Raw genomic sequence first — 56714 nt, 5'->3', positions numbered from 1 at the left:
CTCGCGCCCTATCTCTTGCATTCGATCCTGCCCGCTGGAGCCTCCGCCATGTCTCATCCCGCCTTTGCCCCCGATCACCTTGCCGTCGTCACCGGTGCCGCTTCCGGCATCGGCCTTGCCGCCGCCCGCCGCTTCGCGCGGCTCGGCATGCGTGTCGTGCTCGCCGATCTTAGGGGTGAGCGCCTGACGCGGGCCGCAGCGGAGGTCGCGGAGCTTTCGCCGCATGGGACGGGCTACGTTGCAGCCATCCCGACGGACGTCTCTCGCCTGGAGAACATCGAGGCGCTGAAGCGCGCCGTCCGGGAGCGTTTCGGGCCTGTCCATGTGCTGATGAACAACGCCGGCATTCAGCCAGGCAGCGCAATGTTTGGCCCACAGGCAAACTGGGAGACTGTGCTCGACGTCAATCTCTGGGGCGTCATCAACGGCTCGCGTGTTTTCGCGCCGCACATGACCGCCCATGGGCAGCCGGGTATCATCATCAACACCGGCTCGAAGCAGGGCATAACCACACCGCCCGGCGACCCCGCCTACAATGTCTCCAAGGCCGGCGTGAAAGCGTTCACCGAGGCGCTGGAACACGAGTTGCGCAACATCGCCGGCGGACAAGTCCACGCCCATCTGCTGATCCCCGGCTTCGTCTACACGTCGCTCACGGCAAATGGCCGCACGGAAAAGCCCGAGGGCGCCTGGACACCGGATCAGACCATCGACTTCATGATGGAAAGCCTTGAGCGCGGCGACTTCTATATCCTCTGCCCCGACAACGACGTGGCCCGGTTGACCGACGAGAAACGCATTCTGTGGGCCGCCGGCGACATCGTCGAGAACCGGCCGCCGCTGTCGCGCTGGCATCCGGATTACAGCGATGCCTTCAAGGCCTTCCTCGCCAAGGACCGGAGCTGACTTTCCGCCCACGTTGACACAGCGTTCGCCGGCGTGGTTCTGGCGCGGGTGACCCGCTTGTGGTTTGTGAGGGCATGATATCGGGAGACGAAAAATGACGAGCGGCATCCACCACATCACGCTGATCGCCCGCAAGGTGCAGGCAAATGTCGACTTTTACGTCGGTTTCCTCGGCCTGCGCCTGGTGAAGAGAACCGGCGGCTACGAGGATGCCACCCAGCTTCATCTCTTCTATGGCGACGCCGAAGGCACGCCCGGTTCGCTCGTGACATTCCTGATGTGGGAAGACGGCGCGCCCGGTCGTGTCGGCCACGGCCAGCCGAGCGAGATCGCCTTTGCCATCGCGCCGGAAAGCATCGGCTTCTGGCTGACGCGGGCGCTCCAGTACAACATCAAGATCTCCGGTCCGGCACAGGAGTTCGGCGAGCCGGTGCTGCGGCTCAAGGACCCCGACGGCGTCATCGTCAAGCTAGTGGGCACCGACGCGGTGCCGGCGGCAGCGCCATGGAGCACACGCGACATTCCCGAGGCGGATGCGATCCGGCGCCTGCGCGGCGCCACGATCCTGACCGAGCAGCCGGCCGAATCCGCCCGTTTTCTCGCGGAACATTTCGGCTATAGCGAAACCGGCGCTACCGATACGATCCGCCGCTTCACCTCCCAATCGGGCGACATCATCGACGTGCGCGATGCCACCGGTTTCTGGACCTCGGCACCCGGCACCGGCACGATCGACCACATCGCCTTTCGCGCACCGGACAAGGACACCGTTCTGAAAGTCCGCGACGACCTCCAGCGCGATGCCGTCGTCATCAACGCCCATGATCGCAAATACTTCTTTTCGCTTTATGTCCGCGAACCCGGTGGCTCGCTCTATGAGTTTGCAACCGACAAGCCCGGCTTCACCATCGACGAGCCCAAGGAGACGCTCGGCACGCAGTTGTTCATCCCCGCCCATTTTGCCGACCGGACCGCGGAAACGCTCGTCAGCCTGCCGCAGTTCGCCCTGCCGGGCGAGCCGCGCCTGACGGAACGGGACCTACCCTTCGTTCACCGCTTCTATCATCCTGATACGCTCGACGAGCGCACCTTCGTGCTCCTGCACGGCAGCGGCGGCAACGAGACGCAACTCCTGCATCTTGGCCATCAAGTGGACCGCCAGGCAACGCTGCTCGGTGTTCGCGGCCGCTCCACCGAAGAAGGCTCGCCGCGCTGGTTCCGGCGCTACTCCTCCACCACCTTCGACCAGAAAGACGCTCGCGCCGAGGCCGATGCCTTTGCCGCCTTTCTCGAGGGCGCGCGCGACGGCTACGGCATCGATCTCGCGAAGGCCGTGTTCATCGGTTATTCCAATGGCGCGAACCTGCTGGTCGCATTGATGACGCTGCATCCGGGGCTGATCCGGCACGTGGTGCTGATGCGCTCGATGGTCGTGCTCGACGATATGCCGACGCCGGATCTCACTGGCACGGATATTCTGCTGCTGACCGGCCGCAGCGACAGCTACGGTGAATTTGCTCCGCGCCTGAAAGCCGAGCTCACGAAGACTGGCGCCAAGCTCACGGCAATTGATCTCGACATGGGCCACGAAATCGGTGCGCCCGATATCGCTGCCATCCAGCAATGGCTGGAAGAAAAAGGCGCATGAGGGATTACAGGCTGCTGGCGGTTCCGGTGCTACGGTCGCGGCCGACCCACGCTCTCCGTCATGCTCGGGCTTGACCCGAGCATCCACCGCCTCAAGGCTTTGAGCCAAGTTGCACCGACGGTCGCGCGCGGATGGATCCTCGGGTCAAGCCCGAGGATGACAAAATTCGGTCTTTGGTCCTTTCGCCAGTTCGGGGAGCCCAAACAAGTGTCCCCTCAGGACTGAAGCCCTTAATTGCTGCTTTGCGCCGCGGCAAAATCGGCGAAAGCCTTGACGAAGGCGCGCAGACGGTCGCCCGCGTCAGTGTCCGTCAGCACCCCATCCTGATCGAACAGGGTTTCCGCACGCGGCAGCATCAGCCGCTTGCCCGACCAGAGTTCCGCCCCCAGCGTGCGCATCACCGGAAGCCAGGCGTTCTGGCTGAGGATCGTGCCGAAATTGCCCGGCGACGCGCCCGCCAGCGCAAAGTGCCGGCCACGAAACACCTTGGCGATATCGGCCGATGGCCTGCTCAGCCAATCGATCGCGTTCTTGAAAACCCCCGGCATCGAATTGTTGTATTCGGGCGTGAACAGGATCACGCCGTCGGCCGCGATGATCTTCTGCTTCAACGCCGTGACGGCCTGAGGGATACCGTCCCTAGCTTCGACATCGCCGTCATAGAGCGGAATGCCGTGCAGCGTCGCGGTTTCGAATTCGACACCATCGGGCGCGCCGGCAGCGGCAGCCTTCATCAGGCCGGTGTTGAACGACGCCTGCCTGAGGCTGCCTGAAATGCCGAGGAGTTTCACCATGATCGGACCCTTTGTTGCTCATTGCCGCCATCATGGGTCGACGCGGCGGTAAAGCCAATGGGATCAGAGGGATATAAAGCGGAAAAAGCCGGGGACGAGCCCCGGCTTTCTGTTTTCGATCGTTATTCCAGCGGCTTCAGCCGTGCCTCGATCTGCGCGCGCTTCGGCTCCAGGAACGGCGGCAGCGACAGGCTTTCGCCCAGCGTCTCCATCGGTTCGTCGACGGCAAAGCCCGGTCCGTCGGTGGCGATCTCGAACAACACGCCGTTCGGCTCGCGGAAATAGAGCGAACGGAAATAGTACCGCTCGACCTCACCGCTCGACGGCAGGCGGAAGCCCTGCAGGCGCTCCGTCCACGCCGTCAGCGCATCCGTATCCGGCGCCCGGAAGGCGACATGATGCACGGCGCCGGCCCCCTGGCGGGCGATCGGCAGGCCCGGCTGAACGGCGACATGCAGCTCGGCGGCCGGACCACCCTCGCCCATCGAGAACACATGCACCTGGCCCTCGCCATCCGGCGACGGATAGCGTCTTGCTTCGGTCATGTTCATCACCTGCGTCAGCACCAGCTCGGTGTTGGTGATGTCAGGCACGCTGATGGTGATCGGACCGAGGCCCCTGATCTGGTGCTCAGCCGGCACCGAACTCTTTTCCCAGGGATGCGAGGGCGAAAGTCCGCCATCGTCGATCAGCCGGAAACGCTGGCCTTCGCCGTCCTCGAAGTCGAGCGAGGTACGGCCGTCGATTTCGCTGACGTCGCCGGCGGTCACTTTCATCTCGTCGAGGCGGCCCTTCCACCAGCGAACGCTATCGGCACTGCCGACGCGCAGGCCGGTGCGCGAGATGCTGTGCGTGCCGCGACCTTCGCGCCCGACCGGCCAGTCGAAGAAGGTCAGGTCCGTACCCGGCGTCGCTTTGCCGTCGGCATAAAAGAGGTGATAGGCGGTGGTGTCGTCCTGGTTGACGGTTTTCTTGACCAGGCGCAACCCGAGAACCTTGGTGTAGAAGCGCAGGTTCTCCGGCGCGTTCGCGGTGATCGCCGTCAGATGATGAATACCCGTCAGTTGCAAACTCATGATTGCCTCCAATGTGTGGCTTTTCCGTTGAGCACAATATGGGTCGGCGCCGCGATTACGAAAGTAGACAATGAAGAACGGAATGTTCTTCTGGAGTGAACGATCTTCGCCCGTTCTCAGGCTTTCAAGTCACCCAGATAGGTGTTCTCCAATCGCGAGATCGCGAAGCTCGCCGGATTGATGTCGGCGAAAATCAGCGTTTCGTGGCCGGAGTCACCCTTTGCAAGCACCTGCCCATCCGGCGATGCGATGCGCGACAGGCCGGCAAAGGAGAACAGCGGGTCGGAGCCGCAATGGTTGATATAAGCGACGAAGACCTGGTTCTCGAAGGCACGCGTCGGGATCATGTGATCGGTGATGAAGGTGCCCGACCATCCGGCCGGCAGCGCCGTCGGCACCAGCACGGCTTCGGCACCTGCCAATGCCAGCCTGCGCACATTCTCCGGAAACTCGACGTCGTAGCAGATCAGCATGCCGCAGGTGACGCCGCGATGGACGAACAGCCGCGTCGACGGTTTCTCGGCCGTAAACAGCGCGCGCTCGTAGTCGCCGTAGAGATGTGATTTCCGGTAAACAGTCGGCGTTGCGCCGCCATCGACATAGACGGCACTGTTATAGATGTCGTTGCCGTCCCGCTCAGCGAAACCGGCGATCAGCGCGATGCCGCTCTCTCGCGATATCTGCGCCAAGCGCTGCACGATCGGCCCGTCCGCCGGCTCGGCCAGATCGCGGATCGCGTCTCCCGCGCCGTAACCGGTCAGGCCGAGTTCTGGCGTCATCAACAGCGTTGCCTCTTTCGAAGCCGCCTCCTTCGCCGCTCGCGCAAGGCGGTGGAGATTGGCGGCGACGTCGCCGCAGGTCGATTGCATCTGGAGAGCGGCGAGTTTCATCATTTTCCGTCCGACGACATGGCGCCCAGCAGCTTCGGCAGGTCGCCGAAGCGGGCGACGAGCCCGAAGATCACGGCCGCCGTGGTGACAAACAGGACCGTCACCGACGCCATGGTCGGCGTGTAGCCGTAGCGAAGCGCGTTGAAGATCTTGATCGGCAGCGTTTCCATGGTGAAGCCGACGGTCATGTAGGCAACGATATATTCGTTGAGCGACAGCACGAAGGCGAACGCATAGCCGGAGACGATATAGGGCAGGATCAGCGGCAAGACGATGGTGCGGAAGATCGTGCGTTCATCGGCCCCCATGGTCGCGGCCGCCTCGACCAGCGATCGGTCGATCGAGGTGAAGCCGAGCGACAGGGTCACCAGCGGCAGCGTCACGAAGAAGATCGCGTGACTGACGACCGCCGTCCAGGGCTGGCCATAGAAGCCGACCGTCGCCCAGAAGGTGAGCAGACCGAGGGCGGTGATGACGGGCGGCAGCGTGAAGGGCGCGACGCCGAGCAGCTGGAAGATATTGGCCCAGGGCGCGATCCGCCGCCAGAGGAACCAGGCAAGCGGCAGCGCGATCGCAACCGCGAGCGCTGCCGACAGCAACGCCAGTGTGACGGAAGCGAAAAGCGCGCTGCGCCATTCGGGATTAAAAAAGATCTCGCCATACCAGGATAGCGAAAAGCCTTGCGGCGGGAAGGCGAGCGTCTGCTTGGCGTTAACTGAGACGCCGGCAACAACGATCAAGGGCAGCGACAGGAACAGGCCGATGAGGAAGAAATAGGCCTTGCGGAAGATCGAGGTCATGCCGCTTCTCCCTTGCGTCCGGCGATCACGGTCAGCGCCACGAGCCCGAGCGTGACCAGCACCAGGAACACCGCCATCGCCGCGGCGAACGGCATGTTCGACTGGTAGATTGCCTGGTCGGTGATCAGCACCGACAGCGTCCAATGCTGCGGCCGGCCGAGCAGCTGCGGCAGCAGGTAGGAGCCGAGCGCGAAGATGAAGACCATGATCAGCGTGGCGGTGATGGTGTTTCTGAGCGCCGGCACGACGACGGTGAAGAAGGCTTTCAGCGGCGACGCGCCAAGGGTTCGGGCTGCCTCCGTCAGGGTCGGGTCGAGCCGCACAAGCGCCGGGAAGAGCACGAGCACGGTATAGGGGAAAGCTTGATAGACCATGCCGGTCAGCACCGCACCGAAGCTCGGGGTCAGCGCCTTCGCCTCGCTCATGATGCCGAGCGCCACCAGAATATTGGTGATGCCGGCCGTGCGCGAAAACAGCGTCGACCAGGCAAAGCCGATGATGACTTCCGACAGCGACAGGATCGATAAGAGCGCCACCAGCCAGACCACCTGCACCTTTCGCGCCATGCGGGTCAGCATGTAGGTAAAGGGCAGCGCCAGCACGACGCAGCAGATCGCCACGGTGATCGCGAGCAACAGCGAAAAGCCGAGCACGCCGCCGAAGAAGGCGGAAAGGAAGCGCGCATAATTGTCGAAGACGAAGGCCGGCGTATAGAAGCCGCCCTGCTGGCGCTGGAAGAAGCTGACGGCGATCATGGTGCCGAAGGGCACGACGAAGAAGATGGTCAGCATCGCCGCGGGAAAGAGGAGCGGCGCGTAATCGCCAAGGGTCTGGGGTGGTTCGCGTCTCATTTCTTCAAGACCACGCAAACGTCAGGGGTGAGCGCGATGCCGACCTCCTGGCCGACGGTGACGTCTGGCCGGGCGCGCGGCGTCGAGACCGCGACGATCTGCCGGCCGGCAATGTCGACGAAGGTTTCGATCGTGCCGCCGAGATCGCGCACGAAGGTAACCTTGCCGGTGAGCGCGCCGGCACCAGGCGCGGTCAGGTGAACGTCCTCGGGACGAACCGACAGCGTTCCCTTGGACGCGCCAGCCGGCAGGGCAAGACCGGCGATCGGCTGTCCCAGCACCTCGACGCGCCCAGTGCTGTCGGCCTGCACTTCGAGAAGATTGGTCTGGCCGATGAAGTCGGCGACGAAGCTGTCGGCCGGCCGGCGGTAGATCTCGATCGGCGACGCCGCCTGGCGGATCTCGCCGCCATTCATGACGACGACCGTATCGGCCATGGTCATCGCTTCGCGCTGGTCGTGGGTGACGACGATGGTGGTGATGCCGAGCTTCTGCTGCAGCTGGCGCAGCTCCACCTGCATTGCCTCGCGCAGCTTGGCGTCGAGCGCAGAGAGCGGCTCATCGAGAAGGAAAAGCTTGGGCGAGATCGCAAGGGCCCGGGCAATCGCGACACGCTGGCGCTGGCCGCCGGAAAGTTTGGCAACGGGCCTGTCGGCATAGCCGGTGAGATGGATCATCGACAGCAGTTCATCGACCCGCTTCTTCTGGTCCTCCTTCGCCGCGCCGCGGATGCGCAAGGGATAGGCGATGTTCTCGCCGACGGTCAGATGTGGGAAAAGCGCCAGCGACTGAAACACCATGCCGAGATTGCGCTTGTGCGTCGGCACATGGGTGATGTCATCGCCGTCGAGCCGGATCGCCCCGCCGGTCGGCAGGTCAAGGCCGGCGATCATGCGCAGGAGCGTGGTCTTGCCGCAACCGGACGGGCCGAGCATGCAGACGAACGTCCCGTGCGGCACGTTGAGGTCGACATTGTTGACGGCTCTGAAGGATCCGAATTCCTTGACGACGTTTTGAAGGGCAAGTCCGGACATTATCTCTCCGCGGAATGGGCCCCTCCCGTTTGCGGGAGGGGTTGCAAGGGGAGACGAAGACCATGGCCTCCCCTTCGTTTAAGCTCCGGCCCGCCCCATGGATGGTGGCGGGCCAACCTCTCGTCATCAGCCGACGATCAACTCGGTCCACTTCTGGTTCAGCCAATCCGACTTGCTCTGGTAGAGGTCGTAGCGCGGCACGATCGGCTCGATATCCGACGAGACGGCTGCGAACTCCTTGTCCGTCAGGTCCGTGACTTCGCGCTTGACGGTCGGTGACGTGCCGACCTTGCGCGACAGTGTCGCCTGGATCGAAGGCTGGCACATGTAGTCGATGAAGATATGCGCTTCTTCGGACTTCTGCGAGGCGCGCGACAGCGCCCAGCAACCGGAATCCTGGATGCCGCCTTCCTTCGGGAAGGTCGAGCGCACCGGATTGCCGTCGGCGGCGGCAAGGCCCGTCACGTCATGATAGTACTGGCCCATCGGGATTTCGCCCGACTTCAGCGACTGCTCGAACTGCGCCTCGTCGCGGTACCAGAGCCGGACGTTCGGCTTCACCTCGGCGAGCTTTTCGAAGGCCTTGAGAAGGCCCTCTTCGGTATCGAGCGCATTGGTGCCGCCGAGGAACGTCTTGGCCGTCACTTCGAGCAGGAAGGAGTTGGAGACCAGTGCCAGCAGGCCCAGCTTGTCGGCATTTGCCGGATCCCAGAAGGCAGACCAGGAGGTCGGTGCTTCCTTGTAGACGTCCGTGTTGGTCACCAGCGTGATGTACCAGGAAACGGCCCCGATGCCGGCAATGCGGCCATCCGGATATTTGTTGACGAAGCGGTCGAGCAGGTTCGAGCTGTTCTTGATCTTCGCCATGTCGATCGGCGTCCAGAGATCGGTCGACTGACCTTTCAGCATCGCCACCTGCGACATCATCGAAACGTCGGCAGGCGCCTGGCCGGCGCGAGCGGCCTGCTCGAGCTGAACGAGCCAGGCTTCGCCGGTCGGCTCGGCGATCGATTCGACGGCGATACCCGTCGCCTTGGTGAATTCGGGGAAGATGTTTTTGTCGAACGAGGTTTTGAAATAGCCGCCGTAAACGCCGACCTTCAGCGACTTGTCCTGGGCGCGCAGCACCGAAGGCATGGCCAGCATCGAAGCGCCGGCTAGGCCAGCGCCGAGCAGCGTGCGGCGCTTGATGGAAGTGGTGATCATCATCTGTCTCCTTTGTTTCGGCGGTGATCCGCCTTGTTCCCTGTTCTCTTTGATTTCTTGCACATTTTCGGTCTCAGTGCGCGGGCATTTTGCGCTCCAGCATCCGTGCATATTGCGTCAGTGGATAACACAACACGAAGAAGATCACCGCGACCAGCCCATAGACCGTGAAAGGTTCGAAGGTTGCATTATTGATCGCATTCGCGGTTCTGAGAAGCTCCTCGAAGCCGATGATCGACGTCAGCGCCGTGCTCTTGATGAGCTGGACGAGAAAGCCGACGGCCGGCGGCCGGGTGATCGCGAACGCCTGCGGCAGGATCACCAGGCGCAGCTCCTGCAGGCGGTGCAGCCCGAGGCTGGCGCCGGCATCCCATTGACCGAGTGGCAGCGCTTCGACGCCACCACGCCAGATCTCGGCGAGATAGGCGCTGGCATAGAACGTCAGCCCCAGTGCCGCGGCAGTCCACGGCTCGATGCGAAAGCCGAGCATCGGCAGGCCGAAGAACATCAGGAACAATTGCATCAGCAGCGGCGTGCCCTGAAACAGCGCGATGTAGCCCGAGCCGAAACGGCGCAGCCACTTCTGTTTCGATATGCGGGCGAACAGGATCAGGAGGCCGACGGTGGCCCCGCCGGCAAAGGCGACGATGGACAGAAGCAGCGTCCAGCGGGTGGCAAACACCAGGTTGCGCAGGATGTCCCATAAGGTGAATTCGATCATGACACGCCCGCTCCGAGCATTCGCCGGCCGCCGGCGACGAACAGGCGGCGGATCGCCATCGACAGGCCGAGATAGATCAGTGTGACGACGAAATAGGTTTCGAAGGAACGGAAGGTCCGCGCCTGCAGCAGGTCCGCCTCATGGGCAAGCTCCCGCACCGCGATCTGCGACACGACGGCCGATTCCAGCATCATGATGATCACCTGGCTGATCAGCGCCGGAAAGATAACCTTCAGCGCCTGCGGCAGGATGATCTTGACGAACACCTGCCTCGGCCTCAGCCCAAGCGCAAACGCCGCCTCGCCCTGGCCCTTCGGCACGGCATCGAGGCCGGCACCGACGATCTCCGTCGTATAGGCCGCCATGTTGAGCGTCATCGCCAGGATCGCGGCAACGATCGGATCGAGCCGGATGCCGATACTCGGCAGACCGAAGAAGATGAAAAACAACTGCACCAGAAACGGCGTGTTGCGGATCACTTCGACATAGACGGCAACCGCCTTGCGCAAGACGCCGTAGCGACTGCGGCGGGCGGCGGCAAACAGAATACTGATCAGGATGCCAAGCACCGTGGTGCAGGCGATCAGGAAGAGCGTCATCGCGGCGCCATGGACGATCGCGCCCGCGGCGTCCCGAAGCCACCCGAAATCGAGGCTGTAACCCATCGTCGCAACCTTTCCCCGAAAGGCCCACGGAGACGCAAGTCCCCGTGGGCGTCAAGTGCTGATTAGTCCTTGAGGTTTTCGGGGTTGAGCGGCGTCTTCAGCCAGGCCTCGGAGCTGGCGTTCAGCTTGCCGTCGGCCAGCATCTTGGCAACCGCTTCGTTGACGGCCGTCTTCAGGGCTTCCTCGTTCTTGTTGAGACCGATATGCGACGGCGAGGTCAAGAGCTGGAACTTCTGTTCCGGCTTCAGCGCTTCCTGGCGGGCAAGCACCTGCGCGCCAACGTCGTTGCCGACGACCATCAACTGGGTCTGGCCGGAGATGAACGCCTGGATCACGGCATTGTAGTTGTCGAAGCGCTGGATTTCGGCCGTCGACGGCGCCGCCTCGGTCAGTGAGGTATCTTCCAGCGTGCCGCGGTTGACGGCAATCGTCTTGTCCGCAAGGTCGTCCTTGCCGGCGACCTTAAGTTCGGCCGGACCGATGACGGCGATGTAGTAAGGCGCGTAGGCCGCAGCGAAGTCGATCACTTCGGCGCGTTCCTTGGAGAAGCCGACGCTCATCAGGATGTCGACACGCTTGTCGTTGAGATAGGGAATTCGGTTCTGGCCGGTGACGCTGACCAGGTTGAGCTTGACGCCGAGACCGTCGGCGATCTGCTGAGCAACGTCGATGTCATAACCCTTGATGCTCATGTCGGCACTGGCCGAAGAGAAGGGCGGAAAGTCCGAGAAGATGCCGACATTGATCTGCCCGGCCGACTTGATGTCGGCGAGCGCGTCGGCGCGCGCGATACCGGTTGCCGCGCCCAGCATCAGAGCGGCGGCGAATGCTGCTTTCATCGTCTTGTGAAGTGTCATTGTCGTTCCCCTGTCCGGAAGCATTGTTGGTTGTGGCATTTGCTGGTCGGCCGCCGCTTCCAGTCCGGCAGCCGACAATCTTTTTCTCAGGCGTCAGGCGGACTTGCCTGTAACGGCCGGGCTGAACACCATGAGGCTGAGGATCTCGAACAGAACCTGGGCGCCGGCATGTGCCGTGTTGGTCGTCGCGTCATATTGCGGCGCGACCTCGACGACGTCGCCGCCAACAAGGTTGACGCCCTTGAAGCCGCGGATCAGTTCCAGCACTTCGCGGGTGGTGAGGCCGCCGACCTCGGGCGTGCCGGTGCCCGGCGCAAAGCTCGGGTCGAGGCTGTCGATGTCGAAGGTGAGATAGGTCGGGCCGTCGCCGACGATCTTCTTGGCCTTCTCGATGATCGCGGGAATGCCGAGACCGGTGACTTCCTCCGCATGGATGACGGTCATGCCGGACTCGTAGGAGAACTCCCAGAGATATTCGGCCGAGCCGCGGATGCCGATCTGCACGACGCGGGTCGGATCGAGCACGCCGTCGAGCACCGCGTTGCGGAACGGGCCGCCATGGTGGAACTTGGTCAGGTCGTAGGCGCCGCCGGTGTCACAATGCGCATCGATATGGATCAGGCCGACCGGCTGCTTCTTGCCGACGGCCTTGAGGATCGGATGGGTAATCGAATGGTCGCCGCCGACCGACAGCGGAATAACGCCGGCATCGACGATCTGGTTGATGCGCTTTTCGATGTCCTCATGGCTGAGTTCCAGCCGGTAGCGGCTCTGGAACGGCACGTCGCCGATGTCGGCAACACGCAGTTCGTGAACCGGCGCGCAACCGAGCACGTGGTTGTAGGGGCCGATGCGCTCGATCGAACGCAGCGCCCGCGGCCCGAAACGCGAACCCGGACGGTTGGTGACGCCGAGATCCATCGGAATGCCGACGATCGCGACCTGCAGATTGCCGAAGTCCGGCTCGTCGGCATCGACAGCCATGTGCGGCGCGGTCAGGAAGGTCGGGATGCCGGAATAGGGCGCAAGGCGCGTGCCGCTCTTGGTGAAGATCTTGTCGGCGACGCGGCGGAAGGTCGGGTCGAACAGCTCGCCGCCATGGCTCTCGCCGTATTTCGCCTTGAGTTCGCCAAGCTTCTTTTCGTCCCAGGCCATCCCTACAAACCTCCGTCATGTCAGCCGGGGAATGCGCACAAAGGCGCCACAGATCAGCATCTGCGGATGGGGCCGGTTCTCTCCGGCGCTATCATGTTCCCCAGGCTTTTTGCCCTTGTTGAGGACCATTAGGTGACAAATCCTCTGGAAAATCAATTGACATTGTTATAGCGTTTCGTGTGAGAAAAATTCACATGACAACAACCCGCCGGAACCCACCTTCTTGTCCAGCCGCCTGCCGCCCCTGAACCCCTTGCGCGCCTTCGAGGCGACGGCGCGCCGTGGCTCCGTGTCGGCCGCCGCGCGCGAGCTCAACGTCACGCATGGCGCCATTAGCCACCAGATCCGGGCGCTCGAACTGTCGATCAACGCCACGCTGTTCGAGCGCGGCGGCAAGCGACTGAAACTGACGCCGCAGGGCGCGTTGCTGCTGCCGGCCGTCACCCACGCCTTCGCCGAGATCGCCGCGGCAACTGCCGCAATGACGCGCCCGACGACCAGCGGCGAACTGCGCATCACCTGTGTCCCCGCCCTGCTCTCCTTCTGGCTGATCCCGCGTCTGCATCTGTTCACCGAGCAGTTTCCCGACGTGCGCCTGACACTGATCGCCTCCAACGACGACGCCTATCTCGATGCGTCCGATGTCGACGTCTGCGTGATCTATGGCGACGGCAACTGGCCGGGCTGCTGGTCAAAGCTCTGGAGCCGGCTGGAACTGTTCCCGGTGGTCAGCCCGACATTGCTGAACATGCGGCCGTTGCGCTCCGTGCGCGACCTGCGCGACCATGTGATGCTGCATGGCGACGACGGCCGCGAATGGAACACGTGGCTGGCGGCAGCCGATGCCAGCGATCTGCAGCGCGGCCGCCAGCATTTCATGAGCGACGCGCGGCTTTCGACCGAAGCGGCGCTGCACAATCAGGGTGTCGCGCTCGGCGACACCATCACCGCCGGCAGCCTGATCGCCCGCGGCGAACTGATCGCGCCTTTCGACCTGACGGTTCCGGCCAACGATGCTTTTTACGTCGCCTGCCGCAACGAGGTGCTGGCCGCCCCGATCGTGCGCATCTTCATCGACTGGATGTTCTCGGCACTGGAAAACGACCCTATGCCGGAACTGCAGACTTCGGCGCGCACGATTATTCGCAGCCGAGCCTCGAAATCCGAGCCGACAGACCGTAAATCGGTGAAGGACGGCTTTCAGCCGGTTTCAGCCCCGGCCCGTGGCCGGCGGCTGGAACGCCCACAGAAACGCAAGAACAAAGCCTGAGACATAGGAACACCCGCCATGCCGCATTTCAATCCGCTCGTCGAAAAGCTCTCGCCGCCGCCCGTGCCGTCGGTGCTTGCCTGGGCGAAAAGCTATGATGGCTCCCGCGGGCCGCTGATCGACCTGTCGCAGGCAGTGCCCGGATATCCGGCACACCCGGACATGCTGGCATGGCTCGGCGAAGCGGCGGCGTCGACTGCCTATACCGGCTATGGCGCAATCGAAGGCGAAGCGGTGCTGCGCGAGGCCTATGCCGCGCATGTGGCAGATCTCTACGGTGCCGCGATCACGGCCGACAACATCCACATCACTTCGGGCTGTAACCAGGCGTTCATTTGTACCGCGATGGCGATCGCGGCGGCCGGCGATACGATCCTGATGACCAACCCCTACTACTTCAACCAGCAAACGACGCTGGCCATGCTCGGCATCAATGTCGAACTGGTGCCCTGCGATGCCGGTGCCGGTTTCCTGCCGGAGGTGGACGCGATCGCCGCAACGCTGCGGCCGGGCATTCGCGCCCTCGCCCTCGTTTCGCCGAACAATCCGACCGGTGCGATCTATCCGCCCGAGCTTCTGTCGCGCATTCACGACGTCTGCCGTGCCAACGGCACCTGGCTCATCCTCGACGAAACCTACCGCGACTTCCTGCCTGACGCCGCCACGGCGCCGCACGGATTGCTGCAGGCGGAAGCATGGCAGGACAGCTTCGTCGGCCTCTACAGCTTCTCCAAATCCTTCTGCATTCCGGGCCATCGCCTCGGCGCGATCACGGCCGGGCCCGCGCTCGTCGAGCAGGTCACCAAGATCATGGACAACCTGCAGATCTGCGCACCTCGCTCGGCGCAGGCCGCGGTCGCCAAGGCCATCCCGGCGCTTACCGATTGGCGCCTTGGCAATCGCGCCGAAATCGCCGCCCGTGCCGATGCGCTGCGCGATGTCATGAGCCGGCTGCCGCAATGGAAACTGCAGGCGATCGGTGCCTACTTCGCCTATATCCGGCATCCGTTCCCGGATATCGATTCGCAGTTCGTCGCCGAGAAACTGGCAAAACTCGCCGGCGTCGTCTGCCTGCCGGGCGACTATTTCGGCGAGGGTCAGGAAAATTACCTACGCTTTGCCTTTGCCAATGCCGATGCGGACACGATCCGCCAATTGGAAGAGCGGCTCGCCGGCTTCAACCTGCCCGGTCTTTAATAGGGTCTAACCCCGACGGGCGATCAGGATGCCGACGAGCACGATCGCCCCGCCGATCGCCTGCATCAGCCCGACCGGCTCCGAAAGCAGCATCCAGGCGAGGATCGCGGCGACCACCGGCTGCAGCAACAGCGTCAGCGACGAAAACGCTGGCGGCAGGTAGGCAAGCGCATAGGTGATCGCCACCTGCCCGCCCGCATGGCTGACGAAAGCCAGACCGAACAGCATCGACCAGCCGAAGAGCGTCGGCGGCAACAATGTCGGCTCGGACAAGAGCACGATCGGCAGCATGCAGATGGCCGCCGATGCCGTGCTCCAGACCATGATCCGGATGGTGCTGAACAGGCTGCGCAGCCGGCCGATCGCCAGGATGTAACCGGCATAGAACATCGCAGCGACAACGGCGACGCCATCGCCCAGCAGATTGCCGTCGCCAAGCGCCATCGGTCCGCCCTTGAGGACGATCACGCCCGCGACTGCCGTCGCCAATCCGAGGGCGAACACCGCGCTGATGCGCGTGCGGAAAAGCAGCCAGCTCGCGAGCGTCACGAAAACAGGGGCAAGGTTGGCAAGCAGCGTGGCATTGGCAACTGACGTCTTGGTCAGGGCATAGTGCCAGGCGGCAAGATCGATCGCGAGGAAGACACCGGGCAGCACCAACAGCGCATATTCCGAGAGCCGCTCGGGCCGCCGATCCGACGCAGGCGCTTCGCGAAACCAGGACCAGGCGAGAAGCGGGATCAGCGCCAGCGCCACGCGCCAGAAGGCCGTCGCCATCGGCCCGACCTCGGACAGCCGCACGAAGATCGGCGAGCCGCCGATCGCAGCACCGCCGATCAGGAGAGCGGCCATGGCAAGACGGTTATGGGAAGAGGCGGTGGCGGGGGCTGAGGGCACGGCAATGTCCGGCTGTCTGCTGGCGGGCGCGGACGATCATGGCGCCCGCGACAAGGCAGCTAGCAGAAGACCGAAGCCGGCGACAGTCGCAATAAATCGCCCGATGCAACAAAGACGGCCGCCATGCGCAAACACGGCGGCCGCCAGATCTATTGCGCCTTACCAGCGCTATGCTTCGTCTCGTCAGGCGGCGTCCGGAATGTGCACCGTCTTGACCTCGAGGAAATCCTCGAGCCCGAACATGCCGCCTTCACGACCGTTGCCGGACTGCTTGTAGCCGCCGAACGGGCTGCCATAACGATGCGGACCACCGTTGATGTGCATCATGCCGGCGCGCAGGCGCGACGCCACCCGCTCGGCCCGCTTGGGGTCGCCGGTCTGCACATAGGCGGCAAGGCCGTAATTGGTGTCGTTGGCAATCGCGATCGCTTCCTCCTCGGTATCGAAGGGGATGATCGTCAGCACCGGTCCGAACACTTCCTCGCGGGCGATGCGCATGGTGTTGTTGACGTCGGCAAAGATGGTCGGCTTGACGAAATAGCCGGTTTCGAAGCCCTCCGGCTTGCCGGCGCCGCCAACGACAAGACGCGCGCCTTCGGCAATCCCTGCCTCGATCAGCGCCTGCACACGGCCGAACTGGACGTCGCTGACCAGTGGGCCGATGTGGCTGCCCTCTTTCGTGGGATCGCCAACCTCGGCCTCACTGCCGACGCGGCCGGCGATCTCGACGACCTTGTCGTAGACGCTGCGCTCGACCAGCATGCGGGTCGGCGCATCGCAGGACTGGCCGGAATTGTTGAAGCATTCGAGCACGCTTCCGGTTACGCGGTCTTCGAGGTCGGCATCGGCAAAGACGATGTTCGGCGACTTGCCGCCAAGTTCCAGCGTCACGCGCTTGACCGTTTCGGCCGCATCCTTGCTGACGGCGATACCGGCGCGCGTCGAACCGGTAAACGACATCATGTCGATATCCCGGTGCTGGGACAGCGCTGCGCCCGCATTGATGCCATCGCCATTGACGAGGTTGAAGGCACCGGCAGGGAAACCGGCCTCATCGATCATCTCGGCATAAAGCATGGCATTCAGCGGCGTGAACTCGCTCGGCTTCAGCACGCAGGTCGAGCCGGTGGCAAGTGCGGGAACGACCTTGAGCGCGATCTGGTTGACCGGCCAGTTCCAGGGCGTGATCAGGCCGCAGACGCCGATCGGCTCGCGCAGGATCACGTCGCCGTTCGGCAGCGTGTCGCGCGTCTTCAGCCGCTTCAGCGCATCGATGAAACCCTGCAGATGGCCGACGCCGACATCCGCCTGCTGCTCGCGCGTCATCGTCGTCGGCGCGCCGAGCTCCATGGTGATGGTCGCGACCATCTCATCGTAGCGGCGCTTGTAGATTGCCAGCAGCTTTTCCAAGAGCGCCAGACGCTCGTCCACGCTGGTGCGGCTATAGGTCACGAAGGCCTTCTTCGCAGCGGCAACGGCGCGATCGATGTCCGCGGCGGTGCCCATCGAGATCACCGCAATCGGCTTCTCGGTCGCCGGGTTCAGCACGTCCAGATCGTTCGGCGCGATCGGGTCGACCCATTGGCCATCGATATAAAACTTCCTCTTGTCGAGCATATGCTCCTCCTTCCCGTCAGATTGTCTTTTCTTTCTCCGCGAGCCAGTCCTTGATGAGTGCGCGATAGCGCTCGCCTGAAAAGCTCGGAAAATGTCCGCCGTGAACGATACGCGCCGGAATGCGCAGCAACCGTTCCATCGACGCCAGATAGTCGTCGGCATTGGCGTGGTAGGTATCTTCGATCAACGGCCCGTCGTAGAGGATGTCGCCGGAAAAGAGCACGCCGGTCTTCTCCTCCCAAAGAGCGATGCCGCCGGGCGAATGGCCGGGCGTATGGATCACCTCGAAGCGGCGATCGCCGAGATCGATATGGTCGCCATCGGCAAGGATGATGGTCGCCGGCGCGGCCTTCACCGCGTAGGTGGTCGAGGCATAGGGCTCGGGCGGCAGCGCGTCGAAGATCTCGTCGGCGACATAGGGATCGGCGAGCGTGTTAGCACGAGTCGGATGCGCCAGCAGTTCGGCCTCCGCCGCATGCACTGCCCGGCAATCGAATTCGTGATGGCAGCCGATATGGTCGAAATGCGTATGGCTGGCGACGGCGGTCAGTTTGCGCTCGGTGACCAGCGGCACCCACGCGCGCAAGGACACGACCCCCATGCCGCTATCGACCAGCATGTCGCGGTCGCGCCCGCGCACGTGCCACATGTTGCAGCGGTAGAACTCCTGGATGAAGGGTTCGCAGATATAGGTGACATCGTCGTCGAGACGTCTCACCGCATACCAGTCTTTCGGAGCTATTCGCCGCATTTTGCTACAGGGTTCCGCTTGCCGCCGGCAAGGCTACGACGTCGGCGGCCCGCACCGCAAGGGGGACGATCTCGCCGTCGCGCACGTCGGCAGATTGCGGCAGGTGCGCCACCAGCGCATCGCCGTCAGTCGCGCAAGGCTGGAGATGGCAACGGTAATGGGTGCCGAAGAACGCACTGCCGGCGACCCGCGCCTCGCCGAGTGTGAACATCGGACCATCCGATTTGTCGGCGCCGCGAAAATGCTCCGGCCGGATGGTGAGCGTGATTGCATCGCCGGCCTTCGGCGCTCTCGCGGTGAAGTTGGCGGCAGGAAGCGCCAGGTTGCCGAGCGAGGTTTCGACCTCAGCCGACGATGCGTCGGCGGTCCGCACGCGACCGGAGACGAAATTGACCTCGCCCATGAAGCTCGCCGAAAACAGCGACCGCGGCCGCATGTAGATCTGCGACGGCGGACCGAAATCCTCGATCCGGCCCTGGTTCATGACGACGATCCGGTCGGCGATCGCCATCGCCTCCTCCTGGTCGTGGGTCACATGCACGAAGGTGGTGCCGACCCGCTTCTGGATCGCCTTCAGTTCGTCCTGCATCTGGCGGCGAAGCTTCAGGTCCAGGGCGCCGAGCGGTTCGTCGAGCAACAGCACTTCGAGGTCGACGGCCAGCGCGCGGGCAAGAGCCACGCGCTGGCGCTGGCCGCCGGAGAGTTCGTGCGGCCGCTTGCCGGCGGACGCCTTGAGGCCGACAAGATCGAGAAACCCGAGCGCCTTTTCGTCCCGCTCGGCCTTGCCAAGACCGCGCATCCGGAGCCCGAAGCCGACATTGTCGACAAGCCGCATATGCGGGAACAGCGCGTAGTCCTGAAACATCGTCGTGGTCGGGCGTTTCGCGGGTGTCACGAAGGTCATGTCGCGATCGCCGATCACGACCCGTCCGGAGCTTGGCGACAGGAAACCGCCGAGGATGGAGAGAAGCGTGGTCTTGCCGCAGCCCGAGGGCCCAAGCAGCACGATGAACTCCCCTGCCCGGATGTCGAGCGAAACCCTGTCCAGCGCCGTGAAGTGGCCGAAGGTCTTGCTGACGTTTTCGATCGAGACGGGAGCGGTCATTGTTTCTTCGTCCTTCCGAACAGGGAAAACTCCAGGATCAGCAGCAGCGCCACCGAGGCGAGAAAGACCAGCGAACCGATGGCGTTGGTCTTGGGATTAAGGCCGGAGCGCAGCATGCTCCAGATCTCGACGGGCAAGGTCACGTCGAAGCGCGACAGCAGGAAAGCGATGATGAACTCGTCCCAGCTGAAGGTCACCGACAGAAAGAAGGCGGCGAGAATCGAGGGCATCAGCATCGGCGCGGTCACCAGCGCCATCACCTTGAAATCATTGGCACCCAGGTCGCGCGCCGCTCGCTCGATATTGATCTGGTGATCGCCCATCGAGGCATAAATGATCGCGAAGCAGAGCGGCAGGTTGATCACAACGTGACCGATGCCGACTGTCAAAAGCGACAGCGGCATATGCAGCGCGTTGAGCAGCGCCAGCAGCCCGAGCGCGATGATGAGATAGCTGACCGTCATCGGCGCGATCAGCAGGCCCCTTTGCAAGGCCGAGCCCGGCAGCTTGTAGCGCGCCAACGAATAGGCGGCGAGAAAGCCGAGCACACAGGAGACCACGGACGAGCAGATGGCGACCAGCATTGAATTGCCGAGCGCTGCCATAAGCTTGCGGTCGACGAAAACAGCCTCGTACCACTGAGTGGAAAAGCCGTTGAACGGTGGCACCGGCAGGCGCCCGTCCTGGAAGGAGAACAGCACGAGTACCGCGACCGGAAGGAAGATGAAGGCATAGACGATGGCGAGGTAGGCCCAGGACACGCCACTGACGAAAACTCTGCGCAGCATCAGGCCCTCTCGATCTTCAGCCAACGGGCGCACAGCACATAGGCGACGGTGACCGCCAGCATGAGAATGATCGACAGCGCCGCTGCCATCGGAAAATCGGCGCGCCGGCCGAGCTGCAGCATGATGATCTGCGGCAGAACCAGCTCGTTGTTGCCGCCGAGGATCTGCGGCGTGACGTAATCGCCGATGCAGAGCACGAAGGTGAGAAATGCGCCGGTCATGATGCCGGGCAAGGTCAGCGGCAGGACCACATGCCAGAACGTCTGGAAGGCGTTGGCGCCAAGATCGGCGGCCGCGCGCCGATAGTTCGGCGAGAGCTGGATCAGGTTGGAGTAAATGGTCAGCGTCAAAAGCATCACGAAAAAATGCACGAAGCCGATCACCGTCGCCGTTCGTGTACTGGCGATCTCCAGCGGCTCGGCGATCAGCCCCAGACCCGTCAGCATCTGGTTGATAACGCCGTTCTTCGACAGCACGAGCAGCCAGGAATAGGAGCGGACGACATAGGAGGTCCAGAACGGCAGGATTGCCAGGATCAGCGCCATGCGCTGAAACCGCTTCGGCACGCGCTCGGCAATGATCCAGGCGAGCGGATAGGCGAGTAGCACCGAAAGCACCGTGACGATGACCGTGATTTCCAGCGAATTGACCAGACCCTGCAACAGAGCGCTCTCGGAGAAGAAGCGCAGATAGTTGTCGAGATTCCAGACGCGGACGATCTCCCGCCCTTCGCGCTTCCAGAGGCTCATCGCCGCCATGAACAGGAAAGGAACGACGAAGAAGGCGAGCGTCCACAAAAGTGCAGGCGCGGCAAAGCCCCAGGCTTTCCGGCGGTCGGCATCTTCGAGAGTTGTCGCAGTCATGAAAGCTCCAGATTTGCGCGCCCACCACGACAAGGATGGTGGGCGCAGTTCAACGTCCCGCCTGGCGGCGGGGCGGCGATCGGGCTGCCCGCGCGGGGCGTTACTGCTGCAGCATTTCCGTCCAGGCATCCTGGAACTGCTGATCCAGTTCGGTGGACGGGATCGGATAGAGCTGCGTCTTCTTCAGGTATTCGGCCTGTTCGTTGAAGCGCAGTGCCGCCTTCTGCTGGTCGGTCAGATGCTCACCAGCCTTGCTGTTTGCCGGCATCGCCCAGTAGCAGGAGGATGTTGCAAGCCGCGCCTGGCCTTCGGGGCTGACGATGTACTGCACGAATTTCAGCGCCAGATCCTGCTTGGACGAATCCTTCATCACGCCGATCGACTGCGCCCAGCGCACCGCCCCCTGCTCCGGAATCGTCCAGTCGAGATTGGGTTTGTCGGCCGAAAGCACCGCGGTGATCCACTCGCCGCCGCCGACCAGAATATCGACCTCGCCCGTTGCCAGCGCCGTCTGCGAGGACACGACGTCGCTGACCTGCTTCGACATGGCGCGCATCGCCGCCAGCTTTTCCTTGATCGCCGGCATGTCCGCCTCGGTCAGTTCGGCGGTCTTTTTGCCAAGCCCAAGTCCGACAAGCCCGATCATCGGCAGGTAGTAGTCGTAGAGCGCGATGCGCCCCTTGTACTTGTCCGACCAGATCACCGAGAGATCCTGCATGTCCTTCGGATCGACCTTGGATTTGTCGTAGGAGATGGTGTTGTAGCCGAACTTTTCCGTGACGGCATAGGTCTTGCCGTCCTTGGTGTTGTTGGCCTCCATCCGCACCTCGGGGAAGATGTCTGATGTCGGCAGGGCATCGGCCGGCATTTCGGCGAGCAGATCGAGATCGATGGCGCGGTGCACGTCGACGCCGTCGATAACCAGCACGTCCCAATCGCCCGGACGGGACTGGTCGAGGATCGAGAGCGCGGCACCGGTGCCTTCATAGACCTTCAGGTTGACCTTGACGTCGTTGGCCTTCTCGAACGGCTCGACCAGGGCCGGATCCGTGTGGTCGCACCAGACGAGCGCGTTGAGTTCTTCGGTGGCAAAAGCCGGTGCCGGTGCCGAGACCAGCGAAGTGGCGACGATCGCGCTTGCGGCGACCGAGGAGAAGAATCGGCGCTGGTGCGCGCCGTCACGAACTGACTGCATCATGCTGTTGCCCTCTTGTTCTGACGCTCGTTTCGGCGTCTTCAAAAAAAGATTGAATGAATTCATTTTTTAAGTCAATCTCAATTTTGAAGGCATTCAGAATTCAAGGAAACGCATATGACAGGTCTGCGCGCACGGCAGAAAGCCGACCGGAACAGACGTATCCTGGACGCCGCGGCGGTTCTGTTTCGCGAGGTCGGCTACGACAGCGCCCGCATCGAGGACATCGCCGAACGGGCCGAAGTTTCGGTCGGGGCCTTCTACAATTACTATGAAAACAAGGGCGACATCCTGGTCGCCACCGTCTCCATGGAAGTGGAGGAAGTTCTCGCCGCCGGGCGCACGATCGTCGACAATCCCCCCTCCTCCGTCGAAGGCGCGCTGGAGGCCTTGATCGGCCAGTACTATGATCACTCGCTCGTCTATCTCAGCAAAGAGATGTGGCGGACCGCCATGGCAATTTCGATCCAGCAGCCGGAAAGCCCTTTCAGCAAGCGCTATACCGAGCTTGATCGCCGCCTGTGCGGCCAGGTCTCGACGCTCATTCAGAAGCTGCAGTTGAAAGGTGTTGTGGCGCCGGGCATCGATTCCGAGGCCGCAGGCGAAATGTTCTTCAACAACCTCAATATGATGTTCATCGAATTCGCCAAGCACGAGGCGATGCCGCTCGACGAGCTCAAGGCACGCGTCAGCCGGCAGAACCGACCGCTCGCAACGCTGATTGCGGCGCCATAATTCAACCCGGACAATGAAGAGAATCTTGATGCAAGACTCCGAACACACGGTGCTCGCCGCCGCCGATCGGCTTGTCGCGGCCTTTGCCCGCCATGACCGTACAGCCTATTTCTCAGCCTTCGCGCCCAATGCCACGTTCATCTTCCACAATCTCGATCGGCCCTTGCGCAGCCGGGCCGAATATGAGGCGGAATGGGCGCTATGGGAGACGCGCGACAGCTTCCGGGTCCGCGCCTGCCAGTCCAGCGACCGGCACGTGCAAGTGATGGGTAACGTTGCCGTATTCACGCACGGCGTTCGAACCGAGGTTGAAATCGGTGGCGAGCCGCTGACGTCGGAAGAGCGGGAAACGATCGTATTTGAGCGGGATGGGACGGGCGGCTGGCTGGCGGTCCACGAGCACCTGTCGCGCGCCGGTTAGCGGCCCTAAAGTTCGTCTTAGAGCGCGCCGATGACGACCGCGGCAATGAAACAGAACGCGGCGACGAAGGCGATCGCGTGCGGAAACAGGATGATGGGCGAGCGGCGCGGCGGGGCTGCCACGTAAAACGCATATCGGGACTGGATTGTCGGCTTCGCAGCGTTCATCGCGTCTCTCCGTCGTTCGGGCCGGAAACAGGCCGGCAATAGCCATGTTCTCCGATATTCTCGATTGAGTTTATAGATATTATTTTCTGCATTCCACCCCGAAAGTAAAAAATCGGTCCGCCAAGTGGCGCCGTCAGTGCCGATTGCGGTCGCGCTCCTGCACGTGCCTCGACCAGTTTTCGCTGAACCATGGCGTCAGCAATGACACATTGGCATCGCGGTGCGAGCGGGTCAGCCCGCCATCCGCCTCGACGCAGGTCCAAACCGTAAACGCCGTCAGCTCGTGTTTTCCAAAGGTCTGGATGAGCGGAATGTCAGCGGCATCGCGACCACGGGCAACGGCGATGCGCCCCGCCCGGCGCGCATTGTTCTTGGCGTCGAACGTGTACCAGCGATCGCCGAGAAAAACCTCGAACCAGGCATTGAAATCCATCGGCGCCATCCTTTGCTCGGTTTCGAGGTCGGCCATGTAGCCGTTGACGTAGCGCGCCGGCATGTTCATGCACCGGCAAAGCGCGATGGCGAGATGCGCATAGTCCCGGCTGACGCCAAGGCGATCCTCATGGGCCTCGAGCGCGGTCCGCATCGCCTGGGCATAGCCGTAGCTGAACACCAGGCGTTCATGCACATAGTCGCAGATCGCCTGCACGCGCGGCCAGCCGGGCGCCGCCTCCCCGAAAAGCCTCCAGGCAAGTGCGCCCAGCCGATCGGTTTCGCAGTAGCGGCTGGCGGCCAGATAGGGCAGCGTGTTCGGTGGCAGCCTCTCGACGGGGACTGCCTGCGCCAGCGGATCGGAAACATCAGGCCTGCCGTCGTCTTCGATGACGGCATCATAGGTCAGCTTGAAATCCCCTTCCGGCGCGATCATGCGCAGGCATGCGTTGCCGTGGGGGTCAACAACCTCCTCCATCTTGACGATCGGCGAGGTCACGGGGCCGCGCTCGCGCCGGATGTCGCGGCGTTTCTCGGCAATGACGGAAAGGTAAGTCATCATCGGCGTCGGCTGGGGGCAGCGAATGCCGATCTCATAGCCAAAGCGTACAAACATCTCCGACCTCCCTCGTTCGGCAGGAATGTTTCGCAAACTCTTTTGTTCCCGAGAACGACGGTGAAAAGACCTTACCGTCGCCGATTGCAGACTAACGCAAAAGCTGAAACGCTCGGCGGCTTCGATCGGGTTCGAAATGGAGGGGACCACGGAGCGCAACGAGGCGCCCTACCGCACCATTCAGTCGCACCGGAACGACAACGCTGGCCGGCATTCCAGCCCTTCTTCCTACCGGATGGATTTTATGCCCGAATGCGGGAGGCGACAACCGCATTCGGCGAACCATCCTCGGCCGCCAAGGACGCGGCGCCGCAATATCGCAACGCACCACCGGGTTCCCCGGCTTTCAAGTGCGTCACGTGATTGTGCAGAAAGGAAGTCCGGGTGCTGCGTGTGCGCCTTCGAGCGACGGAAAACGACCTCCGCCGCCTCTTTGTTCCAGTCACATGAAAAATCTGAAGGTGAGTTTACCAGCCAACAGCATCCTTGAAGGAATACCACCAGGAGCCAATCGTCGAGTACTGGGCGCGGAACATCCGTCCGCCCGGGAACGGATACCAGGGCAGTTTCTCGAACATGTCGAAGCGTGTCGCATCGCCGTCGATCGCCTCGGCAAGCGTGCGTCCGAAGAGGTGGGATCCCGTCACGCCATGGCCGCTATAGCCGTGCGCGAAATAGGTGTTCGCACCGATGCGGCCCATCTGCGGCACACGGGTGAAGGAGAGCGCGAAGTTGCCGCTCCAGGCATAGTCGATCTTCACGCCCTTGAGCCTCGGGAAGACTTTTTCCAGATTGGGCTTGAGCTTGGCCACGACGTCGGCCGGATCGGTGCCGCCATAGACGGTGCCGCCGCCGAAGATCATGCGCTTGTCGGCCGATAGCCTGAAATAATCGAGGATGTAGCGCACGTCCTCGACGCACATGTCGCTTGGAATGAGCGAATGGGCCAGTTCCTCGCCGAGCGGCTCCGTAGTGATCATCTGGGTGGAAACCGGCATGACGCGCGAGACGAGCTTCGGCACGGCTTCGCCGAGATAGGCGTTGCCACAGAGAACGACGATCCGCGCAGACACTTCGCCGTCGGCGGTATAGACCGTGGGCCTTGCCGCCTCATGGTCAACCCGCGTGACCGGCGACTGTTCGTAGATCGTGCCGCCCAGGCTTTCCAAGGCGCGCGCTTCACCGAGCACCAGATTGAGCGGATGCATGTGGCCGCCCGTCGTATCCAGCATACCGCCGCAATAGGCATCTGAATTCACCAGCTTTCTGAGCGCATCGCGGTCGAGAAGCTGATGGTCGTCCATGCCGTATTTTCGCCAGAGCGTCTGCTTGGCTTCGAGTTCCTTCATATGCGCCGGCGTATAGGCGGCATAGATATTGCCCGGCTTCAGGTCGCAGTCGATCTGATACTGGCTGACGAGACGGCGGATGATCCTGCCGCCCTCCTGCACCAGCCCGCCGACGAAGCTTGCGGCATCCTCGCCGTAGCGGCGCTGGATGGTCGCAAGGCTGGCGTTCAGACCGTTGACGACCTGGCCGCCATTGCGGCCCGATGCGCCCCAACCGACCTGCGCGCCCTCGATGACGACGACCTTGTAGCCTTTCTCGGCGAGGTGGATTGCCGTCGACAGGCCGGAATAGCCCGCGCCGACGACGCAGATATCGGTCTCGACGCGGCCCTTCAGCGAAACCGGCGTGCGGATGATGTTGCGGGAGGCGGCGTAGTAGCTCGTGGGATAGCTGCCGTCGCCGGCATAGGATTTGTGGTTTGTCGTCATCATACGATTTCCAGATAGGCGCTGAACTCATAGTCCGTGACCTGCTCGGCAAAACCGGCGATCTCCTGCCGCTTGCAGGCGATCAGCATCGAGCGCAGCACGGGGTCGAAGATTTCGGCGGCAATCGGTCCTGCCTCGAAGGCATCGACCGCCTGCCCCCAATCGGCGGGAATTTTGGGCAGTTTCTCCGCCGCATAGGCCCGGCCGGTCACCGGCGCCGAGGGTTTCCATTTGTTACGGATGCCGACGAGTGCTGCGCCAAGGATCGCGGCGATGACCAGATAAGGATTGGCGTCCGCGCCGGCGACCCGGTGTTCGATGCGCCGCGCCACCGGATTGCCGCCGGGGATGCGGATCGCCGATGTCCGGTTCTCATAGCCCCAGCACACCGCCGTCGGTGCATGCGTATCCGGCCGCAACCGACGATAGGAATTGAAATGCGGTGCAAACAGCAGCGTCGTTTCCGGCATGCCGCGCAACAGCCCCGCAACGGCGTTCTTGAGGACCGCCGAGCCTTCGTCGCTGCCGTCGTTGAAGACGTTGTTGCCGTCGGCATCGAGCAGGCTGAAGTGAATGTGCATGCCGTTGCCCGAGCGTGTTCCGTAGGGCTTGGCCATGAAGGTCGCCGCCAGCCCATGCTTGCGGGCGACCCCCTTGACGATGCGCTTGAAGAAGATCGCGTCGTCGGCCGCCTTTAAGGGGTCGTCGGTGTGCAGGAGGTTGATCTCGAATTGACCGATGCCGTTCTCGGCGATCGCCGCATCCGCCGGCACGTTCTGGCGGGCACATTCCTTGTAGACGTCGGAGAAGAACTCGCCGAAATCGTCGAGTTCGTCGATCGACAGGATCGCGTCGGAATCGAGCCGCTTGCCGGTATAGGGCGAGATCGGCGGCACAGCGCTGTCGGGCTCCGGATCGATCAGGTAGAATTCCATTTCGGTCGCGACCACGGGGCGCAAGCCCAGTTCTTCGTATTCGCGCACGATCGCCGCCAGTGCCTGGCGCGGATCGGCAAGGAACGGCTTGCCGTCCTCGAGCAGCAGCCACAGCGGCACCAGAGCGCTCGGCCGCGAGGTCCAGTTGACCGGCAGGGCGCCGCGCCCGGTGACGGCGCAGATGCCGTCCCTGTCGCCGCTCGCAAACACCTGCTCGCTGTTGATGATGTCCTCGCCCCAGACGTCGACACCGACGATCGACAGCGGCATGCGGATGCCGCCGCCAAGCACCTTGGACGCCTGCTCCACCGGTACGCGCTTGCCGCGCATGATGCCGTTCAGGTCGCAGACCACGGCCTGGATGCTTTCGATAGGGCCATTCTGCTCCAGCCAGGCCTTGAAGGCGCTCGGGTCTTCCGCGTCGAGGGACATATCGCAAATCTCATTTTGTGATCACATTATCAGAAAGTTGACATAATTCAGAAGTTGGAGTCAACCTCGACTGATGCTATCAGCCCGCAAACGCCCGCGCGGCAGAAGGAAACCGCTGATTTGAAGACCCCGCCCCTGCCTCTTCTCGACCGGCCCGAAGGCATGACGACACACGACTACGCCTTTGCCAGGCTTCGCCAGGCGATCATGGTCGGCAGTTTTCGCCCGGGCACCTCGGTGACGATCCGAGGGCTTGCCGAGGCGCTGGAAAGCAGCCCGACGCCGGTGCGCGAAGCCTTGCGGCAACTGACCTCCATCGGTGCCCTGCAGTTCCTCGAAAACCGCCGCATCGTCGTGCCGCGCATCACGCCGGCCCGCTTCGAAGAGCTGATAGCACTTCGCATCGCGCTCGAGAGCCATGCCGCCCGCCGCGCCGTCGCCCATCTCTCCGAGCGGCAGATCGAACGCATCGTCGCGATCGACGACAGCATCGAAGACGAAATCCGCCGCGGCGACCAGGCGGCGGCGCTGATCGCCAATCAGGCCTTCCACCGCACGATCTACACCGCCAACCCTGACCAGATCGTCATGCCGCTGATCGAAAGCGTCTGGCTGCAGCTGGGTCCGATCCTCGGTATCGCCATGGAGCACGTCACCGAACTCTATGTTGTCGACCGGCATCGCGAGGCGATCGAAGCCCTGCGCCGCCGCGACGAGGATGCCGTTGCCGATGCCATTGCAGCCGACATTCGCGAGGGCATCGGCGGCTTCGACCAGCAGGCCGTCGCGCGCCTCCTGAAGCTCGCAGCCTGACGCGTAAGCTTCGCCGCGCTCGTGAAATTTTAGTGTGACTAAAATTTCCATTGACAAGCCGCGATCACCGCACCAAAGTTCAGAAAATACAAGCGCATAGCCCTGAAATCCTTGGCGATTTCCAGGCGCGTCTGCTTGCACCCACACAGGAGATCTTCCCCTGGGGGAAGATGTGGGATCAGAGGGGATTTCGCAGTGGATTCGCAGTCTCAGCCAGACGGTGCGGCATCGGAGCTTCCCCCGCTCGGGGATCGGCTGCGCGCGCGGCGCAAGGCCTTGAAGCTGACGCTCAAGGAAGTTGCGGATCGGGCCGATTTTTCCGTGGGCTTCATCTCCCAGATCGAGCGTGGCATCACCGTGCCGTCGCTGACCTCGCTGGTCGCGGTCTGCCGGGTGCTGAAGGTTGAGGTCGGGACGTTCCTCAACTCGCCCAGGGTGGCCACGCCGTTTACCCGCCATGACCAACGCCGCGCCTATGCGCTTGCCGGTTCGCTCGACAACAACATCTCCTACGAACGCCTGTCCGCTTCCTTTCCCGGCAGCGTTCTGCGCAGCACCGTGGTGCACACACCGCCCGGTCACCGCAGCGAGGCCATGACCCATGAGGGCGAAGAGATGTTCTTCATTCTTCAGGGCGCGCTGACGATCGAGATTGACGGTGAAGAGACCGTGCTGGAAACGGGCGATTCCGCACACTTCCTGTCGGGCCTGACCCACCTCACCTGGAACCACACCAGCGAACCGACGGTCATCCTGCACACCTGCACGATGGATGTCTTCGGCGACGCGCAGGCAACCGAAACACCGGAAGGCACCTTTGCGGTAACCCGCGCCGAGGACCGTCGCAGTGCCGCGGCCAGCCCGGGCAAGGGCACCGGATAGACCCGCCCTATCTGCGCAGCGCGTCGGCAATCGCGCCCCCAGATTTCAAGCCTTTCGCCCGGGCGCCTGCGCCCGGCGACCGCCGCGCGTCGATCGACGCCCGAACACGAGACCGGCGCGCGGCCCCTCACCTCACCAAACCCTGCCAGAACCAGAACTGGAAACGCCATGAAAGAACAGACGAAAACACGTTTCGCCGCCCTGCGCGCCAAGATGCATGAAACCGGCAGCGGGCTGGTTGCGCTCGCACCCGGATCGCACATGGATTGGCTGATCGGCTATCACCCGCACCCCGACGAGCGCCCCTGCCTGCTGCTGATCGGCCCGGAGAAGGAAGCCTTCCTGATGCCGGCGCTCAATGCCGAGGGAACGCGCGAGCATACGGATATCGATTTCTACAACTGGTCCGACGCCGAAGGTCCGCTCGAGGCTCTGACATTGGCGCTTGCCGGGATCGGTGCCGAAAAGCCGGGCCGCGTGGTGATCGACGAAACCATGCGCGCCGATTTCGCGCTGCTGCTCATCGACAATCTGCCCGACGACACCGCCCGCGACTTCACGCCGGAAACGCTCGGCGCGCTGCGCATGCGCAAGGACAGGAGCGAATACGAACTGTTGAAGATGAATGCCGGCATTGCCGACCGCGCCATGCAGGCGGCCTTCTCCAAGATCCGCCCCGGCATCACCGAGAAGGAACTGGCCTCAGAAATCCGCGCGCACTTCTCCTCCGAAGGTGCGGCACCGGCCTTCTGGATTGTCGGTGCCGGCGGCAACGGCGCCTTCCCGCACCATTCCGCCAGCGAACGGGTGATTGCCGAAGGCGATGCCGTGGTCGTTGACATCGGCGGCCGCAAGCAGGGTTTTCCGAGCGACATCACCCGCATGGCGATCGTCGGCCGTGCACCGGAAGGTTACGGCCAGATCCACACCATCGTCGAACGGGCCGTTCAGGCGGCGCTCAAGGCCGCGCGCCCCGGCGCTCTCGCCAAGGACGTGGACGATGCTGCCCGCAAGGTGATCACGGACGCCGGCTATGGCGAATATTTCGTCCACCGCACCGGTCATGGCATGGGCATCGACGGCCACGAGCCGCCCCACATCACGGCCACTTCGGAAACGGTGCTGGAAGAAGGCATGGTCTTTTCGATCGAACCCGGCATCTACCTGCCCGGCCGCTTCGGCATCCGGCTCGAGGATATTGTCATCCTGCGCGAGGACGGCCCGGAAGTGCTGTCTTCGCTGCCGCGCGACGTTCACGTCGCGCAAATATGATACGACATTCAGGTGGCGCCCTCGGGCGCCACTTTCCTTTGTCCCGGCCACGCACTCGGCCGCTAAACTATTGCGCGTAAGACTTCCTGCGGCTGTCAGACTTGCCGCTGGTCGGCCTGTTCTGCGGCCTTTGCTGATAGGCCGGTTCCCGCCTCCACTCCGGCGGCCACAGCCAGAGATAGCTGCCATAGGGCGCGCGTTTGATGCCCTGGTAATACTCGCCCTTGCCCGTGCGCATCTGCGCCTCGGCACCGCTCGTAGCAGTGCCCGCCGCGATTGCGATCGCCGCCAGTGCCACGAGCAGACGTCCTGTTTTCTTCATCTTCGAACTCCTTACTGCGCCATATCACTCCGCGCACGGCGGCCGGTCAACCGGCGCCTGTGTTTATAAGTTCGCGCTTGACCACCGTCCAAGCCTTGGTCATATTGATCAGATGTCAGACCAATTTGGCGCCAAGGGGGAGGCTGAATGACTGAACAAGCAAGAGCAGCACTTCTGCCACTGCCGCCCGCCGACCGGGCGCAGCAGGTCATTGCAGCGCTCGCCGACTACGTCCAGCAGTCGGGCCTGAAACCCGGCGATCGGCTGCCGGCGGAACGCGAATTGATGACGGCGCTTGCTGTCGGGCGCTCGACCGTGCGTGAGGTCATCCGTCATTTCCAGGCGCTCGGCGTGGTCGAGGCGCGCAAGGGCAGCGGCACCTATCTGCTGCGCGCCATCTCGGCCGCCACCGTCCATATGCCGCTGACGCTCGATACCGGGCATCTCCGCGACATCCTGCTGATGACGCTTGAAGTGCGCCGCGGCATCGAAGTCGAAGCCGGCATGGTGGCCGCGCGTCGGCACACGGAACAGGACCTCGTAACGATCGAGGAGAAGCTGAACGAGATGGAGCGCGTGCACCTGTCGAAGGGCACGTCAGGCCCCGAAGATCTCGCCTTTCACCTGGCGATCTATGATGCGACCCACAATCCGCTCTTCCGCCAACTGCTCGAGCAGATGCGCGAGGCCTTCGAGCGCTTCTGGGAAGAACCGTTCGACCGGTCGGATTTCGCCCGTCGCTCCTTTCCGTTCCACCGCACCCTCTTCAATGCGATCGCTGCGCGGGATCAGGAAGCCGCGCGCGACGAAACTCTGAAAATCCTCGCGATCGTCGAGGAAGACATCAAGGAAATGTCCAAATGAACAACGGCTTCGATCCGTTCGACAATGCCTCTTTCATCGTCGCCCACGACGAAGGCCACGCCTTCGATGCGGTCGTGCCGCCGATCGTTCAGACGTCGCTTTTCACCTTCAAGAACTATGACGACATGGTCGCGTCCTACAAGGGCGAGCGTGTACGGCCGATCTATACCCGCGGCCTCAACCCGACAGTGCGCATGTTCGAGGAGATGCTGGCGAAACTCGAAGGCGGCGAAGACGCCATCGGCTTTGCCAGCGGCATGTCGGCGATCTCGTCGACCGTGCTTTCCTTCGTCGAGCCGGGCGACCGCATCGTCGCCGTCAACCATGTCTATCCCGACGCTTTCCGCCTCTTCGGCACACATCTGAAGCGCATGAAGATCGAAGTGACCTATGTCGACGGCCGCGATGAAGAGGCCGTCGCCAGGGCCCTGCCGGGCGCCAAGCTCTTCTACATGGAAAGCCCGACGAGCTGGGTCATGGACACCCACGATGTCGCCTCGCTTGCCCGCCTCGCCAAGGAACAGGGCATCATCACCGCCATCGACAACAGCTGGGCGAGCCCGATCTTCCAGCAGCCGCTGTCGCTCGGCGTCGATCTCGTCATCCATTCGGCGTCGAAGTATCTCGGCGGACACAGCGACGTGGTCGCAGGCGTGGTTGCCGGCTCGAAGGAACTCATCGGTCGCATCCGCTCGGAGGCCTATCCCTATCTCGGCGGCAAGCTTTCGCCCTTCGACGCATGGCTCTTGATCCGCGGCCTTCGCACCCTGCCTATCCGCATGAAGGCGCACGAGCGTTCGGCGCTCACGGTGGCGCAGCGGTTGCAGGCCCATCCACTGGTCGAAACCGTCTGCCATCCCGGCCTTGGCAACACCCTGCCGCCTGGCCTTTCCGGTACATCCGGCCTGTTCTCCTTCATCTTCCGCGACGGCGTCGACGTGCGCCGCTTCGCCGATCACCTCGAACTGTTCAAGCTCGGCGTTTCCTGGGGCGGACACGAAAGCCTCATCGTGCCGGGCGAAGTCGTTCTGGCGCAGAAAGCCCAGCCCAATTCCGCGGCCGCCTTCGGCATCTCACCGCGGTCGGTACGGCTCCATGTCGGCCTGGAGGGAACGGAGGCCCTCTGGAGCGATCTTGAAGCGGCGATGTCAGCCGCTTCAGCAGGCTGACAGGAGCGGGATTAGGAAAGCGCGAACGGTTTTCCGCCCCCGCTCTTCGAATGTGGATCAACCATCAAAAAACAAAGGGAACAAAAATGAGGAAATTGATTACCGCCACTCTGCTTGCCACCCTGATGGCAGGAAGCGCACTGGCCGACACCAAGCTGAAGCTCGTCGAGGTCATCACCAGCCCCGAGCGCACCGAAACGCTGAAGTCGATCGTCGCCAAGTTCGAGGCGGCAAACCCCGGCACCACTGTCGAGATCATCTCGTTGCCCTGGGGCGAAGCCTTCCAGAAGTTCGCGACCATGGTTTCGGCCGGCGAACTGCCCGACGTCATGGAAATGCCGGACACCTGGCTTTCGCTCTACGCCAACAACGGCATGCTCGAAAGCCTCGAGCCCTATCTCGAAAAATGGGAGCACACGCCGGGTCTGACGGAACGCACGCTCGAGCTCGGCCGCGACATCAACGACACCGCCTACATGCTGCCCTACGGCTTCTATCTGCGCGCGATGTTCTACAACAAGAAGCTGCTGTCGGAAGCCGGCGTCAGCGAACCGCCGAAGACCATGGACGATTTCGTCAAGGCGTCGGAAGCCGTCTCCAAGCTGCCGGGCAAATCCGGCTACTGCCTGCGCGGCGGCCCGGGCGGCCTCAATGGCTGGGTGATGTTCGGCGCGACGATGGCCGGCAGCAACACTTTCTTCAACGAGGACGGCACCTCGACGATGAACAGCGAAGGCTGGGTCAAGGGCCTCACCTGGGTGATCGACCTCTACAAGAACGGCCTCGCACCGAAGGACAGCGTCAACTGGGGCTTCAACGAAATCGTCGCCGGTTTCTACAGCGGCACCTGCGCCTTCCTCGACCAGTATCCGGACGCGCTGATCGCCATTGCCGAGCGGATGAAGTCGGAAGACTTCGGCGTCACCACCATGCCGAAGGGCCCGAGCGGCAAGGCCTTCACCACCATCGGCTTTGCCGGCTGGTCGATGTTGTCCGGCAGCCAGAACAAGGACCTGTCCTGGAAGCTGATCGAAACGCTCGAAGGCCCTGAAGGCAACATCGAGTGGAACAAGCGCACCGGCGCACTGCCGGTGCACCAATCGGCGGAAAAGGATCCCTTCTATGCGAGCCCGCAGTTCAAGGGCTGGTTCGACGAGCTTGCCGACAAGGACGTCGTCCTGACGGTGATGCCGACCTACCTCGAAGAATTCGCCTTCTTCAAGGATTCGCTGGCGATCAAGACGACGCAGGAAGCCCTGCTCGGCGACATCACACCGACGGATCTGGCCAACCAGTGGGCGGACTACCTTACCAAGGCGCAGCAGAAGCATCTCGCCAAGAAGTGAGCCCTCGGCCGGCGGCGGGCAGAACCGCCGCCGGTCACCCGATATTAGAGCGGGATGAGGAAAAGTGTATGCGGTTTTCCGCCCGCATTCCGCTCTAACCTATTAGAATCGTTCACGTTCATGATTTTTGGTCGATCCGACCCAAAATCACGAACGTGATCTAAAGAGAACAGGGCACGCCCGAAAAAACCGGCGGCCGCACAGGGGAAATTTCGACCGATGGCCTATGCCGCCCGCTATGACGGCCTGCCCGCACGCCGGCCGCTGATGAAGCGTATCACCGATGGCGCCGCGCCCTATCTCTACAGCGCGCCGGCGCTGATCCTGATCGTCACCGTCATGCTGGTGCCGCTGGCGCTGGGCGTCTCCTACGCCTTCCGCGATATCCAGTTGCTCAATCCGTTCTCCGGCGCCTTCATCGGCCTCGATCATTTCCGGGCTCTATCCGAGGATCAGGCCTTCTACCGGGCGCTGCGCAACACGCTGTGGTGGACCGGCGCCTCCGTCTTCCTGCAGTTCCTCCTCGGGCTCACCCTTGCGCTGCTGCTCGACAAGCCGTTCTACGGCCGCGGTCTCGCGCAGGCGCTCGTCTTCCTGCCCTGGGCGGTGCCGAGCTTCCTTGCCGGCCTCAACTGGTCCTGGCTGTTCAATCCGGTGGTGGGACCGCTGCCGCATTGGTTCTTCGCGCTCGGCATCATGAGCGAGCCGTCCAACATCCTGTCCGACCCGCAGCTGGCGATGTGGGGGCCGATCATCGCCAACGTCTGGTGGGGCATCCCGTTCTTCGCCATCACCCTGCTCGCCGCGCTGCAGGCGATCCCGCGCGATCTCTACGAGGCCGCGAGCATCGACGGCGCCGGCCCGGCGCAGCGGTTCCTGTCGATTACCCTGCCCTTCCTGGCCCCAACGATCGCCATCACCATTCTGCTTCGTACCGTCTGGATCTCGAACTTCGCCGACCTGATCATCGTCATGACCAATGGCGGGCCGGCCGATCGCACCCAGATTGTCGCCAGTTACATCTTCACCCAGGCCTTCAAGCGGCTGGACTTCGGCTATGCCTCGGCGATTGCACTGGTGCTTCTGGCACTGCTGCTCGCCTATTCCATGCTGATCGTCATCCTGCGCCAATGGCTGCTGAGCAAGGATTGAGACCGATGCGCGCCAAACCTATCCTTCTCGTGACCGCGCATCGGCTGGCGATCCTCGCCTATATCGCCTTCGCGCTTTTCCCGCTCTACTGGCTGTTGAAGGTGGCCGTGACGCCGAACGATCTGCTTTATTCCGAAGGCATTCGCCTCTGGCCGTCGCGCGCCAGTCTCGAGCATTTCGATTTCGTGCTGCGCCACAGCGCCTTCCCGGTGTTCTTCCGCAACAGCCTGATCGTCTCGGGCTCGACGGCCGTCATCGTCACCATCCTTGCGTCGCTTTCCGGCTACGCGCTTTCACGCTTCAATTTCCGCGGAAAATACTGGCTGGTGGCGCTGATGCTGCTGACGCAGATGTTCCCACTCGTCATGCTGGTTGCGCCGATCTTCAAGATCCTGTCGCCGCTTGGCCTGACCAACAGCCTGACCGGCCTCGTCATCGTCTACACCGCCTTCAACGTGCCGTTTGCCACCTTCCTGATGCAGTCCTTCTTCGACGGCATTCCGAAGGATCTCGAAGAGGCGGCGATGATCGACGGCGCCACCCAGTTCGTGGCGTTCCGGCAGATCATCCTGCCGCTGACGCTGCCTGGCATTGCCGCGACACTCGGCTTCGTCTTCACCGCCGCCTGGAGCGAGCTTCTGTTCTCACTGATGCTGATCTCGGGCAACTACCAGGCGACTTTCCCCGTTGGATTGCTGTCCTTCGTGTCGAAATTCTCGGTCGACTTCGGCCAGATGATGGCCGCCGGCGTGCTGGCGCTGATCCCGGCCTGCCTCTTCTTCCTGCTCATTCAACGCTATCTCGTCCAGGGCCTGACGGCCGGCGCGGTCAAAGGCTGAGGATTGTTTCATGGCTTCCATCGATATCGCCAACATCCGTAAATCCTACGGCATCCACCCGGTCCTGCACGACGTCGACCTCAAGATCGGCGACGGCGAATTCGTCGTGCTTGTCGGCCCGTCGGGCTGCGGCAAATCCACCCTCCTGCGCATGATCGCCGGCCTTGAAAGCGTCACTTCAGGCGAAATTCGCATCGCCGGCAAGCGCGTCAACGAACTGGCGCCGAAGGACCGCGACATCGCCATGGTGTTCCAGTCCTATGCGCTCTACCCGCACATGTCGGTCGCCAAGAACATGAGCTATAGCCTCAGGCTGCGGAAGACCGCCAAGGAGAAGATCGCCAGTGTCGTTTCGGGCGCTGCCGCCAAGCTCGGGCTCGATCCGCTCCTGGAGCGCCGCCCGCGCGCCCTTTCCGGCGGCCAGCGTCAGCGCGTCGCCATGGGCCGCGCCATCGTGCGCGAACCCAAGGCCTTCCTCTTCGACGAGCCGCTGTCGAACCTCGACGCGCGGCTGCGCGAGCAGATGCGCGCGGAGATCAAGAAACTGCATAAGGATCTGGGCGCCACCTCGATCTATGTGACCCACGACCAGATCGAGGCCATGACGCTTGCCGACCGGATCGTCGCAATGAACGGCGGTTTCGTGCAGCAGGTCGGCAGCCCGCTCGACCTCTACGATCGCCCGGCAAACCTCTTCGTCGCCGGTTTCATCGGCTCGCCCGGCATGAACTTCTTCGAAGGCACCTATCGCAACGGCACGGCACCGCGCTTCGAGACTGAGGGCGGCGTGACCATCCCGGCGCAAGTGCATGCGGAGCTGACTGATGGCGCCAGCGCGACCCTCGGCATCCGGCCGGAACATGTCGAGATCGGCACCACGGCACCGGATGCGCTGAAGGCGACGGTCGATCTGGTCGAGCCGACCGGTTTCGGCATCATCCTGCATCTGTCCTTCGGTAAGGCGAGCTTCAAGGCCTTTACCAACGACCGCACCTTTCTTAAGGCAGCGGGCGAAATCCCCGTGCGGCTGCCGCCCGAGCGGCTGCATTTCTTCGACGCCGCCGGCAATCGGGTCTGATTGCCGGGTCGCAGGCGCAGTTGCAAGACATCGACAGGTGCGCGACGGTACCGCCCAAGACCGGAGATTGACATCTTCGGGACGAGGCGTACCGTCATGCCGTCGCAAGTATCAACCGCCCGTGGCGCCCAATTAAGAGAAGCAAGTACCGCCAAGACGACGAATTGACGATAGCCTTCCTTGCCACGCGCCCGGCGATTTTGAGGAAGTGTCATGCGAAACTTAGTTGTTGCCCTTGCCTTTTCGACAACGCTGCTCTGTCCCATCGCCGCCCTCGCGCAAGAGGGCGATGCGGAGGCGGGCGCCACCGTCTTCAAGAAATGCGCGATCTGTCATGTCGTCGATAGCGATACCAACAAGGTCGGCCCTTCGCTCAACCATATCCTCGGCCGAACCGCCGGAACGCATCCCGACTTCAAGTTTTCGCCGGCAATGGTCGATGCCGGCAAGGGTGGTCTTGTCTGGGATGAGGCGGCGTTGCGCGACTATCTCCACAATCCGAAGGCGAAGGTGAAGGGCACCAAGATGGTCTTTCCCGGACTGAAGGACGAAGGCGATATCTCCAACCTGATCGCCTATCTCAAGCAATATTCGCAGTAGACGTAGCGGGTGGAAGCACTGGCGAGTGTTCAACCCGAACGGTCAATTGCGAGTATTTTCCGTTCGTGCAATAATTGCATTTAGAACTCTACGGATTGCGTATTCATGCCCACAGCCGCGAGCGGCGAGGAGGGACAAGAAATGGCCGTGGTGGTTATTCTGGTTTTGCTGGCCGCCGGATCGGTGTTGTTCCATTTGTTGAGCCCGTGGTGGTGGACGCCGATCGCGTCCAACTGGAACTACATAGACAATACGCTGATCATCACCTTCTGGATCACCGGCGTCGTCTTCGTCGCCGTCGTGCTGTTCATGGCGTACTGTGTCCTGCGTTTTCGGCACCGCCCGGGAAACCGGGCGGCCTATGAACCGGAAAACAAGAAGCTGGAAAGCTGGCTTGCCGCCGGCACGACGCTCGGCGTCGCCGCGATGCTGACGCCTGGCCTGTTCGTCTGGCATCAGTTCGTCACCGTGCCCGCGGGCGCCAGCGAGGTCGAAGTCGTCGGCCAGCAATGGCTGTGGAGCTACCGCCTGCCCGGCGTCGACGGCAAACTCGGCACCTCCGAGACGCGCGACATCTCGCCGGAAAACTCGCTCGGCCTCAACCGCAACGACGCGGCCGCCCTCGACGACATCGTCATCGAAGGCGGCGAGTTGCACCTCGAGATCGGCAAGCCGGTCAAGGTGCTGCTGCGCTCGGTCGACGTGCTGCATGATTTCTACGTGCCCGAGTTCCGCGCTAAAATGGATATGGTACCCGGCATGGTCACCTATTTCTGGATGACCCCCACGCGCACCGGCACCTTCGAGGTGCTCTGTGCGGAGCTCTGCGGCGTCGGCCACCCGCAGATGCGCGGCACCGTCGTCGTCGACAGCGAAGCCGATTACCAGACCTGGCTCGCCAGCCAGCAGACCTTTTCGCAGTTGATGGCAGCAGCGCAAACGAAGGAAACGGCACAGGCAGAAAATGCCGCCCCGGCGCGGTAGGAGGCGCCCCGACGGCCATTGTTGGGAGAGTTTAGATGGTCGATATCCGGTCAGGCACAGATGGGGCGCTTGAACACGCCGAGGTGGAGGATGTCGAACTCTACCATCCCCATAGCTGGTGGACGCGATACGTCTTCAGCCAGGACGCCAAGATCATCGCCGTACAATACGCCTCGACCGCCATCGCCATCGGCATGGTCGCGCTGGTTCTCTCCTGGCTGATGCGCCTGCAACTCGGCTATCCCGGAGCCTTCGCCTTCATCGATGCGGAGCGCTACTACCAGTTCATCACCATGCACGGCATGATCATGGTGATCTATCTGCTGACCGCACTGTTTCTCGGCGGCTTCGGCAACTACCTCATCCCGCTGATGCTCGGCGCACGCGACATGGTGTTTCCCTACGCCAATATGCTGAGCTACTGGATCTATCTGCTTGCCGTGCTCGTGCTTGCCGCCAGTTTCTTCGCACCCGGCGGGCCGACCGGCGCGGGCTGGACGCTCTATCCGCCGCAAGCGGTGCTCTCAGGCACGCCCGGCGGCAAGGACTGGGGCATTCTCCTGATGCTCTCCTCGCTCATCCTCTTCATCATCGGCTTCACCATGGGCGGGCTGAACTATGTCGTCACCGTGCTCCAGGGCCGCGCGCGCGGCATGACTCTGATGCGCATGCCGCTGACCATCTGGGGCATTTTCACCGCAACGGTCATGGCATTGCTCGCCTTTCCTGCGCTTTTCGTCGCCTGCGTCATGATGATGTTCGATCGGGTGCTCGGCACCAGCTTCTTCATGCCGGCGATCGTCGAGATGGGCGAACAGCTGCAGCACGGCGGCGGCAGCCCCATCCTTTTCCAGCACCTCTTCTGGTTCTTCGGTCACCCCGAGGTCTACATCGTCGCCCTTCCCGCCTTCGGCATCGTCTCCGATCTCATCAGCACCCATGCCCGCAAGAACATCTTCGGCTACCGCATGATGGTCTGGGCAATCGTCATCATCGGTGCGCTCTCCTTCGTCGTCTGGGCGCACCACATGTATGTCAGCGGCATGAACCCCTATTTCGGCTTCTTCTTCGCCACCACGACGCTGATCATCGCCGTGCCGACGGCGCTCAAGGTCTACAACTGGGTCCTGACGCTGTGGCGCGGCGATATCCACCTCACTTTGCCGATGCTGTTTGCGCTTGCCTTCATCGTCACCTTCGTCAATGGCGGCCTGACCGGCCTCTTCCTCGGCAATGTCGTCGTCGACGTGCCGCTTTCCGATACGATGTTCGTGGTTGCCCATTTCCATATGGTCATGGGTGTAGCACCCATCCTCGTCATCTTCGGTGCCATCTATCACTGGTACCCGAAGGTCACCGGGCGGATGCTCAACGAGGCGATGGGCCAGCTTCACTTCTGGATCACCTTCGTCGGCGCCTACCTCATCTTCTTCCCGATGCACTATCTCGGCCTGATCGGCGTTCCCCGGCGCTACTACGAAATGGGCGAAACCGCCTTCATGCCGGCTTCCGCCCACACGCTCAACGAGTTCATCACCATCGCCGCCTTGATCGTCGGCGCAGCGCAGATCGTCTTCCTCTTCAATCTCGTCTGGTGCATCCGCCACGGCCGTGATGCCGGCGGCAACCCCTGGCGGGCAACCACGCTCGAATGGCAGACGCCGGAAACGCCGCCGCGCCACGGCAACTGGAAGGAGCTGCCGGTGGTCTATCGCTGGGCCTATGACTACAGCGTGCCGGGCGCGCCCGAGGATTTCATCCCGCAGAACCAGCCCGGCCCCGATAATCTGACGCGGGAGGCGGCGACATGAGCGTCACGCTGATCTTCCTTGCCGTCGTTGCCGCGATCGCCGGCTGGTGGCTGTCGCAACAGCGGATGATGTCGAAGCCCTGGCTCGAGGTCGGCCATCATCACGATCCGCGCCCGCAGGGCCGGCACCCGATCGAACCGGCGAAACTCGGCCTCGGTGTCTTCCTCGCCGTCGTCGGCGCGCTGTTCACCCTGTTCATCAGCGCCTACTTCATGCGCATGGCATCGACCGACTGGTGGTCGACGCCGATGCCGAAGCTCCTGTGGGTGAACACCGCAGTGCTTGCAACAGGGAGCCTGCTGCTCCACGCCGCCAAGGTGTCTGCCGAACATCATCGTGACGATGCCAGCCGCACGGCGCTTATCGCCGCCCTTGCCGCAGGCCTCGCCTTCCTCGTCGGCCAGGTCTTCGCCTGGCGCGAACTCACCGATGCCGGCTACCTGCTTGCCGGCAATCCGGCCAACAGCTTCTTCTACATGATCACCGGCATGCACGGCCTGCACATCGTCGGCGGCCTGGTCGCACTTACGCGCACCATCCTTGCGACACGCGCGCGACCGATCGACGAAAGAGCAACCCTGTCGATCACGCTTTGCGCGACCTATTGGCATTTCATGCTCGCTGTCTGGCTCGTGCTGTTTGGACTGTTCTCGGGCTGGGCGAGCGACTTCATCGACCTCTGCCGGCAAATCTTGACCTAGGAGCCGCCCCATGTCCGCGCCGACACATTCTCCTGTCACAGAGCCCTTGCCCCGGCCCTCGGGTCTGGTCGGCTTTGCCGCCGATTGGGCATCGGATCAGCGCACCTTCAAGAATGTCTCCTGGGGAAAGGCCATGATGTGGATCTTTCTGCTCAGCGACACCTTCATTTTCGGCTGCTTCCTCGTCGCCTATATGTCGGCGCGCATGTCGACCGCCGTGCCCTGGCCGAACCCGAGCGAGGTCTTTGCGCTGCATATCGGCGGCTCGGACGTCCCCCTGATCCTGATCGCCATCATGACCTTCGTGCTGATTTCATCGAGCGGCACCATGGCCATGGCGGTCAACTACGGCTATCGCCGCGACCGGCGCAAGACGGCTGCGCTCATGCTTCTGACCGCGCTGTTCGGCGCCACTTTCGTCGGCATGCAGGCGTTCGAATGGACGAAGCTGATCTCCGAAGGCGTGCGCCCCTGGGGCAACCCATGGGGTGCGGCCCAATTCGGCTCGACCTTCTTCATGATCACCGGTTTCCACGGAACGCACGTGACGATCGGCGTCATCTTCCTGCTGATCATCGCGCGCAAGGTCTGGCGCGGCGACTTCGAAACGGGCAAACGCGGCTTTTTCACCAGCCGCAAGGGCCAATACGAGATCGTCGAAATCACCGGCCTCTACTGGCACTTCGTCGACCTCGTCTGGGTCTTCATCTTCGCATTCTTCTATCTGTGGTGAGGAACGGCCATGACTGACGTACCTGCACATACCGCGGTGACAGAGCACCAGCAGCACCCGATCAGTCTTTACCTGCTCGTCTGGGGCCTGCTCTTCGTGCTCAGCGCCTGTTCCTATCTGGTCGACTATGTCGGCCTGCAGGGCTATCTCAGATGGTCGCTGATCCTCATCTTCATGATGCTGAAGGCCGGTCTCATCGTCGCCGTCTTCATGCATATGGCCTGGGAGCGCCTGGCGTTGATCTACGCCATCCTGCTGCCACCGCTTCTGGTGCTGGTTTTCGTCGCACTGATGGTATCGGAATCGCACTATGTGCTCTTCAGCCGCCTCACCTTCTTCGGTGCCGCACCGTAAGCCGCGGCCAGGAACCGGTCAGAGCAACAGTAGTTTCTTGAGAACCGAGAACACTTCCTTGTAGGGAAGAATGGTGGCCCCGGCGGCGGCGATCGGCAGCAGCGCAGCCGCCGCGACGGGGACGATCGCGGTCCGGCTCAGCAGAATCGCCGACAACTTGCGCGTCGTCTCATACTGTTTTGTCGGGTCGGCGGTGTCGTCGGCCTGCTGTTGCGCCTCGTCGGCACTTGCCGCCGCCACGTTCGTCCCGATGATCTTGCGCTCGTTCAGACGCTGATAGCGAGTGGCCTGCGAGCCCAGCATCAACAGGCTGCGTTCCTTCAATTCCGCAAGCGGCTTCGAGAAGGCCGAGAGCGGATAGGCAAAGAGAGCAATCACGATCACCAGCCAACCGGTTGCGATCATGCTGAAAGTGGTGGTCGTCAGGCTTTCCTGCAGCAGATGTTTGGCTATTGCTGCGCCAATCGCCGCGCTGACGCCGAAGATGAAAAGTACATAGGCGTTGGGATAGCCTGCCAGAAAGCCGAGCCCGCCATTTCCGTCTGGATGGGTTGCAACCAGCCGGAGTTCCAGCCGTGCGATCCGGCGCAAAAGCTGCGCCCAGACGAGGTGCCGCCATAACCCGCGCAACAGCAGAAAAATGAACAGCGGCTGGCTGACGAAGACCACCCACCAGCCGGTTGCGGTAAGACGGTTGCCTGCGGCCGAAACCTCGACCGCCCAGGAGGATACGGTCGCGGTGTGGGCATTGGCCAAAGCCACCACTGCGGCGGCAATGGCCAGGACAAGGCAAACGGCCTCCGCGATCCGTGAGTCGCGTCGTTCGAGTGCCTTCGTCACGGCATCACCGAAAGAGGCGACGGAACCAGGCGCAATCAGTGGCGCTTTCAAGAACTGCCCGAGCTTGATGCGCAATCCTCGTTCGACCTGTTGCTCGGCAAGCACAAAGGCGCCGATACCCACCACGAAACGCCCCCACACGCCGAGATCTCCGAGATAGGAGCCCGGCGTATCCGCAGCGAGAAAGCTGCGCGGAAACCCGAGCAGGAGCGGCACGAGCCAGGCAAGCGCAATGAATAGCACTGCCCGCCTGCCGGTTTTCAGCGAATGTTCGTGAAGCAGCCCAAGCCGTCGCTGCAGCTCGAAGAACGGCCCACCATGCGCGGCGAGATATTCGCTTGCCGACGGATCACGGCGCCGCGATGTCGCCACCGCCGGTCCCGCGGCATCTTCTGTCTTATCGTCAGCGGTCAACGGCGCTCAATCCTCGGTGATCGTCCAGTTGTCGTTGGGATTGAACTGCTTGATATCGCGCGCCATCGTATCCGTGCCCGCGCCGAGATCCGCTTGATAGACGATACCGTTTCGGTTGACGACGAAGGTGTGGACGCCGGTTTCGCCGTACTTCACCGGCCAGGCCACCAGCCCGAAGCCGGCAATCATGTTGCCGTTGATGATGTAATCATAGGCACCGCCGGCGATATTGCCCCCCTGTCGGGTCAGGATCTTGAAGCGATACCCATAATAGCCCTCATTCGCCTTGGCCTTGTCCAGTTGGGCTTGTGAAAGGTCTCCCGCGGGACTGTCACCGTCACCCTGTTCTGCGGGCCAATACAGGCCATCCGTCTGCCCTTCGCTCGAAATCAACTTCTGCGCATATTCGAACACACCATCGCCGTCGTGATCTTCCTGCGTGTATTCCTCCTGCGCGTCCACATAGGCTCGCACCGTATTGATCGCCTCGATCTCGTTTTCGCCGACGCGGCGATTGATGATCTCCTCGATCCCGGCATAGGTATCAAACGCCCATTTGCCGCTCTCACCCTTGGCAATTGGGAAAGGCAACGGCCAAAGCTGATCGCCGAGTTCGATGACCTTGTTCTCGCCCTCGTCCGTCAGGACAATCTTCTTGGCTGCGCCTTCCTTGATCTGCTCGTAGGTATTCTTCGCCCCTTCGCTCGCCAGCAGCTTTTCCGCATCAAGGCCAAGCAACGCGGCGAGTTTGCTCAAATCGTTCGAGCTCAACGTTTCCTTGAAGGCAGCCAGCGCCTTGTCAGGGTCGTCGAAGGTGGGAGGATCCGTCGGCGACACATAGTCGGCAAGCTCTGTCGGCTCGCTCTCTGCCGCCAAAGGACTTCCAGAGAACGCCGACAGGCCGAGCAAGAACAGCCCGACTCCCGAACGGAAAATCATGCGCTGACGATGATATCTTGTCATGGCCATACTCTCCCGTTTCGCGCGTTCACCGGCGACGTCCGCCGCCGCCACGTCCACCACCATGCCGAGGTCCGCCGCCACCGCCGTGCCGGACCATGGCCCGCCCGCCACCGCCGCCGCCACGACTGACTGAGCGATGTGGCGCCCCCCCACTGCGCACGCCGCCACCGAGGGCCTGGCCGCCGCGCCGCGACTGAACCTTCGTCACCTTGCCGGGACGCACCTCCCCCAGACCTGACGGTTTGCGCTGACGATTGTCGGCTTTGCCTGCCGGACGCGGCTTGCCCGCCGACCGATTGATCTTGCCGCCAGAACCGGCACTGGGTTTTGAGACATTCCCGGGCCGCTTCGCTGCAGCGGCGGCCCCAGCCTGCCTGTTGCCCGACCCGGCATTCGGCCTGACATTCGCCGCCCGGTTCTTCGCACCGTCGATCTTGTTGCTGCGAACGTCCTTCAGATCCTTGAACGACCCGGTTTTGACCTTCTGTTGCAGGCTCGCGCTCGCGTCGCTGCGCGTAATCTTTGCCTTGTCGCGGATGTTGTTGCCACCGTTGGCTTCGATCCTGCTCTTCATGTTCGAGCGATCGAACTTGGCGAACTGGTTCTTGTCGATGTTTATCTTGCTGCGGTCGACATTCTTCCAGTCGATGTCGTTGAACTTGACCTTGCCGTTGATATCGATGTCGTTGAAGCAGCGGTTGCAGTCGACATCAATGTCGCCGTCAAACCGCCCGCCCCAGACACCCCAATCGTCCCAATCCACAATGGCGCCGAACACCGCTCCGGTCACTGCACCGGCAAAGAAGGTCGCCATCGGATAGTAATAGTTCGGATAAGGCTCCGGATAGTAGTCCAGCGGCTCCATCGCATAATTCGGAACATAGAGCATTTCAGGCTCGTATTGCGGGATGTAGATCTTCTCCGGGTTCGCCGCCTGGATGATGACGTTGTCGTTCTCCTGAACGACCTTCATCTTGTCGTCGGTCTTGAGCACGCCCGAGGCGACCGCCTTGTCGCGAAGCTGCTGAATGGCGATCAGCACATCCTTCTGCTGATAGGCCATGGCGTCGGACAGCGATTGCGTCCAGTCGAGATCCTCGCTCATCATCTTGACCAGATCGGGATAGTTCAGAAGCGAGATGATGCTGCCGTCCCAACTGTCCTTGGGCTTCAGGTCCTTGTTCTTCTTGAGGTTCTCGAGATAGCGCTCAGCCTCTACGATCTGCAGCGGGAAGAGCGACGCCGACGCTATGAGCGCGATCAGCTCGTCGGGATAAAGCGCGATGCGGGCGACCAGAACTTCAAGTTCATCTTCGCTGAGCGGTGTCGGTTGTTCCGACGCGGCCTGCTGCGCCGACGGGTCGGCAGCGGCTTGCTCCTGCGCAAAGGCACGAAAATTGTAGGTATAGGGCTCCGGGATCAGCAGACACGCCGTCGCCAGAAAGCAGATCGATCGATGCAAACGGATGACATTCAGGACTGCCATTTCCCCTCCCGATCGGACGCATTCTCGCGTCACCTGTCTTATCTGCTGGTGCGTCGGTCGCTATCTGCCTGTCTGTTGGTCTGATGTGTCGGCAGCCACTTGGCCACCTTAAATGTGCGCAGATACTACTGCGTAAGCTCTCGCTCTTTCAATGCACAAATGACGTCCCTGCGAGGACGCCTTCTCTGGGTTGTACCGAACAGCCTCCCAGGCCTGCGATATTACCGCCAAACGGCTAGCGTCACGCCCAAACGGATGTAGACGAATTGCAGGCTCTTCTTTTCCTGCATCTGGCTACAGAATAGCCGTTCAATTCGGACCCAAGTCCTGCGCGAATTCGCGGGGCCTGTGCTGAAAGGTGGATTGGAGAGACGGCGATGACGGAAACTCGTCCCTTGACGGAAGAAGCGCCGAACGCGAACACCAATCAGAACACGGTCGCGACCGCGTCCGCCGGGCACCTGGCGCTGGTTCCCACCTGGCTTCCCCTCGAGCTCGTCCCTGACCCGGATGGTAATTCGGCCGGCAGCGGCGGCGACGGTACGAGCATCGGCACGCTCAGCAGCAATACCCTGGCCGTGTTCATGCCCTCCAGCGCTGCCATCACCGGCCCCCACTCGGCGGCGGATGCCCAACAGGGCAACAACGCCCTGATCAACCAACATGCGACCGAAATGGCCGGCATGGGCGGAGATGGCGGCAACGGCAACATGGCCGGCAGCGGTGGCGGCAATGCCGGCGGCGGCGGCAACGGCACCTTCATCGGCGGCCTCGTCAGCACGGACGTGGGCGTGTTTGCCCCGGTGAACACCGCCGTTGCAGCAGGACCGGAATCGACAGCCACGGCCACCCAGACCAACAACGCAGCGATGCTGCAGGGTGCGACCCAGATCGGCGGCATCGGCGGTTCGGGTGGCGACAACAACATTACCGGTGGCGGCGGCTCGTCTGCCAACCACGGAGCATCCATCACCTTCACCGGCGACAATTTCGCCGGACACGGCGGCGATGGCACCTTCATCGGCAGCATGATCGACGTAAACGTCGCGGTCTTTTCGCCGATCAACATCGCAATTGGCGCTGCCGGCGGGGACGCCCAAGCCCACCAGACCAACAACGCCATCTTCGATCAAGGCGGCGTGCAGATCGCCGGTATCGGTGGCGCCGGCGGCGGCTTCAACCTGTCGTCGGACACGATCTTCACCGGCGGCCAGATGGCCGGCGGCGGCGGATCGGGCTATTCGAACGGGAGCATGGTCGATGTCAGTATCGGCTATTTCCACCCGATCAACATTGCCGTTCCGGCCGGCGGCACGGCGGATGCGCAACAGCTCGACACCGTCCTATACGACCAGCACGCATTGCAGGTCGGTGGCATCGGCGGGCTTGGCGGCGAAGGCAATCTGTCCGACGCGCACTCGGCCCTCGTCGACGATATCCTGAGCTTCGTGGACGGCTGACATCCGCGGCTGTGCCCTTGGTGGCTTCTCCTGGCGCATATATGGCTTGGTGGCGATTGCCAACCCGTGCGCGCGAAGCCTTCTGTGGCCGGATCGGCACCTATACATACCCCACCCAAAAGAACGTCCCCGAATGTCCGGCTGGTTCGCGCAGACGATCACGCGCACCATCTGTCTGCGGGCACCCCGTCTGCGACAACGTCGCATCCTACCGAAACCGCTCGAGAACACGGGGTAAAATACATAGAGGAGCAACACTATGCCTATTCCGCAAGCATCTGACACGATCAATCTCAGCAATTCCGATGCTGGCGACGCGAGTGCCGGCAACGGCGGCGACGGCTTCAACTATGGTGATATCCACTACAACCCAGTGGCCTATGTCTCCAACGCGCAGACCGTCGAAGGCGCCTACACCAAGCTCTACAACGGCGACGATGTGTGGCAAAGCGCTGGTTGGGGAACGGGCAGCGCTGATGGCGGCGGTCTTGTTCAGGTACCGATCGCCGTCTTTGCGGCCCTCACCAATAGCGGTGCGGGCGGCGCCGGCGGCAATCCCACATCGAGTGGCGACCAGAGCAACTCGAGTGGCGGCAATGTAGCGGCCGTGGCAGCCGACACCACAGCCACGCAGAACACGCAGTTCCTGGCCGATCAGAGCGCCACCATTCTCGCCGGCGTCGGCGGCGGCGGCGGCAACGGCAACTTCGCTCAAGGTGGCGACATATCGTCGGCCCTGGTGCACACGAATCCGTGGACCGAAACCAACACGAGCACATCAACGAATACCGAAACCGCGACGGTTTCGAATGCGCTCGCCAACTTCAGTAACGATTTCGGCACCATCGATCTGAGCGATATCGGGACGTGAAGTCAGTCATGAGGATCGCTGGTTTCGGCCGGTGATCCTCATCTTCCCGTGCCTTGGCCGAAACACTTGCCTTGTCAGAATCGATTGCACCGAGATCTGATAATGACAGCGAAATCTACACCCTCGCAGCGCGAACCGACGCATCTGGTCATGGCCCTTAGGGCCTGCGCCGGGGCCTTCGGTTTGGTCTTCCTCTATAGCTGTGGCTACAACCTCTTTCTTCTCGCCCCGTCCATCTATCTCCTGCAGATCTACGATCGGGTCCTGTCGAGCCGCAGCGCCGATACGCTGGTGATGCTGACGCTGATCATCGCGATCGCGGTGGTAGTCGGGTCGCTGCTGGATATCGTGCGCCGCGCCGGCCTTTCACGCATTGGCAGTTGGCTTGATCATCGGTTGCGGCCGGTGGTTCTCACCGCTTCCTTCGAATATGGCGCGCGCACCGACGCGGGTGTCGCGACCGAGTGCTACAAGGACCTGTCGATCCTGCGCCAGTTCCTTGATTCGCCTGCCAGTTCCCTGCTTTTCGACATTCCCTGGGCGCCCGTCTTCCTGTTATTGCTCTTTCTCGTTCATCCTCTGCTCGGCATCATCGGGCTTCTGAGTGCGCTCACCCTGCTTCTGCTTGCCATCTTGACAGAGATGGCGACGCGGCGGCCACTGGCCCACGCCAATCTTACCTTGGCCCGCAGCTACACGCGCTTTTCCAGCGCCCTCAAATACATCCAGGTCATCCGCGCGATGGGTATGCAGGATGGTGCCGCACAGATCGTCTACCGCGACGCCGAGACGGCACGAAAGGCGCAAGACAACGCAATGCATCGCACGGAGATCATTCTGGGCTTGTCGAAATCCGTCAGGACGCTTACGCAAATTCTGATGATGGGTGCAGCCACTTGGCTAGTGCTTGAGGAAAACAGCAGTCCTGGCATCATCTTTGTCGCAAGCTTGCTGCTCGGGCGCGGGCTCGCCCCTGTTGAAGGGGCGATCGGCGCCTGGAGGTCCTTCGCCTTTGCGCGCAACTCCTTCAACAGGCTCAATGCTATGTTGATCGCCGTCGCGTCGGACAGTGGCGCACGCATGGTTCCGGTCCCCGAACCCAGCGGTCTCGTTCTCGAGGGCGTCGGCTATACGCTCCCCTTCGCCGATCGCCAGATATTGCAGGGTGTGACGCTTCGGCTGGCGCCGGGCGATTGCGTCGCCCTTATTGGGCCATCGGGATCGGGAAAGTCGACGCTTGGCCGTATCATGGCCGGTGTCGAGCCGGCGACAAGCGGCTGCGCGCTTCTGGGCGGAGTCGACATATCGGCCCTGCGCCTGTGCGCGGGCACGCGCCATGTCGGCTATCTGCCACAAGACATCGAACTCTTCGGCGGCGCCGTCAAGGACGTCATCGGCCGGCTGGACGGAGCGGATCCCGGCAAGGCGATCGAGGCAGCCAAGCTCGTCGGGCTGCACGAAACGATTATGCGCCTGCCCAAGGGCTACGACACCGATATCGGCGAAGGCGGCGGCCTGCTCCTGCGGGCGCAGCGCCAGCAGCTTGGGCTGGCGCGCGCCGCCTACGGCAATCCGTCCCTGGTCGTGCTTGACGATCCGAACTCGAGCCTGGACTATGACGGCGAACGCAAGCTGTTCACCGCCATCTCGCGGATGAGATCCCGCGGCATGATCGTCGTCGTCATAACCCACCGGATGGGAATTCTGCCCGTCACCAACAAGATCGCCATCCTGCGCAACGGCACGGTCGACGCCTTCGGAGACAGTGAGCAGATCTTCGAAACCCATCTTCAGCCTCCGGCGCGAACCGGAACGTGAGGGGGACGACGCCATGCACCTCGTCCAGATCGAACCGCCTCCCGCACGGGTCACAAACTCCCCGAACGCGGTCAATCGCCTCGCAAAGGCGCAAGGCCCGTTCGGAAAGCTGCTGACCTATTCGCCGCCGCAGGACGGCATCAACCCGATCGAGCTCGCAGCCGCCTCGCCTCTGTCCAGGCTGCGCTCCGTCGCTTGGACCGGCAATCTCCTGATCGGCTTCTTCGTCATCGGCCTTGGCACGTGGTCGGCGTTGGCGCCGCTCAGCAGTGCGGCAATCGCCTCCGGCGTCGTCGAGCCGGAAGCCAGCCGCAAGACCATTCAACATCTGGAAGGCGGGATCATCCGGCAGATCCATGTCAAGAACGGCGACGCCGTCACCTCCGGCCAGGTCCTGATCGAACTGGACGACACCAAATTCCGCTCGGAACGGGACAGCCTCCAAGGACAGCTCTGGGACGCAGAGGCCAGGCGCGCGCGCCTGCTGGCCGAGCAGGATGATGCCGACAACATAAGCTACCCGACCGAGATGCTGGCTGTCATGGTCAACAACCCCTCGGTCAAGGCGATCGTCACCGGGCAGCAGCGGATTTTCGAGACCCGTCGCCAGGTCATGCTGTCCGAGATTGCGATCACCCAAGAAAGAATGAAGCAGGTTCAGCAGGAAGTCGTCGGCCTTGCCGCCCAGAAGGCAGCACTGAGCGAAAGGGTCGAAATCTCCAGACAGGAGCTTGAGAGCGTCACGACGTTGACTGCCAAGGGGCTTGAGAAGAAAAGCCGTGTCCTCAACCTGCAACGGGAAAAGGCTGATATCAGCGGGCGGCTGGGCGAAATCGCCGCCCAGATTTCCCGTGCCTACCAGGTGATCAGCGAAGCCCAGGCCTATCTCGTCAAACTTCGAAGCGACCGGCTAAACGAAGTCGCGCAGACCATGCGCGAAACGGAAACGCAGATCCTGCAACTGAGCGAAAGGTTGCGCGCGATCGATGATCAGCTTGCCAGAACCGAGATCAGGGCGCCTGAAGACGGCGTGATCATGGATTTGCGGATCCATACCAACGGCGGCGTCATCGGCGCCGGCGAGCCGCTCGTCGACCTCGTCCCGCGCAAGGGCCGCCTGATCGTCTCGGCCCGGGTGCGGCCTGAGGACATCAATCTCGTGCATCCGGGCCTTGAGGCGCAGGTCCATCTGCTGCCTTACAACCAGCGCCGGGTACCGCTTTTGAAGGGTAGGGTCGAATATGTTTCGGCAGACCGTCTGGTCGACAAGCAAACCGGGCAATCCTACTATGCCGCAACGATCCATGTGGTCGACGAGCGGCTGGAGACGATGAGCGAAGTCGAGCTTGTGCCCGGCATGCCGGCCCAAACGCTGATCGAGACCGGACGCAACAGCGTTGCCCTCTATGCGCTGCGACCGCTGCTGGATAGTTTCAACAGAGCATTTCGTGAGGACTGAAACATGCTGTAGCCGGCTGCTCTGTGCGCGATGCGAATGGAGGTTCGTGCTCCATTGATGCCCGATGCCCCTTGCATCCCTGGCTTGGTTCCACCGAAGGATACCATGATGGGCAAGCGAAAATTCGATGACGATGAGATCATGGACATCCTCAGGGAGCATCAAGCTGGCGCGACGGTGGTGGAGGTCTGCCAACGCTATGGCATCAGCGAACCGACCTTCTACCGCTGGCAATCCTCGCAGCTTCGAACCGTCGGTTTCGACGTCAAACGCATACGGGCGCTCGAGCAGGAGAACCAAAAGCTGAAGAAGCTGCTTGCCGAAGCCATGCTAACAGCCGCGACACTAAGCGAGATGTTGGAGAAAACCTCGAAATGACGGCGGCTACGTGACCGCCGCTCCATTGCCAGGCGATGGCCTGCCACCCAGTCGCGCGACGACCTCCGTGCGGTTCTGCACCTGAAGCTTGCGCATGATATGCTGGAGATGCATTTTCACCGTGTGGCCCGACAGATTAAGCTTGCCGGCGATGACCTTGTTGGACGAGCCGCATTGCAACTCGGCCAGCACGTCGGCTTCCCGTGGCGTGAAGTCGGCCAGAATCAGATCGTCGGCGCGCGGCCGCCTGGGCTCACGTGGCGTGTCATCCGGCACCACATGCAGTGCCGCATCGTCAGCGAACGCACCCAGCGGATGCGGACAGAACACGCCCCCCGCAAGCACGAGTCGCAGACCGGCAAGAGCGATTTCGATCGGCAGCGACGTGGTGAAGAAACCGCGGATGCCCATCTGGAGCGCCTGCGCCGCTATCGAGCGGTCGTCTGTATCCGACAACAAAGCGATCGGCGCCTCGGGAAAGCGAGCTGCAACGGCGGCAAGGTCGGCCAGCAGGCTACCGCTTCGGACGCCCCTCCCCGCCAGATCAAGCGTGATCAGGCGCACGTCCATGCCCAGAGCCCTGTCGAGGCTCGCGGTCGAGATCATATCGATGAAGCTCCACCCCGCAAGTTCGCGCTCGAGAAGCGTGACGATGGCGGTGCGGGCAAGCGTGTGCGGTTCGATGACGATGCCGGTCGGTGCATTGCGCCCTTTGCGGCGCACCGTTCCTGAACTGATGGACACGAGTCGACCCCCAGGATGTTTGCAACCTCTAAGGGGCGCATACTAGGCCCGAACATGCATCATGTCATGAGAAAATGGGGATTAATCCGATTGGACCAATTGCGCTAACAAATTGAATAACAAAGCTTATTTTGATTGAATTTTCAAAATTGGTCGGTTGTAACATATCTTGAGTAGTGAAACTCGCGTTGTTCATCGAGACAATGATGCAACGCGTGTCGCTCGCATGGCGATATTTGCAACTGGATTTTGGCGACGTTCCTCGTGTGCCACCCAGCAGATGCTTCGTGGTCTGGCCCTGGTCGCATGTCCGGGAGGGCCGCAAGCTTTCGGTGTAGCATGTCGGCGAGACCTACCCTTTCGAGGTCGCCGGGGTCGGTTACATGCCGCTTTTCCGACCCGGAGAACGTGAAGCCTGGGAGCTGAGTCTGTCCGGCACGCCGGGGCCATCTGCGATGGGCTTGCCCATTATCGCACGCCTGCTTGGTTTCAAGCGCGCGTGTCCTTCGTCCGCATTGTTGTTAGAACGCCAAAAGCCCGCGGACATTTCTGTCTCGCGGGCTTTTTGATTTGGTTGCGGGGGCAGGATTTGAACCTGCGGCCTTCAGGTTATGAGCCTGACGAGCTACCGGGCTGCTCCACCCCGCGCCAAGCGTAAACCGCTATCCGGTTTATCGCGGTAACGCAAATCCGATGGATTTGCGGTCTGTGCCGAGCAAATTGCGGAGCAATTTGTCTCGCGTAAGGGACGTTCTCAGCTTAACTAAGCAAAAGGGCCGCTTGGTGGCGGCCCTTGCGTTTCGGCTGGGCCGAGCGTGTGTCGAGAAGAAGATCTTTGTATCGCCGCTACTTTATCCTTCTCGGCAATGCCTCGAAGGGGAGCGGCGTTTCGGTTTTTTTATCTTGCGTTTTGCAGACCTGGCAGCGACCTACTCTCCCGCGTCTTAAGACGAAGTACCATCGGCGCTGGGGCGTTTCACGGCCGTGTTCGGAATGGGAACGGGTGCAGCCACCCCGCCAGAACCACCAGGTCGGCAAAGCGCAAGATTTGCGCTTAGCTTAGCGCAAACCGAATGAGAAGCTGGTGAGTTGGTCAAGCCAACTCGTTTTGATTTGAACACGTCGTTCATCTTCGATGAACACAAGCAATGGGAACGATCAAGCCAATCGAACGATTAGTACTGGTAAGCTTCATGCGTTGCCGCACTTCCACACCCAGCCTATCAACGTGGTCGTCTTCCACGGTTCTCAAGGGAATACTCGTTTTCAGGTTGGTTTCCCGCTTAGATGCCTTCAGCGGTTATCCATTCCATATATAGCTACCCTGCTATGCCCTTGGCAGGACAACAGGTCCACCAGAGATATGTCCATCCCGGTCCTCTCGTACTAGGGACAGATCCTGTCAATATTCCTACACCCACGGCAGATAGGGACCGAACTGTCTCACGACGTTCTGAACCCAGCTCACGTACCGCTTTAATTGGCGAACAGCCAAACCCTTGGGACCTGCTCCAGCCCCAGGATGCGATGAGCCGACATCGAGGTGCCAAACAACCCCGTCGATATGGACTCTTGGGGGTCATCAGCCTGTTATCCCCGGCGTACCTTTTATCCGTTGAGCGATGGCCCTTCCACGCGGGACCACCGGATCACTATGACCGACTTTCGTCTCTGCTCGACTTGTCAGTCTCGCAGTCAGGCGGGCTTATGCCATTGCACTCGACGACCGATTTCCGACCGGTCTGAGCCCACCATCGCGCGCCTCCGTTACTCTTTCGGAGGCGACCGCCCCAGTCAAACTACCCACCATACACTGTCCCGGATCCGGATAACGGACCGCGGTTAGACATCCATGACGATAAGGGTGGTATTTCAAGGATGGCTCCACAAGAACTGGCGTCCCTGCTTCAAAGCCTACCACCTATCCTACACATGCCGACACGAATGCCAGTGTAAAGCTATAGTAAAGGTGCACGGGGTCTTTCCGTCTGACCGCAGGAACCCCGCATCTTCACGGGGAATTCAATTTCACTGAGTCTATGCTGGAGACAGCGGGGAAGTCGTTACGCCATTCGTGCAGGTCGGAACTTACCCGACAAGGAATTTCGCTACCTTAGGACCGTTATAGTTACGGCCGCCGTTTACTGGGGCTTCGATTCAGAGCTTGCACCCCTCCTCTTAACCTTCCAGCACCGGGCAGGCGTCAGACCCTATACGTCGTCTTGCGACTTCGCAGAGCCCTGTGTTTTTGATAAACAGTCGCTACCCCCTGGTCTGTGCCACCCTTTCTGACTTGCGTCAAAAAGGGTCACGCTTCTTCCGAAGTTACGCGTGCAATTTGCCGAGTTCCTTCAGCATAGTTCTCTCAAGCGCCTTGGTATACTCTACCTGACCACCTGTGTCGGTTTCGGGTACGGTCTATACGGTGGAGCTATTTCCTGGAACCGCGTCCCCGCCCAGACAATCCAATAAGTCTGAACAAGTTAAGCAATCCGTCACTACCACCAGGCCCACGAATATTAACGTGGTTCCCATCGACTACGCGTGTCCGCCTCGTCTTAGGGGCCGGCTAACCCTGCTCAGATTAACTTTAAGCAGGAACCCTTGGTCTTTCGGCGAGAGGGTCTCTCACCCTCTTTATCGTTACTCATGTCAACATTCGCACTTCCGATACCTCCAGGACCCCTCACAGGTATCCCTTCACAGGCTTACGGAACGCTCCGCTACCACTGCACATTCAAAGAATGTACAATCCTCAGCTTCGGTGCATGGCTTTAGCCCCGTTACATTTTCGGCGCAAAGACCCTTAATTAGACCAGTGAGCTGTTACGCTTTCTTTAAATGATGGCTGCTTCTAAGCCAACATCCTGGTTGTTTTGGGATCCTCACATCCTTTCCCACTTAGCCATGACTTGGGGACCTTAGCTGGAGGTCAGGGTTGTTGCCCTCTTCACGACGGACGTTAGCACCCGCCGTGTGTCTGCCGACTAGTACTCCTCGGTATTCGGAGTTTGGTTAGGATCAGTAAGACGGTGAGTCCCCATAGCCCATCCAGTGCTCTACCCCCGAGGGTATTCGGTCGACGCACTACCTAAATAGTTTTCGCGGAGAACCAGCTATTTCCGAGTTTGATTGGCCTTTCACCCCTAGCCACAAGTCATCCCAATCTATTGCAACAGATGCGGGTTCGGTCCTCCAGTTGGTGTTACCCAACCTTCAACCTGCTCATGGCTAGATCACTCGGTTTCGGGTCTAATGCGACGAACTGAACGCCCTGTTCAGACTCGCTTTCGCTGCGCCTTCACCTATCGGCTTAAGCTTGCTCGTCACACTAAGTCGTTGACCCATTATACAAAAGGTACGCCGTCACCCTTGCGGGCTCCGACTGTTTGTAGGCATCCGGTTTCAGGTTCTATTTCACTCCCCTTGTCGGGGTGCTTTTCACCTTTCCCTCACGGTACTTGTTCGCTATCGGTCATGCACGAGTACTTAGGCTTGGAGAGTGGTCTCCCCATGTTCAGACAGGATTTCACGTGTCCCGCCTTACTCAAGGACACTG

Annotated in this window: 53 protein-coding genes, 1 tRNA gene and 2 rRNA genes (1 of these 56 cut by a window edge); 26 read left to right on the top strand and 30 right to left on the bottom strand. The window is 62.0% G+C overall.

The features are described 5' to 3' along the window. The first annotated feature begins 48 nt into the window (after nucleotides 1-48). Both AC244_RS06815 and AC244_RS06810 read left to right on the top strand, forming a co-directional pair. A complete protein-coding gene (locus AC244_RS06815) occupies nucleotides 49-906 on the top strand; it encodes an SDR family NAD(P)-dependent oxidoreductase (protein WP_053248404.1) in 858 nt (285 codons plus the stop codon). A 94-nt stretch (nucleotides 907-1000) separates the two neighbouring features. Beyond that, nucleotides 1001-2554: a VOC family protein gene (locus AC244_RS06810; RefSeq protein ID WP_053248027.1), complete on the top strand. Its 1554-nt coding sequence runs from the start codon at nucleotides 1001-1003 to the stop codon at nucleotides 2552-2554. Between the two features lie 230 nt (nucleotides 2555-2784). Here the strand turns inward: AC244_RS06810 and AC244_RS06805 are convergent, their stop codons facing one another. From AC244_RS06805 to speB, 11 genes are all read right to left on the bottom strand, one after another. Continuing rightward, on the bottom strand, nucleotides 2785-3348 hold the full coding sequence (locus AC244_RS06805) for an NADPH-dependent FMN reductase (protein ID WP_053248026.1): 564 nt from the start codon (nucleotides 3346-3348) through the stop codon (nucleotides 2785-2787). A gap of 122 nt (nucleotides 3349-3470) precedes the next feature. Beyond that, nucleotides 3471-4424, bottom strand: coding sequence for a ring-cleaving dioxygenase (locus AC244_RS06800; RefSeq protein ID WP_053248403.1), 954 nt, complete (start codon nucleotides 4422-4424; stop codon nucleotides 3471-3473). Nucleotides 4425-4540: 116 nt separating this feature from the next. Next, the gene (locus tag AC244_RS06795) at nucleotides 4541-5317 is read right to left on the bottom strand and encodes a carbon-nitrogen hydrolase family protein (RefSeq protein WP_053248025.1); all 777 of its coding nucleotides are present in this window, start codon (nucleotides 5315-5317) and stop codon (nucleotides 4541-4543) included. After that, on the bottom strand, nucleotides 5314-6114 hold the full coding sequence (locus AC244_RS06790; RefSeq protein WP_053248024.1) for an ABC transporter permease: 801 nt from the start codon (nucleotides 6112-6114) through the stop codon (nucleotides 5314-5316). Before AC244_RS06790 ends, AC244_RS06795 begins: the two co-directional genes overlap by 4 nt. Then, nucleotides 6111-6965, bottom strand: coding sequence for an ABC transporter permease (locus AC244_RS06785; protein ID WP_053248023.1), 855 nt, complete (start codon nucleotides 6963-6965; stop codon nucleotides 6111-6113). The genes AC244_RS06790 and AC244_RS06785 overlap by 4 nt, the downstream gene beginning before the upstream one ends. Continuing rightward, entirely contained in the window at nucleotides 6962-7999 is a 1038-nt protein-coding gene (locus AC244_RS06780) for an ABC transporter ATP-binding protein (protein WP_053248022.1), read from the bottom strand. The genes AC244_RS06785 and AC244_RS06780 overlap by 4 nt, the downstream gene beginning before the upstream one ends. 126 nt (nucleotides 8000-8125) lie before the next feature. Further along, nucleotides 8126-9205, bottom strand: a complete 1080-nt coding sequence (locus tag AC244_RS06775) for an ABC transporter substrate-binding protein (protein ID WP_053248402.1) — start codon at nucleotides 9203-9205, stop codon at nucleotides 8126-8128. Between the two features lie 73 nt (nucleotides 9206-9278). Next, nucleotides 9279-9926: an amino acid ABC transporter permease gene (locus tag AC244_RS06770; protein WP_053248021.1), complete on the bottom strand. Its 648-nt coding sequence runs from the start codon at nucleotides 9924-9926 to the stop codon at nucleotides 9279-9281. Beyond that, a complete protein-coding gene (locus tag AC244_RS06765) occupies nucleotides 9923-10591 on the bottom strand; it encodes an amino acid ABC transporter permease (protein ID WP_053248020.1) in 669 nt (222 codons plus the stop codon). The genes AC244_RS06770 and AC244_RS06765 overlap by 4 nt, the downstream gene beginning before the upstream one ends. Nucleotides 10592-10653: 62 nt before the next feature. Next, entirely contained in the window at nucleotides 10654-11448 is a 795-nt protein-coding gene (locus AC244_RS06760; RefSeq protein ID WP_053248019.1) for a transporter substrate-binding domain-containing protein, read from the bottom strand. 93 nt (nucleotides 11449-11541) lie between these two features. Beyond that, nucleotides 11542-12603, bottom strand: coding sequence for an agmatinase (gene speB, locus AC244_RS06755; protein ID WP_053248018.1), 1062 nt, complete (start codon nucleotides 12601-12603; stop codon nucleotides 11542-11544). A gap of 223 nt (nucleotides 12604-12826) precedes the next feature. On the opposite strand from speB, the gene AC244_RS06750 reads away from it, so the two are divergent. After that, complete coding sequence (locus AC244_RS06750) at nucleotides 12827-13873, top strand: LysR substrate-binding domain-containing protein (protein ID WP_053248017.1); 1047 nt, start codon at nucleotides 12827-12829, stop codon at nucleotides 13871-13873. Between the two features lie 18 nt (nucleotides 13874-13891). Next, entirely contained in the window at nucleotides 13892-15070 is a 1179-nt protein-coding gene (locus tag AC244_RS06745; protein WP_053248016.1) for an aminotransferase, read from the top strand. 6 nt (nucleotides 15071-15076) lie between these two features. Here AC244_RS06745 and AC244_RS06740 read toward each other — a convergent pair whose 3' ends face one another. The 7 genes from AC244_RS06740 to AC244_RS06710 form a co-directional block, all read right to left on the bottom strand. Next, nucleotides 15077-15922, bottom strand: a complete 846-nt coding sequence (locus AC244_RS06740; RefSeq protein WP_053248015.1) for a DMT family transporter — start codon at nucleotides 15920-15922, stop codon at nucleotides 15077-15079. Between the two features lie 228 nt (nucleotides 15923-16150). After that, a complete protein-coding gene (locus tag AC244_RS06735) occupies nucleotides 16151-17584 on the bottom strand; it encodes an aldehyde dehydrogenase family protein (RefSeq protein ID WP_053248014.1) in 1434 nt (477 codons plus the stop codon). Between the two features lie 16 nt (nucleotides 17585-17600). Next, nucleotides 17601-18335 (bottom strand): MBL fold metallo-hydrolase, encoded by a 735-nt coding sequence (locus AC244_RS06730; RefSeq protein ID WP_053248013.1) that lies wholly within the window; start codon nucleotides 18333-18335, stop codon nucleotides 17601-17603. Nucleotides 18336-18339: 4 nt separating this feature from the next. Continuing rightward, entirely contained in the window at nucleotides 18340-19440 is a 1101-nt protein-coding gene (locus AC244_RS06725; RefSeq protein WP_053248012.1) for an ABC transporter ATP-binding protein, read from the bottom strand. Then, nucleotides 19437-20228, bottom strand: a complete 792-nt coding sequence (locus tag AC244_RS06720; protein WP_053248011.1) for an ABC transporter permease — start codon at nucleotides 20226-20228, stop codon at nucleotides 19437-19439. Before AC244_RS06720 ends, AC244_RS06725 begins: the two co-directional genes overlap by 4 nt. Continuing rightward, nucleotides 20228-21091: an ABC transporter permease gene (locus AC244_RS06715; RefSeq protein WP_053248010.1), complete on the bottom strand. Its 864-nt coding sequence runs from the start codon at nucleotides 21089-21091 to the stop codon at nucleotides 20228-20230. Before AC244_RS06715 ends, AC244_RS06720 begins: the two co-directional genes overlap by 1 nt. Before the next feature lie 100 nt (nucleotides 21092-21191). Next, nucleotides 21192-22289 carry an ABC transporter substrate-binding protein gene (locus tag AC244_RS06710; RefSeq protein WP_152975869.1) on the bottom strand — a complete coding sequence of 366 codons (1098 nt, stop codon included), beginning with the start codon at nucleotides 22287-22289 and terminating at the stop codon, nucleotides 21192-21194. A gap of 114 nt (nucleotides 22290-22403) precedes the next feature. Between AC244_RS06710 and AC244_RS06705 the strand changes: the two genes are divergently transcribed. Continuing rightward, on the top strand, nucleotides 22404-23021 hold the full coding sequence (locus AC244_RS06705; RefSeq protein WP_053248009.1) for a TetR/AcrR family transcriptional regulator: 618 nt from the start codon (nucleotides 22404-22406) through the stop codon (nucleotides 23019-23021). Nucleotides 23022-23049: 28 nt separating this feature from the next. After that, nucleotides 23050-23442: a YybH family protein gene (locus AC244_RS06700; RefSeq protein WP_053248008.1), complete on the top strand. Its 393-nt coding sequence runs from the start codon at nucleotides 23050-23052 to the stop codon at nucleotides 23440-23442. Nucleotides 23443-23459: 17 nt separating this feature from the next. On the opposite strand, the gene AC244_RS37445 is transcribed toward AC244_RS06700, so the two are convergent. The 4 genes from AC244_RS37445 to AC244_RS06685 form a co-directional block, all read right to left on the bottom strand. Next, nucleotides 23460-23609, bottom strand: coding sequence for a hypothetical protein (locus AC244_RS37445; protein ID WP_202596048.1), 150 nt, complete (start codon nucleotides 23607-23609; stop codon nucleotides 23460-23462). 133 nt (nucleotides 23610-23742) lie between these two features. Continuing rightward, nucleotides 23743-24657 (bottom strand): transglutaminase-like domain-containing protein, encoded by a 915-nt coding sequence (locus AC244_RS06695; protein WP_053248007.1) that lies wholly within the window; start codon nucleotides 24655-24657, stop codon nucleotides 23743-23745. A gap of 467 nt (nucleotides 24658-25124) precedes the next feature. Continuing rightward, a complete protein-coding gene (locus AC244_RS06690; protein ID WP_053248006.1) occupies nucleotides 25125-26438 on the bottom strand; it encodes an NAD(P)/FAD-dependent oxidoreductase in 1314 nt (437 codons plus the stop codon). Then, complete coding sequence (locus tag AC244_RS06685) at nucleotides 26435-27802, bottom strand: glutamine synthetase family protein (RefSeq protein ID WP_053248005.1); 1368 nt, start codon at nucleotides 27800-27802, stop codon at nucleotides 26435-26437. Before AC244_RS06685 ends, AC244_RS06690 begins: the two co-directional genes overlap by 4 nt. A gap of 120 nt (nucleotides 27803-27922) precedes the next feature. Here AC244_RS06685 and AC244_RS06680 point away from each other — a divergent pair, with 120 nt between their 5' ends. The 3 genes from AC244_RS06680 (at nucleotide 27923) to AC244_RS06670 (ending at nucleotide 30769) form a co-directional block, all read left to right on the top strand. Further along, nucleotides 27923-28615, top strand: coding sequence for a GntR family transcriptional regulator (locus AC244_RS06680; protein ID WP_053248004.1), 693 nt, complete (start codon nucleotides 27923-27925; stop codon nucleotides 28613-28615). 195 nt (nucleotides 28616-28810) lie between these two features. Next, a complete protein-coding gene (locus AC244_RS06675) occupies nucleotides 28811-29497 on the top strand; it encodes a helix-turn-helix domain-containing protein (protein ID WP_082366762.1) in 687 nt (228 codons plus the stop codon). 168 nt (nucleotides 29498-29665) lie between these two features. Next, a complete protein-coding gene (locus tag AC244_RS06670; RefSeq protein ID WP_082366761.1) occupies nucleotides 29666-30769 on the top strand; it encodes a M24 family metallopeptidase in 1104 nt (367 codons plus the stop codon). Between the two features lie 67 nt (nucleotides 30770-30836). Here AC244_RS06670 and AC244_RS06665 read toward each other — a convergent pair whose 3' ends face one another. After that, nucleotides 30837-31091 (bottom strand): hypothetical protein, encoded by a 255-nt coding sequence (locus AC244_RS06665; protein WP_053248003.1) that lies wholly within the window; start codon nucleotides 31089-31091, stop codon nucleotides 30837-30839. Between the two features lie 147 nt (nucleotides 31092-31238). Between AC244_RS06665 and AC244_RS06660 the strand changes: the two genes are divergently transcribed. From AC244_RS06660 to AC244_RS06605, 12 genes are all read left to right on the top strand, one after another. Further along, nucleotides 31239-31955: a FadR/GntR family transcriptional regulator gene (locus AC244_RS06660; RefSeq protein ID WP_053248002.1), complete on the top strand. Its 717-nt coding sequence runs from the start codon at nucleotides 31239-31241 to the stop codon at nucleotides 31953-31955. Further along, nucleotides 31952-33124 (top strand): PLP-dependent transferase, encoded by a 1173-nt coding sequence (locus AC244_RS06655; protein ID WP_053248001.1) that lies wholly within the window; start codon nucleotides 31952-31954, stop codon nucleotides 33122-33124. The genes AC244_RS06660 and AC244_RS06655 overlap by 4 nt, the downstream gene beginning before the upstream one ends. A gap of 86 nt (nucleotides 33125-33210) precedes the next feature. Continuing rightward, complete coding sequence (locus AC244_RS06650; protein ID WP_053248399.1) at nucleotides 33211-34470, top strand: ABC transporter substrate-binding protein; 1260 nt, start codon at nucleotides 33211-33213, stop codon at nucleotides 34468-34470. Between the two features lie 219 nt (nucleotides 34471-34689). Further along, nucleotides 34690-35622 (top strand): carbohydrate ABC transporter permease, encoded by a 933-nt coding sequence (locus AC244_RS06645; RefSeq protein ID WP_053248000.1) that lies wholly within the window; start codon nucleotides 34690-34692, stop codon nucleotides 35620-35622. A 5-nt stretch (nucleotides 35623-35627) separates the two neighbouring features. After that, nucleotides 35628-36461 (top strand): carbohydrate ABC transporter permease, encoded by an 834-nt coding sequence (locus AC244_RS06640; protein ID WP_053247999.1) that lies wholly within the window; start codon nucleotides 35628-35630, stop codon nucleotides 36459-36461. Nucleotides 36462-36471: 10 nt separating this feature from the next. Beyond that, nucleotides 36472-37539 carry an ABC transporter ATP-binding protein gene (locus AC244_RS06635; RefSeq protein WP_053247998.1) on the top strand — a complete coding sequence of 356 codons (1068 nt, stop codon included), beginning with the start codon at nucleotides 36472-36474 and terminating at the stop codon, nucleotides 37537-37539. Between the two features lie 213 nt (nucleotides 37540-37752). Further along, a complete protein-coding gene (locus AC244_RS06630) occupies nucleotides 37753-38139 on the top strand; it encodes a c-type cytochrome (protein ID WP_053247997.1) in 387 nt (128 codons plus the stop codon). Nucleotides 38140-38280: 141 nt separating this feature from the next. Next, nucleotides 38281-39123 carry a cytochrome c oxidase subunit II gene (locus AC244_RS06625; protein ID WP_053247996.1) on the top strand — a complete coding sequence of 281 codons (843 nt, stop codon included), beginning with the start codon at nucleotides 38281-38283 and terminating at the stop codon, nucleotides 39121-39123. A gap of 35 nt (nucleotides 39124-39158) precedes the next feature. After that, nucleotides 39159-40934 carry a cytochrome c oxidase subunit I gene (gene ctaD, locus AC244_RS06620; protein WP_053247995.1) on the top strand — a complete coding sequence of 592 codons (1776 nt, stop codon included), beginning with the start codon at nucleotides 39159-39161 and terminating at the stop codon, nucleotides 40932-40934. Further along, nucleotides 40931-41635 (top strand): cytochrome c oxidase subunit 3, encoded by a 705-nt coding sequence (locus AC244_RS06615; RefSeq protein ID WP_053247994.1) that lies wholly within the window; start codon nucleotides 40931-40933, stop codon nucleotides 41633-41635. The genes ctaD and AC244_RS06615 overlap by 4 nt, the downstream gene beginning before the upstream one ends. 10 nt (nucleotides 41636-41645) lie before the next feature. Further along, complete coding sequence (locus tag AC244_RS06610; protein WP_053247993.1) at nucleotides 41646-42368, top strand: heme-copper oxidase subunit III family protein; 723 nt, start codon at nucleotides 41646-41648, stop codon at nucleotides 42366-42368. A gap of 9 nt (nucleotides 42369-42377) precedes the next feature. Next, complete coding sequence (locus tag AC244_RS06605) at nucleotides 42378-42722, top strand: cytochrome C oxidase subunit IV family protein (protein WP_053247992.1); 345 nt, start codon at nucleotides 42378-42380, stop codon at nucleotides 42720-42722. 18 nt (nucleotides 42723-42740) lie between these two features. Here the strand turns inward: AC244_RS06605 and AC244_RS06600 are convergent, their stop codons facing one another. From AC244_RS06600 to AC244_RS06590, 3 genes are read right to left on the bottom strand one after another with little or no spacing between them, the layout of a single operon-like run. Beyond that, entirely contained in the window at nucleotides 42741-43976 is a 1236-nt protein-coding gene (locus AC244_RS06600) for a hypothetical protein (RefSeq protein ID WP_053247991.1), read from the bottom strand. Between the two features lie 6 nt (nucleotides 43977-43982). Then, complete coding sequence (locus AC244_RS06595; RefSeq protein ID WP_053248398.1) at nucleotides 43983-44939, bottom strand: DUF2950 domain-containing protein; 957 nt, start codon at nucleotides 44937-44939, stop codon at nucleotides 43983-43985. Between the two features lie 25 nt (nucleotides 44940-44964). Next, entirely contained in the window at nucleotides 44965-46425 is a 1461-nt protein-coding gene (locus AC244_RS06590) for a DUF3300 domain-containing protein (RefSeq protein ID WP_082366760.1), read from the bottom strand. Nucleotides 46426-46802: 377 nt separating this feature from the next. Here AC244_RS06590 and AC244_RS06585 point away from each other — a divergent pair, with 377 nt between their 5' ends. The 5 genes from AC244_RS06585 to AC244_RS06565 all read left to right on the top strand — a co-directional run bounded on the left by AC244_RS06585 (nucleotide 46803) and on the right by AC244_RS06565 (nucleotide 52411). Beyond that, the gene (locus AC244_RS06585; RefSeq protein ID WP_053247990.1) at nucleotides 46803-47885 is read left to right on the top strand and encodes a hypothetical protein; all 1083 of its coding nucleotides are present in this window, start codon (nucleotides 46803-46805) and stop codon (nucleotides 47883-47885) included. A gap of 259 nt (nucleotides 47886-48144) precedes the next feature. Further along, complete coding sequence (locus tag AC244_RS06580; protein ID WP_053247989.1) at nucleotides 48145-48756, top strand: hypothetical protein; 612 nt, start codon at nucleotides 48145-48147, stop codon at nucleotides 48754-48756. Between the two features lie 102 nt (nucleotides 48757-48858). After that, entirely contained in the window at nucleotides 48859-50574 is a 1716-nt protein-coding gene (locus tag AC244_RS06575; protein ID WP_053247988.1) for a type I secretion system permease/ATPase, read from the top strand. Between the two features lie 13 nt (nucleotides 50575-50587). Further along, nucleotides 50588-52033, top strand: coding sequence for an HlyD family type I secretion periplasmic adaptor subunit (locus AC244_RS06570; protein WP_053247987.1), 1446 nt, complete (start codon nucleotides 50588-50590; stop codon nucleotides 52031-52033). Nucleotides 52034-52141: 108 nt separating this feature from the next. Then, the gene (locus tag AC244_RS06565; protein WP_053248396.1) at nucleotides 52142-52411 is read left to right on the top strand and encodes a transposase; all 270 of its coding nucleotides are present in this window, start codon (nucleotides 52142-52144) and stop codon (nucleotides 52409-52411) included. 6 nt (nucleotides 52412-52417) lie between these two features. Here AC244_RS06565 and AC244_RS06560 read toward each other — a convergent pair whose 3' ends face one another. From AC244_RS06560 to AC244_RS06545, 4 genes are all read right to left on the bottom strand, one after another. Continuing rightward, the gene (locus AC244_RS06560) at nucleotides 52418-53155 is read right to left on the bottom strand and encodes a response regulator transcription factor (protein ID WP_053247986.1); all 738 of its coding nucleotides are present in this window, start codon (nucleotides 53153-53155) and stop codon (nucleotides 52418-52420) included. Between the two features lie 571 nt (nucleotides 53156-53726). Further along, nucleotides 53727-53803, bottom strand: a tRNA-Met gene (locus AC244_RS06555). Nucleotides 53804-54071: 268 nt separating this feature from the next. Next, nucleotides 54072-54186, bottom strand: a 5S ribosomal RNA gene (gene rrf, locus AC244_RS06550). Between the two features lie 123 nt (nucleotides 54187-54309). Continuing rightward, a 23S ribosomal RNA gene (locus AC244_RS06545) occupies nucleotides 54310-56714 on the bottom strand (it continues 398 nt past the right edge of the window).

This window comes from Ensifer adhaerens (genome assembly GCF_001270265.1).
Classification (GTDB): domain Bacteria; phylum Pseudomonadota; class Alphaproteobacteria; order Rhizobiales; family Rhizobiaceae; genus Ensifer; species Ensifer adhaerens_B.
The sequence above is the reverse complement of the archived record's forward strand: the minus strand, read 5'-3'. Positions and strand labels throughout refer to the sequence as shown.

What these genes read in the sequence shown, in the direction of transcription:
- AC244_RS06815 (WP_053248404.1), top strand. Translation starts at nt 49, where the DNA reads ATGTCTCATCCCGCCTTTGCCCCCGATCACCTTGCCGTCGTCACCGGT.
- AC244_RS06810 (WP_053248027.1), top strand. Translation starts at nt 1,001, where the DNA reads ATGACGAGCGGCATCCACCACATCACGCTGATCGCCCGCAAGGTGCAG.
- AC244_RS06805 (WP_053248026.1), bottom strand. Translation starts at nt 3,348, where the DNA reads ATGGTGAAACTCCTCGGCATTTCAGGCAGCCTCAGGCAGGCGTCGTTC.
- AC244_RS06800 (WP_053248403.1), bottom strand. Translation starts at nt 4,424, where the DNA reads ATGAGTTTGCAACTGACGGGTATTCATCATCTGACGGCGATCACCGCG.
- AC244_RS06795 (WP_053248025.1), bottom strand. Translation starts at nt 5,317, where the DNA reads ATGATGAAACTCGCCGCTCTCCAGATGCAATCGACCTGCGGCGACGTC.
- AC244_RS06790 (WP_053248024.1), bottom strand. Translation starts at nt 6,114, where the DNA reads ATGACCTCGATCTTCCGCAAGGCCTATTTCTTCCTCATCGGCCTGTTC.
- AC244_RS06785 (WP_053248023.1), bottom strand. Translation starts at nt 6,965, where the DNA reads ATGAGACGCGAACCACCCCAGACCCTTGGCGATTACGCGCCGCTCCTC.
- AC244_RS06780 (WP_053248022.1), bottom strand. Translation starts at nt 7,999, where the DNA reads ATGTCCGGACTTGCCCTTCAAAACGTCGTCAAGGAATTCGGATCCTTC.
- AC244_RS06775 (WP_053248402.1), bottom strand. Translation starts at nt 9,205, where the DNA reads ATGATCACCACTTCCATCAAGCGCCGCACGCTGCTCGGCGCTGGCCTA.
- AC244_RS06770 (WP_053248021.1), bottom strand. Translation starts at nt 9,926, where the DNA reads ATGATCGAATTCACCTTATGGGACATCCTGCGCAACCTGGTGTTTGCC.
- AC244_RS06765 (WP_053248020.1), bottom strand. Translation starts at nt 10,591, where the DNA reads ATGGGTTACAGCCTCGATTTCGGGTGGCTTCGGGACGCCGCGGGCGCG.
- AC244_RS06760 (WP_053248019.1), bottom strand. Translation starts at nt 11,448, where the DNA reads ATGACACTTCACAAGACGATGAAAGCAGCATTCGCCGCCGCTCTGATG.
- speB (WP_053248018.1), bottom strand. Translation starts at nt 12,603, where the DNA reads ATGGCCTGGGACGAAAAGAAGCTTGGCGAACTCAAGGCGAAATACGGC.
- AC244_RS06745 (WP_053248016.1), top strand. Translation starts at nt 13,892, where the DNA reads ATGCCGCATTTCAATCCGCTCGTCGAAAAGCTCTCGCCGCCGCCCGTG.
- AC244_RS06740 (WP_053248015.1), bottom strand. Translation starts at nt 15,922, where the DNA reads ATGGCCGCTCTCCTGATCGGCGGTGCTGCGATCGGCGGCTCGCCGATC.
- AC244_RS06735 (WP_053248014.1), bottom strand. Translation starts at nt 17,584, where the DNA reads ATGCTCGACAAGAGGAAGTTTTATATCGATGGCCAATGGGTCGACCCG.
- AC244_RS06730 (WP_053248013.1), bottom strand. Translation starts at nt 18,335, where the DNA reads ATGCGGCGAATAGCTCCGAAAGACTGGTATGCGGTGAGACGTCTCGAC.
- AC244_RS06725 (WP_053248012.1), bottom strand. Translation starts at nt 19,440, where the DNA reads ATGACCGCTCCCGTCTCGATCGAAAACGTCAGCAAGACCTTCGGCCAC.
- AC244_RS06720 (WP_053248011.1), bottom strand. Translation starts at nt 20,228, where the DNA reads ATGCTGCGCAGAGTTTTCGTCAGTGGCGTGTCCTGGGCCTACCTCGCC.
- AC244_RS06715 (WP_053248010.1), bottom strand. Translation starts at nt 21,091, where the DNA reads ATGACTGCGACAACTCTCGAAGATGCCGACCGCCGGAAAGCCTGGGGC.
- AC244_RS06710 (WP_152975869.1), bottom strand. Translation starts at nt 22,289, where the DNA reads ATGATGCAGTCAGTTCGTGACGGCGCGCACCAGCGCCGATTCTTCTCC.
- AC244_RS06705 (WP_053248009.1), top strand. Translation starts at nt 22,404, where the DNA reads ATGACAGGTCTGCGCGCACGGCAGAAAGCCGACCGGAACAGACGTATC.
- AC244_RS06700 (WP_053248008.1), top strand. Translation starts at nt 23,050, where the DNA reads ATGCAAGACTCCGAACACACGGTGCTCGCCGCCGCCGATCGGCTTGTC.
- AC244_RS37445 (WP_202596048.1), bottom strand. Translation starts at nt 23,609, where the DNA reads ATGAACGCTGCGAAGCCGACAATCCAGTCCCGATATGCGTTTTACGTG.
- AC244_RS06695 (WP_053248007.1), bottom strand. Translation starts at nt 24,657, where the DNA reads ATGTTTGTACGCTTTGGCTATGAGATCGGCATTCGCTGCCCCCAGCCG.
- AC244_RS06690 (WP_053248006.1), bottom strand. Translation starts at nt 26,438, where the DNA reads ATGATGACGACAAACCACAAATCCTATGCCGGCGACGGCAGCTATCCC.
- AC244_RS06685 (WP_053248005.1), bottom strand. Translation starts at nt 27,802, where the DNA reads ATGTCCCTCGACGCGGAAGACCCGAGCGCCTTCAAGGCCTGGCTGGAG.
- AC244_RS06670 (WP_082366761.1), top strand. Translation starts at nt 29,666, where the DNA reads ATGAAAGAACAGACGAAAACACGTTTCGCCGCCCTGCGCGCCAAGATG.
- AC244_RS06665 (WP_053248003.1), bottom strand. Translation starts at nt 31,091, where the DNA reads ATGAAGAAAACAGGACGTCTGCTCGTGGCACTGGCGGCGATCGCAATC.
- AC244_RS06660 (WP_053248002.1), top strand. Translation starts at nt 31,239, where the DNA reads ATGACTGAACAAGCAAGAGCAGCACTTCTGCCACTGCCGCCCGCCGAC.
- AC244_RS06655 (WP_053248001.1), top strand. Translation starts at nt 31,952, where the DNA reads ATGAACAACGGCTTCGATCCGTTCGACAATGCCTCTTTCATCGTCGCC.
- AC244_RS06650 (WP_053248399.1), top strand. Translation starts at nt 33,211, where the DNA reads ATGAGGAAATTGATTACCGCCACTCTGCTTGCCACCCTGATGGCAGGA.
- AC244_RS06645 (WP_053248000.1), top strand. Translation starts at nt 34,690, where the DNA reads ATGGCCTATGCCGCCCGCTATGACGGCCTGCCCGCACGCCGGCCGCTG.
- AC244_RS06640 (WP_053247999.1), top strand. Translation starts at nt 35,628, where the DNA reads ATGCGCGCCAAACCTATCCTTCTCGTGACCGCGCATCGGCTGGCGATC.
- AC244_RS06635 (WP_053247998.1), top strand. Translation starts at nt 36,472, where the DNA reads ATGGCTTCCATCGATATCGCCAACATCCGTAAATCCTACGGCATCCAC.
- AC244_RS06630 (WP_053247997.1), top strand. Translation starts at nt 37,753, where the DNA reads ATGCGAAACTTAGTTGTTGCCCTTGCCTTTTCGACAACGCTGCTCTGT.
- AC244_RS06625 (WP_053247996.1), top strand. Translation starts at nt 38,281, where the DNA reads ATGGCCGTGGTGGTTATTCTGGTTTTGCTGGCCGCCGGATCGGTGTTG.
- ctaD (WP_053247995.1), top strand. Translation starts at nt 39,159, where the DNA reads ATGGTCGATATCCGGTCAGGCACAGATGGGGCGCTTGAACACGCCGAG.
- AC244_RS06615 (WP_053247994.1), top strand. Translation starts at nt 40,931, where the DNA reads ATGAGCGTCACGCTGATCTTCCTTGCCGTCGTTGCCGCGATCGCCGGC.
- AC244_RS06610 (WP_053247993.1), top strand. Translation starts at nt 41,646, where the DNA reads ATGTCCGCGCCGACACATTCTCCTGTCACAGAGCCCTTGCCCCGGCCC.
- AC244_RS06605 (WP_053247992.1), top strand. Translation starts at nt 42,378, where the DNA reads ATGACTGACGTACCTGCACATACCGCGGTGACAGAGCACCAGCAGCAC.
- AC244_RS06595 (WP_053248398.1), bottom strand. Translation starts at nt 44,939, where the DNA reads ATGACAAGATATCATCGTCAGCGCATGATTTTCCGTTCGGGAGTCGGG.
- AC244_RS06590 (WP_082366760.1), bottom strand. Translation starts at nt 46,425, where the DNA reads ATGGCAGTCCTGAATGTCATCCGTTTGCATCGATCGATCTGCTTTCTG.
- AC244_RS06585 (WP_053247990.1), top strand. Translation starts at nt 46,803, where the DNA reads ATGACGGAAACTCGTCCCTTGACGGAAGAAGCGCCGAACGCGAACACC.
- AC244_RS06580 (WP_053247989.1), top strand. Translation starts at nt 48,145, where the DNA reads ATGCCTATTCCGCAAGCATCTGACACGATCAATCTCAGCAATTCCGAT.
- AC244_RS06575 (WP_053247988.1), top strand. Translation starts at nt 48,859, where the DNA reads ATGACAGCGAAATCTACACCCTCGCAGCGCGAACCGACGCATCTGGTC.
- AC244_RS06570 (WP_053247987.1), top strand. Translation starts at nt 50,588, where the DNA reads ATGCACCTCGTCCAGATCGAACCGCCTCCCGCACGGGTCACAAACTCC.
- AC244_RS06565 (WP_053248396.1), top strand. Translation starts at nt 52,142, where the DNA reads ATGGGCAAGCGAAAATTCGATGACGATGAGATCATGGACATCCTCAGG.